Here is a 57671-nt window from a genome sequence, read left to right as displayed (position 1 = left end):
TGGATTTTTATTATGGGTAGCGGCTCTTTCGGTATTATCTAGCTATTATAGTGTTGTTTTTCCATATACTTATGTAATTCTACAATACTTGCATGTAGCGGGTAAAGGCGTCCAGGTAATCACATCAGGTACATTGATTGTGCTTTCACTTGGTTGGGCATTAATTTTGACAGTAGTAGGATTTATATGTTATAGATTTAAAAAAGAGAAGATATGAAATGAAGAAAAGAGTAAGCTTTTAGTACAAAACAAAAAAACCTCTAAATAAATTAGAGGTTTTAAAGTGGTTTCTCCAGGAATCGAACCAGGGACACATGGATTTTCAATCCATTGCTCTACCAACTGAGCTAAGAAACCATTATGTTGTTGTTTATTACTTCGTTGTTTTAAAGTGATGCAAAAGTATAACATTTTGTAATATCACGCAAGTTTTTGAAGAAGTTTTTTCAAAAAATCCAGTATTGATGGCTGTTGTAATGGTCAATATTTTGTAATTCAATTGTTTATAAATTTTGTTTTTAATAAGAAATGTATTGCAATTATGGAAAAACTTTTTGTTGTATTCTTTTTTCAAGATTCTCCGCAATCATTTCTCAGAATAAAAAAATCACAGATCAATTATACTGAGTATTAAAAGATAAGTCATTTATAAAAAAAACTGAATGGATTTTTAAAATAGAATTATAAAGATAAAAAATTGTTAAACCTGTAAGTGGTTGATTTATAGTGTTAGTTTTTACCTAACAAGTGTTAGTAGTAGAATTACGACACTTTTTTAAATTTAATATAAAATTTCATTTTCAATTTATAAATACATCTATATTTGGTGATATAGAAAAACATTTAATCATAACTTATTAATCATTAAAATTTACAAATTATGGCAGAGAGAAATTCAAGAGGAATTTTAAAATTCAACAACGGAGAAGGACAGAAGCTATTAAAGTTAAACTACAGCGTATCCAGATCTACAGATGTATCTGGGCGAGTGGCATCCGACCCTTCCAACGCTCTTATCAAAATTACAGTAGAAGCTACAGAAAAATCAGACATTCTGGAAAGCCTTCTGAATGGAAAGTACAAACCTACAGTAGGTGAGGTAACGTTCAACAAATCTCATGAAGAAGGAACCTTAACGACTCTTAAGTGGAGTAACGGATATGTGATTCAGCATGAGGTAGATTTCGATGCAGTAGACGAAAACAGTATGTATATTACTTTTATCGTAAGTGCTGAGCAGATTGACCTGGGTAATTCTTCTTATGACGGAGCATGGCCTTCATAATACTATTCAGAAATTAAATATCAGGCAGATTTGTACTCCGTTCAGGATACTTTTCTGCCTTTTCCCCCTTACTTATTTTGTACAATTCCTCCGAAAGATAGGTTTTGTACAACAAGAGTTTTTGCTCAAAAGCAGTTATTTATTTTTTTAAGAAATTAGAAAGCACCTTATATTATTATGAATAAAAATGCTTCGAATTCCGATAAGATTTCTGAGAATCATATTCCGGGAATCAACCGTGTAGTGAAATTGGATATTGTGATTGAAGGTAAAATTATCAAACACTTCAAGCATTTCCGTCTTCAGCAAAGTGCAAGACGCCACCACAACTTTGAACTGATCCTTGCTCATGACTCTCTGGGAGAAGCTCAGAACCACACTTTGGAACAGGCACGCCAGTTTCTGGGTAAGCGCATCACTATTGTTTTTAAATATAAAGATTACGAAAGTGAAAGTCCCGAAAGAACTTTTGTAGGAGTAATCACCAAAGCAGCCTTTAGCCAGGAAAAAATGAGCCTGGGAAATATTGTACTCAAAGGGCAGAGTCCTACCATTTTGATGGATGCCGCTCCCCATACGCAGAGTTTTGGGGGAGATCAGGCTGTGAATACCAGTATTATTGCTGACAAAATAATTAAAGAAGCCCTCGGATCAGAGAAATTTGATTTCAGAGTAGAAACACAGAATAAAAGCTATATCAATTATAGTTCACAATATAACGAGACGCATTACAACTATCTCGCAAGAACCGCTGAAGCGTATGGAGAACAGTTTTATTATGATGGAGAAGTTCTTCACTTTGGAAAACTTCCTCCTTCCGAAAAACCAATCCGTCTTGTATACGGAAGCAATGCAACCGATGTTCAGGTAGAATTGAATGCCGTTCATACCAATCCTGAATTTTTTGGATACAACAGCAGCAGTCATACGAAAATGGAAGGCTCCGGAAATAACATCAGACATATTGGAGAAATCTCTTCGAAAGCGTACGAACTGAATAATAATATTTTTAAAACCCGCTCCCTTTCTCCCGTTCCCATCAATGCCAATATGTTCATGGATGTGAATGATTCTCAGAAAAGTGCAGCAGGGAGCGCAGCAGTAGAAGTTTTCACCGTTTCAGGGAAAACAACAGTTCCGTTTTTATATCCTGGATGCCTTGCTGATATTGAAATGCGAAAACCGGATAGCAATCAAACCTCTTACTTTACCAAAATTACCATTACAGAAGTTTCTCATGAAGTGAACGCGAGAGGCTATTACACAGGGAATTTTGAAGCTATTGCAGATGGAACCGGATTTATGCCGAAACCCGATTTTATATATCCTAAAGCTGAGCCACAGGTTGCTACAGTTATTTCAAATACAGATCCACTTAATCAGGGACGTATTCAGGTACAGTTTGACTGGCAGAAAAAACCGGATACGACTCATTTTATCAGAATGATGAGCCCGGATGCGGGAGGAACCGACATGATTACTCAGAACAGGGGATTTGTAGCCGTTCCTGAAGTTGGAGACCAGGTTATGGTAGGTTTTGAATACCATCATCCTGATTTTCCTTTTGCCATGGGAGGGATGTTTCATGGTCAGGTTGCTTTAGGAGGAAGCATCAACAACCATATTAAGTCTATCCAGACCAGAAGTGGAAACAAAGTGATCTTTAATGATCAGGAAGGAAGCATATTTATTGAAGACCCGAGTGGAAATACTTATCTCATGGACGGAGAAGGAAATATCACGGTGAATGCACCAAAGAATATAACCTTTACGGCCGGTGAAAATGTTCAGATCAATGCCGGTAAAAATATCATTGCCTCTGCTCAGAGAAATGTAAACATTATGGCCGGAGAAGATATTACAGAAACAGCCAATGACGATTACAACCTTACAGCCAGCAATATCATTGAAACCGCTGAAGTAGGAAGGAGTTCCATGGCCAAAAATATCACAGAGAATATGGAAGCCGGATCCTATATCAGTACCAAAGACGCGATCAACGTAGAAAGTGCGAAGGAAGTGCTTATCAATAGTGGCAAACAGGTAAAAATGCAGTAACATGGCAGGCGAAGGCGGAAATATTGTAAGAAATGTTTTTGGAAAATCCTATAAGGAAGCGGAACACATCATGAAAGATGCTTCCAAAGGTACTCTGGACTTTAAATCACCCCAGGAAAATACCTTTTACGGGAAAAAAGGAGGAAAGAAGTTTGATGAATACCAAGGAAAAAAAGAAACACAGCCATTACTGGTAAAAGCCGTAAAGTGCTATGAAGATTTTGCATGTACAAAAGAAATTAAAATAATAAAAAAAGGAGTTGGCTATTACTTTAAAGCCACCCAATATAGCAGAACTCCAACCAAAGCAGAGCTTAAAAGTCTGAAATGGGCCATTCAATATGATGATACCCCATTGGCCAATGCTTCACAGGTAACGGGCGAAGAAAAAATATCTTACACCGTTCCAAGAGATAGAAATATCAAAAAATTGAAGGTATATGCCTTTTTTAAAGCACCGGATCCCAATGTAAAAGCAGAAGTTTCCTTTAAAATCTTACCTCCGATTATCATTTTTGTAAATGGATACTGGAACGTAAGCTGGCTGCAAAAAGATGTCTTAAATTTTTCTGACGGAAAATCTTTAGAAGGATATTGGGGAACAACTCTCAGATCAAAAGCAATTCAGTATTTTGGAAACGATTCTGAAGTATACTTTTTAAATGGAGCTGATACAGCCTTCAGTAGCGGAAATAAAAGATATGCTAACGGTAGAGAATTTGCTGTCTCAAGATTCAGCAACAAACAGTCAAAATTTTATAAGGCTGTTTTTGAAGACTCCCGAAGAATAATGTTGGTTTCCCATAGCATGGGCGGTGCCTTTGCAGAAGGAGTGATCAGTGTATTGAAAGAGAAAAAATTAAACATAGAAAAGGTAGTACACCTGTCACCGGCTGATAACTCAGGATTTTCTGCCAATTATCCGGACAGAACCTATCAGCTTGACATTAGTTGGGACCCTGTTCTGATGTACAAAAACCTTAATGACAGAGATTATATTGGAGGAGTTCAGTTTGCAGGATTGATACAAAACCCTGGCCATGATCAGTACGGCCACGCCAATACAAAACTGGAAGGATATGTATGGGATTGGTTTGAAGATCTGGAAACGATCAACCTGTCATTCAGCCGTACGGAAACAGTTTCTCAGCGGATACCTTCAGATGGTTTGGGGCCGGCCACCACAATCTCTATGAAAGTAAATCTTTATAAAGGAAGCGGTTCCAAACATAATAAACAGTTTATAAAAATCTATAAGAATAAACAGACCTATCATGAGTATGCAAAAAATGAATATGAAAAACTATAAAGGATGATGAGTAAAACAGTAAAGTGGCTTCTCGGCGGAATCGCAGTATGCGTTGTATTATATTTTGTAATGAGTTTTTTTGCCGTTTCATGGTTAAGTTATTTTTCAACACCTCCTGCCATTAAAACATTAGGAGATAAAGAATTAATACAAAAAATAAAGAAAGAATATAACGTACAGGAAATTGAACGAACACCCGCATACGAAAGAGAAATCAAACAAGATACGGCAACATATACATTATATCTGTACAGCAAAGATTTTTGTGGGATTTCGGCAGATTCCGTTCAAAAGAAATCGATGAAGATCGTACAGGAAATTGATAAAATAAAATTAGATCCCAAGTTTTATAAATATCAACTTGTTTTCTGTTGCAAACTATACAATCCCAACGGAGTTTCCTTTCAGTACGTAAGAAAATAGTTTTAGATTTTAATTGGAGACGGTCAGATAATCGACAATAATAACAATCAGTATGGTAGAAACGAGAGTTAAACCTTTTCAGAAATACCCATCGGGAACTCATACCTATCAGGTAGAAAACTTCCTCGAAGTACAATTTGGAGAAATGAAGGGATTTCATTCTTCGTTCAGGATCACCATACAGGAAGCTGGAGTTGGAGAAAATACCAAAACCTGGACAATAGAAAAAGTGGATGAAAACGCTTTTCCTTCCGAGAATAAATTTATGGAAATTCTGCACATTCTGGAGCAGAGTTCTTATCCGCTGGAAATAAAAGTAGATGGAAAAGGTAACTTTCTGAAAGCAGCAGCTCATCATAAAAATATCGAAAGCTGGAAACAAAAAACATCTGGTCTTCAGGAAAAATATGAAAATAGTGAAGTATTCAGAAACCAATATCTGGCAACCTTAGAAGATGAAAATCTTTTCTATCAAAACAAATTAAAAGAACCCTTCTGGAATGTATTGCTGTTTGCCCCTTATTATGTGGACAATGGCGAGAAAACTCATGAATCTATGGTATGGAATATCAAAGGAATTGGAGATGTAGAATGCCCGGGAACCATCAGTGCAGAACAAAGAGAATACGGTTTTGAAGCCTTATTTGTCTCCGAAATGAAAGCTCCTGAATCCATAAAAGAAGAATTAGATAAAAAATACCTGTACCAACTGGGACAGTATCAGATACAACTACAGATTAAAATGGAATACAACTCCCGAAAAAAGCAGTATTCCAGTAAAAAAGCTGAATTTATAATATCCGACGGAGAAAAAACAGTATACCGGGAAACGATCACAATGACTTAATCTTATGAACAAATGACATGGCGGACAAAGGATACATCATCATAGAAGGAGCCACTGCCTACTGTAGCAGTTCCGTAACTAACAATTCTAGCGGAACAGCCGTTCCGATGGAAGTGAAAAGCCAGAAGAAGAAATTAGGCAAAAACAAATACTTTGCTCAAAGTAAGCCTGTAGCTACCTATCTGGATGATAAAGCAGAAAGCTTCGGAAGTGGAAACGGTTTTGGGAACTGTAAAGGATCAGATGGTAAAACATATCCATGCAAAGGAAAATGTAGTATTAAATACAAAGACTATTACGAAAATGTAGAATTCAACAAAAGCATGAAAATCCTGTTGGATGTTTCTACAGGAAATTGTCCAGGGTACGGAGTTCCAGGAACCATAGCCTTTGCTACCACCGGGCAGGCCAATAATGTTTCACAGATTGATGTAAAAGAAGCTGATGAATTTTCAGTCGCTAACACCTCTCCACAATGGTCTACATCTTCTGCTTCCACTTCTACAACGTCTGTTGCTTCTATTTCTATGACATTTCCTTTCTCTGTTGCTAAGCCAACAGAAACGTATTATTATGTTCAGATGGCAGGAGGCTTATTCAGTTCGTTGATGAGTCCGGTAGCAATGGATAATCTCTCTCTTACTGCGCAATTCAAAGGAGATGCCACGAAAATTATCTGGGCTCTCTTTAAAGGGGATGGAACCAAAGATAAAATCAAAACCTTCATTGGTCTAGGAAGTGTTTTTAACCAATCTATGAGTAAGATCTTTGATGGTCTTGAAGAAGGAAAATACCATATTGAAGCATATGGAAAGAAACCTGGCGATAAGAATTGCTCCATCATCATAGAAGTTGTTAAAGACTTTGTTAAAAAAATTGTAGCTCCAGGTACCTCAACTTTAGTAAATATTCCTTTTCCACTTTCCGTAGAACTAAAACTTACCTCAAGTGCTGACCAGTTAAAAATTCTGAACAGAAGCATTTTCAATCCTATTGCAAAAAAGGCTGAATGGAAGGTGAAACAGGGGACAACGGTATTATATAACAGTTCTACAGGTGCAACGGCTTCCCATCTTGTTGAGGTAAGTAATGTAGCCGGGAAAGTAGTCCTCATTTTTAAAAATGCAGGAACCTATACCATTGAAGCATTTACAGATCCCACTGATCCAAAACCGGAATCTGTCACCGTTACAATAGAAAATTCTCTAGGAGTAATGGGCGTTACAGGAACTGCTGGCCTGCTGAGGTTTAGCGATATACTGAATGTGAAAGCTTCCAAATTCAATGTTAATTATATGCCGTCAGGAACTTCTGTACATTGGTATCTTAAAAAAGAAGGAACCGGCAGACTCATTGCATTTGAAGGTTCACCATCATTCAGAACTGGAACTATCAATAAGAAAGTTTCAGAATTACTTTATAATGATGCTGGTCTTAATAGCAGCCAATATTTTGGCAAATATACCCTGGAAGCCTATGCTAACCCATTAGGAAGTGGAAAACAACCCGCTTTTTCAGGCTCCGATTGCTTTAATTTTGAAGTCATTAAGAATGTTATCGATAAATTTACCCTTCCGGCGGGCAATATCCCCAAAGGAACAAAAGTAAAATATACTACCACTGCAAGAATTGCCACTCTTGCCGGAAATGAAGCCATAAAAACAGAAGTCCCCCAAAATGTTACCGATAACGGAGATGGAACACTTACCTTTAATGAGTTGGGTGAATATACAATTTCAGCCTATTTAACAGGAGATTACACCGACAACAAAAAGATTGAAGCCAAAATAAAAGTATCCGAACCTTCTGTAAAAAGAGCACTCTGGGCCTATGGAACAGGCGTTAAACGTACCGAAACGGGATTTGGAGAAGAAACATACGGCTTTTTAGAAATCGACGGTCTTCAGAATCAGACTCTCAAAGTGAAAGTTTGGGTAAAAGGAGAGGGTGATGATTTCTATAAGGAGAAAGATAAATATATGCTGGAGGAAAAAAGTGTAACCCTTAATAATGAAGGAAAAGCTTCCTTTATGATCACCGCCAATGATGATTATAAGAAAAAAATGGAAGCGGCTATTCCAAAAACAACGGAAAATCCCAATCCTTCTTACCGCTTAATATTTACTGTGGAACTACAGGCAGGTTCATCTACAGATATTGTTTTGCCATCTGCTATTGCTATCCAGGGAACTCGTCCGGTAGTTGTAGACGGAACCACAACCTATCTGGAAGTGTTGGATACCAATGAAGAATTAGTCATCACTTCAGAAAAGAAGATCGTTTCCATCATGTTTTCCACTGAGGATGGAAAGGATATTCAGCGTATGCAGACCTTCTATGGAAAAACCCATAAACTTTGGGTACATACCGTTAATATGACGGAAGAAACACTTAAAATTGATGTACTGAAAGAGATTCCTAAAGAAGGGATGAATGAAAAAGATCACATCACGTATACCCACGAAAGCAAACAGAGTTATAACGAAGAAAAAGTAGGGAAAGACGGACTACTGGAAGTTTCTTTCACTCCAAAAGAAGAATGGAAAAACCCACCTAAAAACTTCGATTACTATATAGCACAGGTTTCCCGCCAGGTTGAGGATCCTGCCGATCCCAAAAAGAAAGTCTGGAAAATAGAAAAAAGCCAGTTTACAATTAATAGTACGCTACCTGCAGATGTGGTTCGGACAGAAGATATGGAAAAACTGGGAATTTATGCAAAGAAGAAAGATGGAACGGCATTTACTCAACAGGAAATGTTAGAATTGAGAAAGCAGTTTATTTTCTATGAAAGCGGTTGTCTGAAAGTATCCCAAAAAGAAACGCCGGAAGTTATTGATAATGATGTGACACCTGTTATCGTGGAAATGGCAGAGGTTCGAAAGCAGAAAACATGTTATTGCAACCGAGGATTTACCGAGAAAGAAATGGAAGACCTCATTAAAACAATGACTGGAGGTACTGAAATTTGGAAAGGGATAAAAGAAAGTTGCGATATTACTGATAAAACCATTAAAAGTTTAACAGCAGAAGTAAATGCTATGTTTGCAAGCAATGGAATTAATCGTTGTATGCAGAAAATGTCATTCTTAGCCAATGTCTCAGAAGAAACAGGCTTCTTTGTGCAGAGTAAAGAAGAAAAAAGTAAATATTTATCCAGCCAGAGTACATATAAAGGACGAGGTATACTCCAGATCACAGGAATTGATGATGGAACGGGATATTATAATAGTCCAGGACCCTACAAAAACTATGGGAGGGACAAGTATGCTGATGAGAATAAATTTCTTGGCGATAATGCAGATATTATTTCTAAAGATTTACACAATGCCGTGGATGTAGGCGGGTGGATATTTAATTTCAAAAAAGTCCCTTTATGGAATCTGGATCCTAAAAAAACTTATTCCAAAGAACTGACAGAGACCCTTGAATGGAAACGTACCTATTTCAGTAAAGGTTTAGGGAAAAGTCTTACAGAGCTTGGAATTTTAATGGAGGATGAAGAGGAGAAGTATTTTTTCTTACAAGGAAAAATTTTGAACGGTTATTCTCCTGGTGACCGATTAGAAAAACCTCCTATTGGATGGGAAGGCCGTAAAAAAGCTTTAGGAAAATTAAAAACATGGTTTAAATATGATAAAAAAGTATGTGATGGAGAGGCCGTAGCTATGCCAAATCTTGAAGGTAGAGCTCCGTGGATGGAGCTGGTTTGGAAAGAAGAAGCTAAGAACCTTGTAGAAACTGGAACCAATAAAGAAATTCAGAAGTTTTTTGATGGAACACCTTATGAAACTCAAATGAAAAATGGTACAAAAAATGAAGAGGATATAGCGTGGTGTGCAGCATTTGTCAATTGGATTATGAAGCATTACGGATATGAAGGGGTGACGACTGATAAGGGATATGATGCCGTAAGAGCATTAAAATGGGCAACCTGGGCCGAAGGTAAAGACTTGAAGAAACCTGTTTACGGAGCAATTGCTGTAAAAACTAGATCCGGAGGGGGGCATGTTGGTTTTGTTGCGGGTAAAAAAGGAAATAAAGTTGTTATATTGGGCGGAAATCAGTCACAGAAATTATATTGCGTAGCTTATGATATTTCTGACTATTTTGCGTACATGGTTCCAAACAATTATGAGATTACAGATGCAGATTATAACTTACCGGAATATAAAGGGAATCCTGGTGCAAAAGGATCAGAACTTTAAAATCAAAAAGAGAAAATGAAACATAGAATTTTAATGAGCCTGCTTTTTATTTCTTCAGTTTTGGTATCGTGCCAGAATAAAAAAGAAGATAACAGCAATAATACTGTTGCTGTTACCGAAAGCTCAGCGGGTCTACAATTTAATAAAGATGTTAATGCGATGCTAAAAAAACAATTAGAATACGGAAAACCTTCTTTTGACAATCCATATCAGTATTCTGAAAAAGATTTGGAAGTAACAGCTCCAATACTCAATCAATTGCTTTTGGATAATGGTTACAAAATCATTAATAATGAAGAATTCAGTAATAAAATACAACAGATTTTTAATCGTATCATTGATAAAAACTCAACAAGTAAATTTCTTTATATCAATTTTATTGATAAGTGTGATAAAGCTTTGAATTATATTCCAAATAATGCAGAGAATAATGGAACATTCGTCGTTAAAAATCAGAATTTTATTACGGATCTTTATCCTCTTCCAACGATTATTGATTATCAGAAAACATATGCTGAAACCGCTCAGGAAGAAAACTCTGGTTCCAAAAATTATAAAGATGCAACGGGAAATGAAGTTAAGAAATACTTATGGAAAGATATTACAAACCTGAAAGAACAGAGAAAAAAGAATATACAAACATTAATTGCCCGAAATCTGTATCTTTTTAATGACAACAAAGCACAATACAAATGGCTTACTCTTAATGATCAGTATTTCATGGAAAGCTTAGTGAAAACGTTTGGATATACTCAAGATCCTGAACTTCTCAAATGGGTTATTGAAAGAACAGTATTTGATAAAAATGATCCATCTGATTATGGCAAACTCTTTTGGATAAAAGACTGTGATGAAAGTGTAAGGCTTCACGCCAATACTTTTAAAATATTTCAAAAACTGTATGTACCTAATGATTCATCCGAAAACCGTTTTATCCTTGATCATATTAAATCCTATTTAGAATATTTGGATAACAATGATAATCCTGAATCAAAAGTTTTAACAGAAACTGAAAAAGTAAAAATAATGGCTAATCTGGCTTATTTTGCAGAACAGTATAAGTATAATGCTTCTTATAATGACGGGACCAGAATGATGGGCAGACTGCGCTTCTTTTTGGGAGGCAGTTCCAGAGAAATTTTACAGAAAAATAATTATTTTAATCTTCCTAAATTTAAAGAATGGTGGGATAATGCAGACTATGATGAATATTTCGTTGACGAATGTGAGTACAATGGAACATGCGGCCCTGATAATCAACCGATGAATATAACGGAATGGAGAAAAAAACATCCAAAGAAATAATATGTAAAGCACAGTTGAATCTAACTGTGCTTTTATTTTAAAACACAATAATGACAAAAAAGATTATAATTTCCTTAGCTATATTAATATTGAACCTATTGCATTCACAAAATATAGCATGGAGTAAGGAAGCATCTTTTCTTCCTGTACTTAAGTCACAATTATCAGCAGGTGTAAGCGGAGAGAAAAATGAAACAGATTATGCCACTTATACTTTTTCATTAAGAGATTTAGAGGCAACTGAATCAATTATATCAAAAGAATTAGAAGGTAATGGATATCAAAAACCAAGCAGAGAAGAGTTTATTAGTAAAGTTAATACAGTCTTCAAAAGAATAATTGATCCTAAGTCGGACTCTAAATATTTGCATCTCAATTTTGAAGACAAGTGCTCGAGAGATTTTCAATTTTTTAAAAATTCGAATACGACAGATGTAGATCCTTACAGCACTTATATTTTTAAAAATGGACTTTTCATATCGGATTTATACAGTATTCCGGAAGTATTTGATTATACCAAAAATGCTGAAATGTCACAATATGAAAAAGAAGCTAAGTATAATAGGGCCCCAGCCGATATCAACCTATATTATTGGAAAGATATTGCCAATTTAAAAAATATAAGAAAACAAAATATTAAAACCATTGTTGCTAGAAATAGTTATTTATTCAATAATAATAAATCTTATGTAGAATGGATGGTAGAGAACGATAAAAGATTTGTAAAGTCAATTGTAAAAATCTTTGGATATACAAAAGAGTCCAAATTCAATGACCTTACCATGAATGATTATCTTGCAGATTATCAAACCTCTTCCGACATTGGTGATATTATTTTTACTAAAAATTGTAAAGGAGAATTAGAGATAAGAACAGAATTGTTGAAGTATATAAAAGATCATACAAAATCAGATGAAAACAGACTTTTGACTGCCTTAGAAAATTTTGGATATGCTTTAAAAGATAATTCTAGTTTTACATCGGATGAAAAATATAAAATACTCGCTTATATAGGCAATACAGTCGATCCTTTTTACTTGGATTTTGCCGGTATTAATTCAGGAAATGCTGTATGGAATGCCGAGAGTGTGCTTTATAACAGTGTTGTAAAAGATAGAAATATTGTTTCAGTATTTCAAAAGAATAACTATTACGGGCTTCCCGATTTAAAAGATAGTTTGATGAGGGTACAGGCAATTATTGAACATGATTCTGAGTAAATATTACTTCATAAAAAAAGCAAGCACAATCAATTGGATTGTGCTTTTTATTTTAAGGATGAGAACAGCCTGATTTTAATTGATGAGAACTATAAAATTTCATGTTTTTCACTGTGCCCTTTATCTGTTATTTCAATTTTACCACCAATATTACATATACAGAAAGAATCCTCAGTGATAATTTTATAATTGTTGATTGTATCTTTTTCTGTTGTCTTTTGCCAAGCCGTTGGAACAGGTAAACAAGGTAAGTATCTTCCAATAGTAGGTTTTAATTTACATTGTCCGAAAGGTTTTATGTTTACATTCGCTTGCTTATCGTGTTCAGTGGCAATATATTTTCCTTCTGCGGTTGAGAAGTTCTGGCTTGTAACACTTAGATTACTTGGCATTGTTCCTTGGTTACATGATAATTGAGCGGTATCAGTGATTTTTTGTGGCATTAGAAGATTATTTTTTTTTATATAGAATTTCAACAGAATCGTTATGCTTGCCATTGATGCAAGTTACCTTTTGAAGCTCACCAGTATTACCATCGAGCTCAATTATTATACTTGCACCATATTTACCGTCATATTTTCCTCTATATTCTATTTCCCAAGTGCTTTTTTTAATTATATCATTAACTCCTCGACTTATTGAAGTATATTCATTATGTAAATCAATATTATTTTTGTTACAATAATTGATAATATCGTCAGGTGTTATTTTAAAATCTTTGTCTGTATCTATTTGTTTAATAAGTTTTTCAGAATCATCAAACTCATATTTGATACCTACAGCTCCAATGCCATTTTTGAAATTTACCCATTTTTGACGAATAACTCCCTTATAATTATATTCTTTATGAATTGTAAATAAAGAGTTTTTGGGAGTTGTGTCATTAAAGTATCCACTTTCTTTATCTCCAAATATTTTTATTTCTGCACCGAATTTGTCTATGTAAATTAAATTTTCTGCTTCATCTTTATGATTGTCAAAATATTTTATGTCAAAATATTCTACTTTATCATTAATAAGATTTTTATAATTGTTTTGTGTACGCATAGTTGAATGTTTTATAGGGTGCAGTATATTGGATTTATCTTGGGTACTTTCTTTTTTATTTTGTCCTTCGCAAGAAAAAAATAGGAATAGTAAGATTATATAAATTAGGTTTTTCATTTTATTTATAAATATTATTATTTTTTAAACAAATTATTCTTTTTCACATCTTTTTTGTGCTTTTTTCCATTGCCAATGATAAATGCTAATAACAGGTACAGGAGGAGTTGCCATATCAGAATAGTCCATTATATTATCAGTAATATTTTGTTCAAGAGTAAATTCTCCGTCATTATCAAAGCTATGATATAAACCTAAAGAATGTAAAGTTTCATGAGCCACAGTGCTGTCATTGAATCCCTTTGCGTAAACTATAATTGTTCTCAAATCTTTATCTACACTTCGTCCAATACCATATAAGCCACCTGCTGATTCATTTATAAAATAAATTTTATAATAATCTCTATAATTCTTTGTTTTATCATATTTTTTATAAAGCTCATTATTTAGAAAATTGTAAATTTCGTCAGACCATCCGTTTTCAATTCTCTTTTTTGCATTTGAACCAACAATAACAAGCGTGTTATTAAAATTAGTTTTGCGATTATGTTTTTGTTTCGTTATTGAATCAACATCTTCATGGAATTTTAATGCTAATTTATTTTCAAAATGTGGATTTATTAATGCTTGGTTCATGTATTGTGTAAGCTCAGTATCTCGACCAGTTGGTTGTGCTTTTTTGATACCATTGCCAATATTTGTCCATACTTCAATAAAAACAATTTTGGCTTTATATCTATTTTTATTTTTTGCAACTTTTAATTTACCTGCTAAAGATAATTCTTCTTTACCTTGAGAATCTTTATAAGTTGCAATAACCTTAATAGATTGGTCTGTGGCAAATTCTTTCAGACAGGTAATGTTCATTTCTAATTCATGCTTTCTTATCGTTAAAGGAAAAGGAGCATGGGTTATGTTGAAAAACTTATTTTCATATTCTAATGTTAATTTTTCGGGCTTCTTTTTTATATCAATGATTACTCGTAACCTAGCTGCAGTGTTTTTATATGTTGTGACAAACTCTTTTGGAACAATTTTCCCATTACTTTGTTTAATGTTTTTAATTGTTACTTGAGGATATAGACTTAGCCAAGGAACACAATAATTAATCTTTATTTTTTTACCTTTTTTATTTTTTATGGTGTAGACATGAGGGTTAAATAATGACATTAATTTAACAAACTCAGTTTTGTCATTGACGAAAAAACTTACAGGAGAAAGATTGGGATCATTATCATATAATTGTCGTAGAGCCCCATTACTATCTCGATATTTCCCTATTCTATTTCCATAATTTATATCTCCTGCAATTTTTGTATCTCCAACTCTAATCCAGTCAAAACCATATCCTTTTCCTTCCCAATCATTTTTGGGTCTAAAACTTACTAAGCATCTTTCATCTACATAAACAGGAATATATTTATAATTTTGAGGTTTATTTGTCTGATTATTCCCCCGCTTACCATGCATATCAATAACCCCCTTACTATTTACAATTGTATTCTGATCAGAATGTATAAATAGTTTTTGGGTTCCCGCTACATTAGCTTCCTTTGCCTGAATAAATAATTCATTTTCTGTATTGATAATCGTTTTTGTTGCCTGAGCGTGGAATAACTCAGATACAGTCTGAAGCATAACAGGAGTATTCATTAACGTCTTCTGAAGATAATTCATTAGCACCGTATTTCCCACTGTTGAGGTCATATTATTACCAACGTTAATATCAAAATTATTGTTGGCATTAATTTCAACATTTGTAGCATTCATCGTTATTTTATTAGGAGCGGTAACATTGATATTCCCTTGTCCATCCATAAAATAAACATTGCCACTTGGATCTTCAATGGTGACGCTTCTTTGCGCATCATTCATTAAAACTTTGATACCGCTGCGGGTCTGTATGGATTTAAGATGATTATCACCACCACCGCCTAAACCTACTTTACCATGAAACATGCCTCCCATGGCAAAAGGAAAATCTGGATGATGATATTCAAAACCTACCATTACCTGATCTCCTACTTCCGGTATGGCAACAAATCCTCTGTTTTGACTTACCGCATCTGTTCCTCCAGCATCCGGACTCATCATTCTTATAAAATGAGTGGTGTCATTTACCTGCCAATCAAATCGAACCTTTATTCTTCCCTGATTTAGAGGATCAACATTGGATATGACAGTTGCAATTTGAGGCTCCGCTTTTGGTGTTATGAAATCAGGCTTAGGCATAAAACCTGTTCCCTCTGCAATAGCTTCAAAGCTTCCAGTGTAATAGCCTCTAGCATCAATCTCATGATTAGCTTCTGTAATCATAAGCGTAGTAAAATGTGCAGTATGGCTACTATCAGGTTTTCTCATGGATAGGTCAACAACACAACCGGGATATAAAAACGGAACAGTAGTCTTCCCTGAAACGGTGAAAACTTCTACAGCAATACTTCCTCTGGCACTTTTCTGGGAGTCATCAACATCCAAAAACATATTGGCATTGATAGGAGCAGGGACCAGCGATCGGGTTTTAAAAATTTCATGATTCAGTTCATATGATTTTGCAGATAAATCTCCTAGGTGTTTGATGTTATGATCCACACCTAGCATTTTAGAATGGCTGCTGCTATTGTAAGCAAAATATTCAGGTTTAGTGTGCACTGCTTTTAGTTCTATTGTTGTATCAGTGACATTACTTCCTTCAATGAGTTGGATAGGCTTCTCACTAGGTGGAAGTTTCCCAAAATGAAGAATTTCTCCATCATAATAGAATTGTTCTCCATATGCTTCTGCAATTCTTGTGAGATAGTTGTAGTGGGTTTCACAGTATTGCGCACTGTAATTGATATAGCTTTTGTTCTGCGTTTCTACTCTGAAATCGAATTTTTCTGATCCGAGTGCTTCTTTAATTATTTTATCGGCAATGATACTGGTATTCACTGCCTGCTCTCCCCCAAAGCTTTGGGTATGAGGGGCCGCATCCATCAGAATAGTAGGACTCTGTCCTTTGAGGACAATGTTTCCCAAAGTCATTTTTTCCTGACTGAATGCTATTTTGGTAATTACTCCGGCAAAAGTTCTTTCGGGACTTTCGTTTTCATACTCTTTATATCTGAAAGTTATGGTCAGGCGTTTTCCTAAAAATTGTCTGGCTTCTTCAAGATTGTGATTCTGCACTTCTGCTAAAGAATCATGCGCTAAAATAAGTTCAAAATAATGATGTCTTCTGGTGCTTTGCTGTAAGCGAAAATGCTTGAAGTGGCTGACGGGTTTTCCATTGATTACCATATCCAGCTTCACCACGCGATGGATGCCTGAAATATGGTTCTCCGAAATCCTGTCAGAATTGGAGGCGTTTTTTTTCATAATGTCTTTGTGTTTTTTGATCTTATATCCTTGAATCTAGATAAAAAGATACTATCAAATATAGACATTTTTATTAAATCCTTATTATCAATTATTGCCTTAAAGGAATGGAGAGTGGAGTAGGAGTTATTGGGAGAGTTGAAAATATTAATTTTTTTCAGGGCGAGATATACAAACAAAAAAACCTCTAAATAAATTAGAGGTTTTCAAGTGGTTTCTCCAGGAATATCCCTTTATTCTGATTTTCAATGATTTAAAACTTTGTTTACTTGTGGAAGGGACAAAGAAGAGACAAAAATAATAAATAAAATCTTTTTTGCCGATATTTGTTTAACCCTGTTTAGTAAACTATGAAAGCAAAGATAAACAATTTTTACAATTTTCTTAATGAACTTCGATATAGGTTTCAAAATATTTTAATGTCAAGTCCTGAAAGTTTCGATGAAGATATTTCTCTTCTAGAATCCATCTATTCAATCAATAAAGAACAGTTTCCATTTGATATTAAGACAGCATTTGAAGAATTGTACACAGAAAATCCCGATAAGATGGAAATGATTTTTTGGGATAAACTCAAAGAATCTTACTACAACTACGAACAGTTTATAGAATTAGATTATCAATATTTTAAAAATCCAGATTTACCTGAAAAGTTTCAAAACCTATTCTATCACAGTAAACTGCTATCATATAACTATTTTGCCTATGTTTCCCGTATTTATTATTGGTACTATGGTAGAAAAAATGAACATCGAAGTGAAAAAGAAGAGATTACAGTAGGATTTTTAGATGATTACAGTAAGATAATTCCTGATTTATCTGAAAGTAATGCTATGCAAAAAATTCAAAATTACTTTTCTCTTCAATTTGAAATGTTAGAAAACTATATAAAATACATTTACGTAAAAAATGAATTTCACCTTAAAGTTGTTGAGCTCCGAATGTCTGATAATAGCTTTATAAATAAGAGACTGGAAAAATTAGCAAATGAATATTATTCAAAATTGGAAATACTTGCAAATTATAAAGATAACATTACAAAATTAGCGATGAATCTAAGGTTTGATTATCCTGATTTTTTAGATAATAAACAGCCAACTACTAAAAAAGTTACTAAAAGCCAAGAACCACTAAAATTTCTTTATCCAGAAAATGTATTTGATTCACTCTCTCCATATATTCCCGAAGAATTTAACGAATCTTTTAGAAAACTAATTTTTGGTGAATTGACTAATGTAGTTAAAGAAATTACTTTCAGAGGCGGTTCTAATATGCTTGTGTATTTTCTTAAACAACGTTATGATGAAGGTCATCTAATTGCTGATAGTAAAGAGCAGGTTTCGGAATGGATAATTAAAAACTTTATGTTTTATGATGAAGAAGATTACAAAAAGTTTAAAAAAGATACTATTCAAAAAACTTTAATGAGAGATTGTAAGCCTCCCAAAAAAGAGGTTAAATATCTAATTTAATTTTTTTGAGTCCCTTTTTTGTCCCTATTTAGGTACAGGCATTGATTAAGGATAATTCACTAAAGTATTTTTGTATCATAATTTTAAATAAAACATTATGAAACAAGAAAAATTCTTGGAAATTATCACTCAATTAGTGAGTGCCTTTCCGTCAGAAAACAAAACAGACGAGAAATTAGATTTATTAATTTCAAAATTAGAAGGTAAAGACAAAGATTCTGCGGAATCAGAAAAAGATGAACATCTTTTAATCTCTGAGGTCTGCGAACTTACTAAAAAGAAAAGAACAACTATTTGGCTTTGGGACAAAAAAGGTTTATTAAAGCCTGTTGGTAAGTCTGGTAAAAGTCCTATTTACAGGAAAAGTGATGTCTTGAATTATATTTATAATTCTAAAAAAACAGAGTAAGCGGTAATTTTATCAATTAAAAGAGAAAGAAAAAAAGTAATATATTAAAAGAAGATTTTCTTTTTCTGCACCTTCCTACAAATACCTAAAATTTTATTGAACGATTTTAAGCATTGGCAACACCTGTGTGGGTTGTTGCTATTGCTAGAAGTCAATTATTAACCTTTCCTTATTCCTGTAATGGTTTAAGGACACAAAATTATATAAAAAATGACACAAAGTATTAAAAACAATGAAATGATGACACTTTTGCCAAGCTCAGTCAATTACGAACATATCGAACTTTCAGGTAAAGAGAAGATTGAAAAATTTGACATGAATATTGTTAAATTTATTTTACATTCAATCGTCTTTAAATCTGTTGCTTTCAATGGAAATACTGAGGTTGTAAATTATTTTAATCAAAGTTTTTTATCGCGAAATTATTGGGTTGAAACAATCGGTACAGACTATTCAAAATACATTGAACTTTTGAGGGATGAAAAAATAATCTATCGAACCCCCTATCAAGAGAAAACTTGCTTTGGCTATGGCTTGGTTGTTCCATATCGTTATTCAAGAATCATTGTAGAAGTGATTCAAATGAAAGGGGTTCATAAACATCAAAATAAAAAGTTCAATTCAAGCTATACGAAGAAATATGAAAAGCCATTGAGTGATTTTTTTGTTAATACCGATTTTGCTATTGATAGCGATAAAACTGAAAACGATTTATTTGAGAGATATTTTGAGTTAGCTAATTATCCTTTAAAAAAGTCACATGGAGAACCAATTAAAAGTGATTTGAAGTCTTACAGTAGCTACCTTATGGCTTTGAAAAAGATGGCTCAATTCATGAATGGAGATTATATATTTTCTAGAAATAAAACAAGCTCGAACAATAAGAAAACAGGAAAAAAAGATTATAAAACAAAAGGAAGGCTATACACTTCATTTTCTTATCTCAATAAGGAAATCAGACAAAACCTTATCTACAAAGGGGGAAAACTAATTGAAATTGATTTGAAGAATTGTGTACCATATCTTCTTTCTAATCTTTTCAGTGTTATCAACATTAGAATGACCTCCAAGAGAGTAAGTCGTCTACAATCTAGTCTTTCTATTTATATGTGTTCAGAAGACTTGAAAACCCTCATGGATAGGGAGATTGAAGACTTCAAAAATTTATGTATTGAAGGAACGGTCTATGATATATTTATTGAGCCTTTGAAAGAAAAGTACGCTGAAAAATGGTCTGATATGTTTATGAGTTATCTTGATAAAAGATACGTTGAAAGTTATGAGCATGACAGAGCTTTAGCCAAACAACTATTTATCATGATGCTATTCGGAATGATTAGCCAATTTACAGAGGTTCAACAAGTGTTTGCTGAGAAATTTCCGATACTATGGGATATTCTAACCACCAAGAAAAGACAAAATTATAAAGCAGTAGCAAAATCACTTTTTGATTTAGAAGGTAGCCTTATGATTGACCAAGTGGCTAAGCCGCTTATCAAAAATCATAAGAGAAAGATTCCTGTTTTTAGCGTTCACGACTGCATTGCTACTACAGAAGAAAATATTCCTGTTGTGACTGAGCAAATTGAATCTGTATTTTACAATAATTTCGGGAATGTGCCGAGGATTTCAATTGATTAAATATTGTATTTCTACTAAAGTTTTTATAGGGTATTTTAAGGTGGTTTTTAGCGCACTTTGCAATGCTATGTTAATATTGGTTCAGTTTGTGTTTTTGGCATGATTTTTGATGTTTTTAAAATCAAAGCAATTAAGCACTATCTCAGTTAAACGAGGTAGTGTTTTTGCTTTTATAAGAAAAATTAAAATTTTAGAAACCAATTTAAAATATTATAAAATGAAAAATTTAATCTTTCCTAAAAATCCAAATAATTCAAGTTAGAATTATTTGAATTTATAATCAGATAACATAAAATGTAATCCAAAATACGTCCTAAATAAAAACTTAGGATGGTATTGTCATGTCCAAACTTTAATTAACAAAATGTATAACAATAAATTAAAAATCAATTTTATTATGAAAAATCTCAACAAAAAAACTCAGGTTAAAAACGAAAAAACGAACAAGAAAACTATGAAAACATTTGATTTTAAAAAATTTGAACAGGAATTATTACTCGCACAAGTCACCTATCAACGTGAATTGGAAGAAAGGTTAAGGAATGAAGCTAAAGGCTTGTATTTTGAAATGGACTGTGAAGAGCAGATATGGGTATATAAAGACTCTAAAGTAGTGGCTGATGTTTGTGTTGAAGAAGAATCAGAAAACAAAATTAATGTTACAATAAATATTAACCCTTACTCTAATGTCACATTTAAGAAAATTGAAAAAAAACTCCGATATTTTTTATTTGATGAATGGAGTAGAGAACAGTTTGAGAAACTTGAAATTAATAAGTCTTGCCTAAGCAAGGACGCTGAACATTGGGAAGATTGCCAATAATAAGACTTTGCAAAAGCTATAAACTAAGTAAATAACATGAAAACAGGCTTAAAACAAGCCTGTTTCTGTTTTGTACTAAGTTAAAGAATTGATGGGTTTAAACTTTTTCGGAGTAGAATTGCCGTTAAAAATTCTTTTTTTAAAATCCTTGTAATGTTTTAACCTACATTGGATAGAACATTTAAACCTGCCGAAGCCAAACGGCTCATAATATTCAATAAAACCACCGCATCTTTGCAGTCTGAAAATGTAGGAATATTTTTCCTTTGTAACGTAAGCTTCAAAAATCGCCCCGTTGTAGTTAATGTTCAATTTCATTTTGATAAAATTTAATTAATACAATTATACAACACGATTTACCTTGTTTTGAGCCTGTTTACTTTTCATTTTATTTCAAACTTCTTTCAAGTAGTGAAACAATTATTTTCTCTGTCATTTCAGTTTTTTTACTATCATCCTCAACCTTATTTGCTAAATTTATTGATAGCATTGTATCTTGTACTTTGATTAACTGAGCAAAGAAGAAATTAACCTGTTCCAAACTTTTCTTATACATAATGAAATAAGCCCCACCAATAAATTCTAATAAAATTCCTGCTATTCCTGTTAAAATTGTAATGTTGATATTTGGATTTGTATTAGTGTAGAACAAAATAATTCCAGCAATAATTAGAGTTAATCCCAAAACAATTGCTAAAATACTCCAATTAAAGCTGCTTTTAGCTTGAGCTTTATTAATTGTATAGTATTCATTTAGCTGATTAAGGCTTAGTTGGATTGTGTCAAATATTTCTAATTGATTTTTGCTCTCAATTTTTGTTTTTATTTCTTCCCTTTCAACATTAATTTTAATGATTTCTTGTTCTTCTTTGCTTGGTGTCGGTGTAGCAATAGAGAAATACAGAATGAAAAGTAGCAATCCAAATGGGACTGCAAAAAAGGGCAATAAGCCATTAATTAAGAAATTATACTCTTCTACATCAGATACATGTACAAATACATTTGAATAGATTAAAATTCCAAATGTAGTGAGTCCAAAAAATATTAGCATAACAATACAATATCTTTTTAATGCTGTATTCTGCTTAATAATAGCACCTATTTGTTTAAATGGCTCTTCAAGTATTCTTATGAGGTCTATCATTTTTAATAGTCTATGTTTGTTATTCGTTAAAATTGTATTTATTCTACGAGATTCAAAACTTTCCAATCTCCTTCTTTAGATTGCCATACCCATAAATTGTTGAATGTAAAATTTCCGTTTTGCAAGATAACTTTTTCTTCAATTAATCGCTGATCCTCTTTTTCTTCTAATAGAGTAAAACACCTTTTTATGTTTTCGAAATATGGAAACTCATTTGATTGATAAGTTTCAATCAAAGACGATTTTAATGCTTCCGCTATTTTATTTTTTATCTCTTCGGTAATGATTGCTCCTCTTTCTCCTAGTAAATTTTCGGCTTCCTTTTCAAAATCTTTACAGGAAATTACACCTTCCAAATTTTGTTCTGTATAATAATTCTCAATCTTGATAATTGCGCCTTCGGGTGTTGTCAAATCTGGTTTAAAAAAATCATTTCCATCATCAATTTTTACTCCAAAATCAATATCAAAGTTCATTTTTGCTTCATCATCAAGAGTATTTCTGTAATGCCTTATTGTATATCCGCCAATCAATCGTCCATTTTCAATAATCACCCAATCTATGGCATCATTTATTGGAACTTTTTGAGTGTTGCCATTTTCTGCCAATTCTCCAATATAATAATCTCCTTCAATTTTGACATTTTCCAACCATACATACACATTAGAATCCATGAATTTTACTGCTGTGTAATCCTTACAACTACTTTTAATCAGGTTATTGAAGTACCACAAGGTATTTTCAGCTTTGTATAGGTTGTATTCATAAAGCTTGTTTTCTTCAATTTTTGCACTGTTATTCATGACAAAATCTTTTTATCCATTGTGCAGATTTTAAAAATCTTTTTGCTACATCATCACTCCATTGCGCACCGTAATCAAACTCATGGATTTTACAATTTTCATTCTCTAAAACGGCATTTGCAGTTTGTAAAAGTTTATCGTTACCAACAGTTACGGATAGTTCTTGAATTTTCTTGTTCCAACTTGGTGTTGGATTAGCATTTCTGGCTGTATCTAAAAAATTAATGAGTTGAACTTTAATCAGAAAATCATCCCACTTGTCCTCTGCTAAGTCTAAATTCAAGATGCCATTAATAATCTTATAGCATCCTTGCTTATTCTCTACTTGAAATTTCTTCAAATAATCAATTAATTCTATATCAGCTTCAGACACTAATTTTAGAATCTTTTTGAAACAAACAATATCATGATGAAAACTTTTCTGATATATGATATGCAGTATGTTCCTCAAAGTTTCAAATTTAACTTTAGTTGTAGCCTGCTTAAAAATACTACGAACATGTTCTATCTTTAAAGTGTCTTCCAAAAAATTACTATTGGGAGAAACAAAGTAATTATCTTTTAGATACATTGTAACATGAAAGAAATCTTCTGGTGAATATACAATCATCTTGTCATTTACAAATTTAGGAATTAGATTGTTTTCAAGTAAAGCTCCTAATCTTGCTACATAAAGTGATCTTAAAAATGCACCATTAAATTCATTATTATAATTCAATAATTTAGGGAGGATGTATTTGTAGCTTTTCCTTTCAATTTCAGAAGAAATCAATTCGTTGAATTGGGTTTCCAACTCTTTTTCCGTTTTTAATTGTAGCTCCTTATCACTAGTTGCTTCTTCATGCTTCAAAAGTAATAAGTCAAACCAATTTTGAATGGTAATGAAGTCATTTCCAGAAATATTAAGCTCTCTGGCTAAAATTTTCGATTTTGCTAGTTCATTATCTTTAAAAGTCAAATATGGGTTAGTTTTCATGATTTCTTGAATAAATTCTCTCCAAATATTACTTTTTTATCTTCTACTATATAAGGATAGATTTGTTGATAAATTTGTTCAGGTGAAAGGATAAACTCAATAACTAAGACATCTTTTTCCTGATATTTCCCGTCCATAGCAATCGCATAAACCCGCACATCTTCATCTTTCAAATCGTCATAAGCGCCCGCTACCAAAATATCATACATTTCTTTTGAATCAGTTGATTCTGAGTAAGCGGAAATATAAGTAAGATTTCCGTTTGCTCTAACATATGTGGCATATGGAGCAAATTCACCATTTTCAAGTAAGAACTTTTCAGCCTGTTCTTTAATTGCTTCAAGCAATCTATCAACATTATTCATTTTTAAATATAATAAATTTTAAATTATGCACAACCTGGAATACCTGCACATGGGTTTTTAGGTTTTGGAACTGGAATCAGTTTTGGAGCAGGAGCAGGGGTAACTTTAATATTATCCATTTTCGGTCTTGGAGGTGGGGTATATCTCTGAATATTAATTCCTGAATTTTTAAGTGGCTTAGTAATTTCTGCTGATTCATTAAGTTTTAATAATGCTTCCTGCCCATTCGCTTTTGAAACTTCGAGTTGCCCTCTTAGCTGTTTTGTAAAGGATTGTTTTACTACATGCTTTACTTCAATTGTTCCTCCTTTATCTGTCATAGCATCAGGAATTGTTTTTCCTGTCTTTCCTGTTTTAGGGTCTGTAAATTCAAAAGTCTGAGTGTTTTTTTCCTTTCCCATTTCAGCAAGTTGCTTTTCTTCAACATATCTACCAAAATTAAAATGTTCTTGTTGAGCTTTGGTAACTGCTTCGCTCTGCTTAGTTCCAGCCTCACCTGTTTTAGTAAGTGTTTCAATAACAGTTGGCTTGATAGATGATTCCTCAAATAATGGCATTAGTCTAAGCCACCAACAACATCCGTTTACCTCTTCTGGTGCTCTACCATCTGGATCAACAAATTTCAGCGGATTATTAAATGCATAATTATACGGAGACCAGCTCGGAAATTCTTCACTAAGTGGATCAGGGCTTATCCAACGTCCTGCTGTATCTAAATACGGCTGTGCATCAGGGTCGCTCAAATCAATTTCTCTAAACTCTGTGATAGATTTCGTCTTTCTGTTGAATCGTACTGAACCAATACTCACAATACTATCCATATCATGAAATTCCAGATACTTTCCTTTGCTAAGGGTTGCAATTTTCGGATAAACTCCATACTTTGCAAAAGGATTTCCGACAGCAATATTTTTTCTACGTCTTTCTGCTTCCTGCGGTGTTAATGAATCTCGAGTTTTCAAAACTTCATCCATATACGGACGGCTACGCTCTTCTTTTGACAGTTTAACAGGATTTACCCATTTCTTTTCTGTTTTCTGCTTTGTGGTGGTCTGTTTCTTTGTCTGTGCCTGTAAAAATCCTACAAATATGGCAAAGACAATTAATAAAATTTTTCTCATTTGGTTATTTTGTAAAGTTATCTAATAATTTTTTGTTTTCAAATTTTTCTCTTTCAGTTTTCAGTGACACGAGCCAATCTAAATACATTTCTTCGGGCATCTGCCTGTAACCTATTTCATAAATATGTCCGTATTCTTTGTTCATCAATTCAAACAGTTCTTTGGCTTTTGGGTCTTGTTGTTGTACGAGTTTCAAGTTTTCAGCATTATCTGTTTTCAGGTTATGCCTATCCATAAGCTTTTCAAACTGTTCTTTGTGAGTTTCAGCTCTTAATATCAATGCTTTGGCGAAATTCGGATAAACCTCTAAGGCTCTGTTGACCGTTTTCAAAACAAATTCTCCGTCATTATTCGGGAAACTTCGGTTGTATGCCTGTGCTAAATCAAATAAGCATAGTGCCAAACTTTCCTTATTGTTCAAGGCTTTCATAAACACACCATTTTTAATGGCATCCAAATGAATGTAACCCGAAGCTGTCAGCCACGCATCAATGGGAAATATACCGCTTGTAAGCTCTGTATTAAACCAACCTCCTGCTTTGATGTTATGTTTGATGTAAACGTGATTCGGTGCTAACGCCAAATTTGCATCTACTCCGATTTCTTCAGCTAAAATTTTATACAGATACGGCATTGAATTACAATTACCTTTTTTCGTTGCTAATAGTTTTGAAACGAACAGGTTGCTAATATCATTATGTCCGAACACATCTGTAAAATCATAAGAAAACGGTTTGTACTGTATTACAGTGTCCTTGTATGCAATTGGAAGTGTTTGGCACATAATGGAATACACTGTTGCGTATTTACTTACCTTGTCTTTGTCAGATTCTTTATAAGTTAGATCTCGGCTCTTTAAAATTGAGTTTGCGAAGTTCTTTAAAAAGCCTATTTCTTCGTTTAATTTGTCAACGTCTAACTTACCCTGATAATATGCATTTTCCACGCTAAAAACGGCTTCTTTGAAGCTGTAGGGCTGTTTATTATTCAGCATATTGTCAATGGTCTGGTAGGAATCATTGTAGAACTGATTGTTTTGTGCCTTGACAGTTCCTGAACCCAGCCATGCAATAAGTAAGGCTGCAAGGAACAAGTTTCTGATTTGTAAAAATCTTTTCATCATAATTTATTGGGATCTATGGGAATATATTTTGGTTTTGTGTCCTGTTTTTTCTTTTCCTGTGCCTTTTTCACTGTTTCTTGCTCCTGTCTTTCCTTTTGCTTTTGCAGTTGGTACAGGTGTATTTTTTGTAAAAGTGCCTCGCTTTCCTGTTTGTTCTTTTCTGTCTTCAAACCTGCCAGCCATGATTCGTAAGCATATGCAGGCATTTCAGTATAGCCAAGTTCATCAATCTTCTTGTCTTGCTCTTGAAGCTGTTGAAACAGTTCATTGGCTCTGGGAAAATAACTCGCTCTCTCAATATCTCTTTTATCGTCAGGATTGATTCCCAATCTTTTTAATCCAGACAGCAACCTTACCTGCTCCACATTTGCCTTTTCCATATTTGGAGCAATTCCGTTGGGATAGAGTTCCAATGCCTTGTCTATGACCTTGTTTACAAATTCATCATAACCGAACTTGCGGACATATCCTCTTGCCAAATCAAAATATGCCATTCCCAGAAGTTCTTTTTTAGTGAGGTTATCCATGTAGATTTTACTCTGTAAAGCTTCGGATTTGATGTAGCCAGATTCAAGCAATGAGGTATCAGTAGAAAACATTCCATTGGTAAGTTCGATGTTTCTGTACTGCATTTCATCATCCATAAACCGAACATAGGAGTGGTTCGGAGCTAATGACAAATAGGCTTCTGCTCCCATAGCTTCTGCCAGCATCAGGTAATATTGTGGCAATGAGTGGCACTGCCCTGAACCAGTTTTTAGGAGTTTTGATACAAACATCTTGCTCCAATCCTTTTCACCCATATAATCCTTGAAATCATACTCAAAGGCTTTGTGGGTTGTTCCTCCCAGATTCATATCTTTGGAAAAGTATTCAAACAGCATCAGGTTCTTGGAAACATTACTTTCTGTGTCCTGTTTGCGTTCTTTCATTTTCTGCAATAATTGTTTGGCAGTTTTTTGGATTCCAGACTTGAAACTTTTCAAATCTTGCTTGTTATCATAAAAAGCATTTTCTACGGTGAAATTGACATCTCCTAATGAGTAATTTTCGGAATCCATCGCTGTGAGCTTGTTATAGGCATCATAGTACGATTGTGTTCCTGCTTTTCCTGAGAGTGAGGGCAAATCAAAAGGCATATTTCTGCCGTTTTCTACCCAACGCCTGAATTCTGCTTGTCGAACTTCTGCTATATCCCGTTCTATATCCTGCATAATTGCATTGTTCCTTGAATTTACCCGTGTATCATAATCATTGGACTGTACGGAACGTGAATGGCTGGGCATGGTTGGTGTGTAGCTTTTACGGGCTGTCGGACTTCCATAATTATTATTGTAATAATTACCTAAACCACTTGTTTGTGGTCTGGAAATATCTGGCAAGTTAGGGATTTGGGAAACTACTAACTGGCATATACATAATGAGACAGCGGTAAAATAAATTTTTCGCATGGCATTTGTTGTTTTATGGTGACAATTTATATCAAATCAGGTAATTATCAAATAGGTATTTTCCCCATATTTTGAATTATCCCTGCAAAGCTATGACTATAAAGCGTCAAAACCTGTCGTGTTATAACAGGTTTTGAAGTATTTAGCATTTTTCCCTTTTGAAATGTTTTTTTATTACATTGATGATGAATTTCAAAACTTTCATAAAGTAATAAGCACAACCCATGTACAGAATAAGAATTGAAACCATCATCAAAATAAGCGACACATCATCCCAAATGCTGTATGGTTTAAACTTGATTGCTGGAAAACAACTTGTTTGCGCTTGTAGTTGCAATATCATTTTGCGTTATTAAATGGGTTTTTCCCCTCACGCATAAATACCGTTCCCATTTTTTGATACTGAATAGGTTGTTGTTTAACACAAACCGTATAAATACCACTTCCAAAACCGTTTTGCGCTCGGATAATGATTACTTCCTTTTCACTAACTCCATTATCAATCGCTACAAACTTTTTGAGACGGTTGTTTTTAAGTGGCTCTTTGAAATCTTTCGGTAAATCGCACTCTTTTGTGGTTTGTAGCTCTTTCGGCTTGTCTTCCTGTGCGAAATAAAGAGTTGGTAATACGAACATTAAAGTAAAAATCAATTTTTTCATAATATTTAATTGTTTTAAAGGTTAATTTGTAATATTAGTAGGCTTACAATTCCCATTATTAGCAATAGAACTCCCATACAGCCACTTTGTGAGCTGTTGTTTGTGTAGTTTGCAGGGGATTTGAATGTGTTTTTTTCAGAATTGTATTTGTTAACAACTCCCTGTGGAGTTAAACCGCTCATAAATAAAGGCTTATTACCTATCTTTTCTTCAAATACTTCGCAACATTCTTTTGCGTAAATGTAAATTGTCGGGGTAAACATGAGACGTGCTATTGCTCCGTCAAGGGGATATTTGTCTTCTCTCCAAAATACAACATCACCTTTTCCGCCAATCATTTTGTAGGCATTTATCAAGTGTGGATTGGGTTTTAAATCTCCGAACATGAGATTTTTATGGAAGTCCTTGTTAAGAAGGTGCTTTGTTTTGCTTACAAACTCCCAGTATTTCATGTTTGGTTTTTTCTCGCTCCATTCAGTCTGGTTATAACTGATTTCGGCTTCCATGAAAAGAGTTGTAGCAATTTCTTGAAAATTCTTTTGTTTTTCTAATTCAATGATTTTGTGTAGATACCCCATTTTATAATGTATTATAAAATAACAAAGCGTGAGCTATTCAAACTTTGTTAGAAGGTATTTGGCGTAACCTACACACAGAAGCAGAACGCCCACGCCATAGGGGTGGGTGTCTAACTTTTGCTCCGTGTGTTTTCAAAATCGCCAAATTTTTCTAACAAAGCAATAAGCTTTACACTTATTATTTTTCGTTGATGTCTTTGCGCAAAACTACAAATTTTGTGCCTTTACTTAAAATAGATTTTCAAAATCTTTTTTAGGGTTTCGCTAATTCAGGGTACAATTCATTAAAAATCCATTTAAAACTATGATCCGTTTTTTCAGGTATTGCATAATATTGGTTCAGCTTATTCCGAAAAGATCCTTTTTTATCTAAGAGAATTAATTTCTCATATAATCCATAATGCTTAAATGCAATTTCTATATACTCCCAATATTTGGCATTTGAATTTAGAGCATTATTAGCAAATTTTATCCACTCATTATCTTTGTAAGCATATCCAATAATTTTTCCCTGTTTTGCTGATTCAATAATTCTTATTATGTTTTTAAACTGGAATAAATAACCCCTAAGAAATGGATCTTCAAATTTTTTCGCGAAATTGGAAAGCATGATAATGTTTTCAGCAACCTCGGGATAATCTTTCCAAAAATCAAATAAGTGTTTTTCGTCTCTATCATTGATTTTATATCCACGTTTGACAATGAGTTCAAATATTAAGTCTTTGTTTTTCAAATCCTTTCTTTTGAAAAGAATATCTAAAACAGTATTTCCTTCGAGGTCTACGATGTTAATATCATAAACAAAATCGTAATTTTCAAAGATGAACTTGAGAAAGTTAAAGCTCTCGTTATCTGCCGACTTTAGCCATCGTTGAAGTGCAAATTTTGAATCAATTGATAATTTTTTATTCAACTGGCTAAGTTCTTCATAATCAAAGTCAAAGAGTTTATTTTTGATAATACTGAAATTTTTCACTAAACTATTTCTGGTTTCTCTAATTTCATTGCAGATTGCATTAACTTTCCATTGAATTTGTTTTAAACGCTTCTTTTTTTCCTCCTCTTTTTTACGGTTTTGTTCTTCAATGAGGTTTTTTCTCTGAATTTCTTCAATTAGTGATTTTTGCTTACCGAAATCATAGAAAAATACCTCATTGTTAATATTGTCAAAATTTAGACAATTTAGATCTATTCTAACAGTATTCCATTCATCATAAAATTCATTCCAAGATGATAATTGAGTCGATTTGTACTTGCACTCAAGATAGAAACTATCTGAACTTTCATCAAATTTAAAGTAATTCTGATGAGAAGATAAATATTTGATGTCTCTTTCCATTTGAGAAGTACCTTCTACAATGTTCAAATCATCTAACAACCATATTAAGTAAATTCCCTTTTTTTTGTAAAAATCATATCTGCTTAAAATATATTTTTGAGAAAGAAGTGAAAGTTGAATCTCAAAAACAATTTTTTTATCTAAAAACTCATAATAAATGTCAGGTCTTCTTTTTTCATAGCCATCATAGATAAAGTGGTCGTCTATTCTTACATTGGAAACATTTTTGGAGGTTAAAAGCATTGCTCCAATTGAATTTTTTAAATAGATATGTCTTTCCGATTCTTTAGCATAATTAATACGAGAAAAAATTTCTTTTTCTTCTTGTGAAAGATTTTCTTTTAAAATACAAGGCACATCCGATTCAGAATGCTTAAAATGAATATTTTGGTATTTGCTCGAGGAAATTATTAACTTTTCTCCACATTCAACACAATATGGCTGAATTTCATCTCGATTATATTTTAATCTATAATCAAAACCAACTTTTCTAATATCGAAGATTTTGTCGGCTTCTAAATATTCTCCTGTGATTTTATCTTTAGCAAACTTTATACTTCTTGAATTAGTCATAACTTCTTATTGATTTTTCAAGTTTCTGTTTCATAGGATGATAAGTAAAATTAAAATCAATTAAATCCTTTTTAATTTCTACTTCTTTTGCAAAAGATAGAAACTCCGTGATAAATTCTGAAGGATATTCAGAAAGTTTTTGTTTCAGTTTGTCAGATTCAAGATAATTTATAAGCCCTTGAATTGAGCCAAATAATCCAATTGGTGAGTTATTTGAGATCCCAACCTTAAAATTATTTTTCTCTTCTCCATACCAGTCTTGTGGTGTAACTATATGCACCAAATAATCATCTAAATATTGTGGAATAACTTCAAATAGAAATTTTTCTTTGTTAGGCTCAATGAATTTCGTGTACCCACTATAACTGTTTGAATTTGCTTTAATCCAATCCTTAATAAAACATAATTTATAACAATCCCAAAAAACGGAATCAATAGATTCTATTAGTTTATTGTTATGATTAAAACAAAAAATTAGATATTCTATTATTCCATCCTTAGTAAATGGGATTTTGAGAGAATCACTTGTGCCATGATAATCATATATAGATTTTAAATAGTTGGGTTCAAAATCATAGTACTGTTTTTCTTGATAAAATATTGATTGTAAAAACACTTTTAGTTCTTCCTCACTGCCATATCTAAACTTAGATACGATCCGATTATTATAATTATTTGTTGTATTATAGAGGAAATCGTGGTCTACACCAAAGTATCTCTGCCTTCCATCTGAATCTAAATTGGCAATATAAAATAAAATTTTCACAAAGTTTTCATATTGGCTTTTTATAGATAAATCTTCGGTAATGTTCAATTTGTAAATAAATAGCATTAAAGCACGTAGCTTATCTTCGGATTTTGCTTTATCAACAATTCTTACCATTTTTGAGAAGTCCGAAGTGATGAAAATAGAAAAATCACCCTTTAAAAAGTTTGTATCATCAATTTCATCATTAAAGTATTTGTAATAGTTTTGACCATAGGCTAAAGATAGTGATGTAGTATCCTTGCTTCTGTAATTATCTTTAAAGATTTTACTACAGATAATGCCAATTGTTTGAATTTCCGTAGTATTATAAATTCCAATTTTTTCGATTTCTTCCTTTAATATTGAACTATTAAATGATTTTCCTATTGAGAAAGGTAAACTGTTTTTATCTTTCTCTTTTTGTCTCAACTTATAGCTGTTAAACCTTTCATTTCCATTGTAACCTTCATTACCTCGATTGTCAATAAATTGTTGTTTGTCAAATAGCAATCGGTAAACTTCATAATATGAGAATTTTAAGAGTTTAACTAACATAAAATCTTTTAAATCAACTTCATTTTCTATTCCTTCTATACTTACACGAAGTTCGCTTAAATATCTTTTAGCATTTCTAATATTCTTAATAGAATCAAAAATATTTCCTTGATAGTAGTTTAAGTGCAAGCTGATGTCTGAAAATACCTCTTTTATTTCATCTTGCTTTGCTGGTAAAAATTCTGCAATTCTTGTTTGTATGTACTTATTAATGTCTTTCTGTGTTATTGGAGCTAATGGAAACTCTTTTAAAAATATTTTTTCACAGTATTTTTCGGGGTTTGGGATTTGATTATTTTTAAGTGCTTCATTAATATATTCTTTATCGTACCCTACAATGTAGTTGAAAACATCAAATGATGCGGTGTTTCTGATTAATTTTAGAACTTCAAATACCTCATTAGGCTGTAGTCTGTCTAAATCATCAAAAAAAACAATAACCTTTTTATTCAATTTATTTAAAAGCCTATTAAGCCTATCAAAATCATCTGAAAGACTGTTTTCGGGTATTAAATTAACAGCATTTAGAATTGTCTCAGTTGTAGTGTTTTTATTTACTGATAAAACCTTACTGCCATATTTTTTAATCTCTTTAGAAATATCAAAACTATAAGGAGCAACTTCTTTTTCAACGGTGTTAAAAAAATCTTGTATAATAGATTTAACTGAAATATTAAGCCAACTATTAAATTGTACAGTTATAAATTTGTTGTCATTCTTGAGATTTTCTTCAATTAAATTCATAAACGAGGACTTACCATCACCCCATTTCCCCACAATTCCAATAGCAGTTGAACTTTTTGTTTTGTTATTTTTTAGCAATCGAGCAATCTGAATTGCTTTGGGTTTCCTTCCTAAAATATCATTATCACTCTTATCAATAGGATTGTCATCATATAGTTTATCATCTTGATTATTGGAAATAGGTTTTGGTAAAGCAAGGATTAACGCAAAAGGAACTAAGCAAATAATACATACAAAATCAAAATATTTTACCACATCAAAATTTTTGAAAGAAGTCAAAGAACCACTATAATTTATTCTAGTTATTGTATAGGCAATAAGGCCGATAGTAGGATAAATTAGGTTTTCTTGTTTTACAAAAAATCCCTTTTGTATTTTAGAAACTGTCCAGATTATGCAGAAGATAAAAAGCAAAGCAAAGATGCAATCCATCAATAGTGAACTGTCTGCATATACCAAAAAATTATCAACAAAAAATTTTTGATAGAGTGGAATTAACAAACTTCTAAATGCTACAAGAAAAACTAATAGAATTATTAAGGTTTTGTGCTTTTCGATATACTTCATCTGATGATGCTTTTTACAAATATATTTATAAATCTTGTATAATATCTCTCGATAGAATAGGTATCTAAACAAAAGCGCCCCACCATAGGGCAAGTTTTTGATAGTACCCCCCACCTTTGGAAAGTCGGTCAAAAGTTTTCAGGCGGTCTAAAAACCTTAGCATTTTTTTTTGAACATTTTTAGACTACAATTCAAAGTTAGAACAGGTTTGAGAGAATTTTGTACAGGTTTAAAATATTTCTTCTGTTTCATTCAAAAGTACCCTAAAATTTGCACATTTGGCACAGTTTTCGACTACAATAAACCAACAAAAAACCCCATCAATACTACTAATATTGAATGGGGAGGTGTAAAAAATTCTAACGCTAATTAAAACTTATCTACAATGGCAAAGTTAACAAATTGTCTTGATACTTTCAGTATCTATGTCGGCACGTACAAAAAGTACAATGAAGGGTCAATCTATGGTGAATGGTTAAACCTTTCAGATTATTCAAATTATGACGAGCTTTTACAGGCTATGCAGGAACTTCACCGAGACGAAGACGACCCCGAATTTATGATTCAGGATTATGAATGTTCGGAGTTCTTTATCAAACAAAAGCTAATCAGCGAATGTCATCTTTCAGCAGACATTTATGAGATAGCCGATCAAATCGACACTTCAGATTATGATTTCGAGGTTATAGAAGCCTATGCAGAGTGCATGAGTTACTATCATAAGGAGGTAAGCGACCTATTAGAGAGTCTTTCAGATTCTTATTATGGCGAGTACAGTTCGGACGAGGATTTTGCGCAGACTACTTTAGAACAGGAGGGTTCAATTCCTGAAAACTTGCCCTCTTACATATACATTGATTGGGAAGCAACCGCTAGACATTTGATGTACGACTATATGAGTTCTAATGGGTATTATTTCCGAAACTAATTACAATATTAATCTTTGCACCTTGCTTAAATGCAGGGTGCTTTATAACAATTTACAATTATGAAAGCAAGATATATAAGAGTTTCAACAGGGGCACAGAATACGGCAAGACAGGAGGAGCGACAAGCAAAAGACGAAAAGGTTTTTATTGATGTTGTTAGCGGTTCTACTTCTTTTAAGGATAGAGAACAGGGAAAGGAACTCATAAAAGCTATTGAGGACGGCGGAATTAATTACGTTTCTGTGAGTTCTATTGACAGGTTAGGACGTAATCTCTATGACATATTAACAACTCTGGAATTTTTCAAAGAAAAAGGCGTTATTCTCAAAGTAGATAATCTTGGAATAGAAAGCTTAATCAAAGGAAGGGAGAATCAAGCATTCAAACTTATTATTTCTGTTATGGCAAATATTGCAGAAATGGAACGAGAAACTATTTTAGAGCGTCAACGTGAGGGAATTGCACTCGCAAAGGCTAAAGGAATCTATAAAGGACGTGAGAAAGGCTCTACGGAGAGCATTGAAGACTTCCTTTTCAAGTATAAAGAAGTAATTAAGAGCCTAAAGAAGGGAAATTCTATCAGAGATACGGCTAAAATCTGTTCGGTCAGTATTGGGACTGTTCAGAAAGTCAAAAATAATATCTGATGTGACGAGGGTTGACCACTCAAAGAAAATGAAATTATCACTATCGATAAATCAAAAAGTAGGCAAAAAAGGAGCTATTTATACTATTGGGGCTGGTGTCTCTCTTTATTATTTATATATCTAAAATGGTACTTAATTTAGTTGCCTGTTGATTTTTTCAAAATAATAAAATTCCACAATTTTTAGCTACATGGATAATTTATGAAAAAAGAGCCTGATTTACAGAATTGTAATAGTCAGGCTCTTAAAATATTTATATGAATATTTTTGTTATTCCATTTATTGATAAAATAAGAATTTATCAATAAAATAGGATTTTATTTTTTCCATGCAGAATGTAAACTGTCAGCTACCATTTCACGGGAAAACTGAACATATTTTTTGAAAGATTTGTAATCTTTATGACCTGTAATTTCTCTGATGAACTCTTCATTCATACCATTAATCAACGAGTTTGTAATGAAAAATACCCTTCCATAATGCATTGTTAAATAATCGTGAGCATTTTTTTCTACTGTAATCTCATTTTTACCTGAATATTTTACAAACCGTATCTTATCATCAAAACCAATCGTTTCAAAAAGTTTTTTAATTTCTCTATTACAGAATTGATTAGTAGGTATTTTTAGCCTACCATAGCGTTCTGTATGAGCTTTGATTATTTCTTTTGGTACATCTAATAAAGGTATATCAAGCATTTCTTTAGCTTTTTTGATATGTAATCGTAAAAAATCTTCTGTAACGTCTTCTGGTCTCATGTTTTGAATATCAACAAATCTCAAACCTGTATAGGAGCTAAAAATGAAAATATCCCTTACGATGTTACTATAATCATCTTCGAAATCAGTTGTTCTCAATTTTTCTACTATTTCAGGAGTAAGCTTTATTTTTTCAGAATCATCTTTAAAAACTAAGAACTTTTTAAATTCCATATTATTATGAAATCGTCTTTCTCCTGCCCAATTCATAAATGTTTTAAGTATTGTTACATATTTTCCAATAGTAGAGTTGTAGAAGTTTTTTTCAATGAAATATGCCAATAACTCATCATAGAAGTTAAGCGTAATGTTTTGAAATGACATATCAAATTTCATTTCAGCTGAAAACGTTTGAAGATGGTTTTTACACGTTTTATAGGTCTTAATAGTATTTTCTGATACAGATTGTTTTCTAGCATCAATAAATTCATTAAAAACGCTTAATACGTCTTTTTTTCTAGCAGTTGTTGTGTTGACGGGGGTAATCTTGTGTTCAAACTCTTTTTCTAAAATTTCTTTAGATAGGGGCTGTTCCTTCAATAAATACTCCCGCTCAATCTCTTTTAAGATTTTAACAGTGTTTTCAATTTTCAGATTTTTAGTTGCTGATTCGGGAGCTAGTTGTCTCACTTTTGTCCCCGTCCATTGTGAGGGTTTTACTTTTACCCCTGTGGAGCGTTTCAGTCTCTGACCTTTTAAGGTTGCTGAGACGTACACCATTGTTTCGGTTGCCTTTGTAGGCTCTTTTAAAAAAAATGCAATGTTCATAGTTCTATTTTTGTTTCAAAATTAGTCTGTGATACAGTTGAAAATCTTTTTAAATTGTCCTCAGGGACAACAAAGGGACAAAAAAGGACTAAATTTGATGAAACAATAGTAAACATCACTAAAACAAAAATCCCTTCTAAACATTGTTTAAAAGGGATTTTTTGATTGATTAAGTTAAATTGTGTTTAACTTCTGTGGTTTCTCCAGAACCCACGGATTTTGTAAACTTTCCTTTAAATAGTGGGTTTATCGTGGGTCGATTTCCAGAAGGGGGAATTATAGGGGAAATTTATGTATTTTTTAACCAAAGTAAACTAAAATTATTTATAATTAATTCAAGTATTCAATAACGTAAATTATAATCGAAAACACTGATTGAAAAATAAGAAATATGTAAAATTGGATTTAATTTCAAACATCTAAAGATATAACCCTATCGAGAAGTTCATGATATAAATAATTTTCCAATCTACTTAGTCTTTCAGAAGCTTTAATACGTTCTGAGGTGATCTCTTCTTCGTCCATATCTTTTTCTATCTTCTTTAAAGAATCTAAGGACGTTTTTACAAAATCATGAGCAGCTTTTAAGTCTGCTATCGACAATTCACTAATTTTTTTCATAAAATATTATTTTAAATATAAAATGTAAGTTCGATTAATAAGGCGAAAATCAATTAATAATCCTTAAAGGTAAGTTTATACTAAAAATCAAATTGAGCCCGTTTCTAAAGCTTTACCAAAAGAGCTTACGGGGTTTATCATTATGCTGAAAGAGTAGGAGCTTCGTAAAACTTCAGAGATAGTAAGTTTAGGGAAACTCCCCTTTTCAGATTCGATTTTTTACTAATCAAATTTCAATTCAAATTCTGAAATAGTAAATTTATACTTCAGGCGAAAAACGGCAGGAATTTGCCTTATTAATCAAGCTCATTTCAGATGATAGTTTTTGCAGGGTGATCGGTTTATTATTTAAAGATTTCTAAATTTAAACAATCAATAGTCCTGCAATTCCCAAAACAAAAATTTCGCCCTAAGTATATAACCTTCCTTAGTATTTAGTAGTTTATAGTCTTAGGTATATATTCTTATTATGAGGTATAGATAGAGGTCTTATATAATAAAGGTTTTATTTTTAATGAGTCCAGTCTTTTGTTAAGAGTATCCAAGAACATTTTTTCATAAGAAGTATTATAGTGATTTTTATTCCTGAATTTGTCATAACTTTTATCGACTTCAGCTTGAAACTCTTTTCTGGTTTTACTATTTACAAGAGGAATAATGTCCCTGATAAATTCTGTATAGCCAATTTTTTTTACTCCCTGATAAATTAAATAATCATAAAAAAGACCTTTAGCTTTACTGTCTAATTGAGATAAAATAAGATCATTTTCTATTTCTGGGGATAAAAAATCCACAAAATCAATATCATCAGTAGTACCAAAGAGCGAATCTAAAATAATGTCCCAATTATCTTTAATATTCTTCAGGGTATCTAACTTACCCGCAAAGCTCTCCCTTCTGAAGGAACTTACTTCTTTTACCCTTAATTCATATCGGATAAAATGATTGATTTTGTTGATTTTTTTTCGTCTTTGAACCTTTACGCTCTCCTTTTTATTTTTAAAAATTTCTTTTGTAAAAATTATTCTTTTCAATTTATCGTAAATGCTTATTTCAAAAGCGTCTGCTTTGAAACGTACTCCGCTTCGACCGTAAGTATCTTTCTCAGGAACATTCTTTAAAGTTCCAAAAGAGGAAAGCATACCTTGTAAGCTCATTCTTTCAAAACCATTTTTAGTTTTGATTCTGGTAGAAAATTTCAAGTTTACTCCAAGCTCAACCTGTGTAACATTAGCACCCCATAGTCTATTTATAGGTATATCTAACTCCTCAGCATATAATTCTATGATTTTAATAAAGTTGTAGTATGATAAGTCAGCCATAACTCTAGGCATTAAAGGCTTACGAGGAATAATGTCGGTATATTCAATCCCTTTTTTACCTGCTACTATTTTATAATCAATCCAATTTCTTCGGATATTCTGTTTAAAGTATAATTTCCCTTCTTTTTGTCCATTTTTTATTACAAAATAAATGTAATGATGACTTTGTTTATATGACTTTGATTTATTAGGATCAGCTTCTTCTTCAGTATTTTTTTTTCCATCACTAAATAACTCGGAATCATAAAATTTGTATTTATATTTTGTAAACTTTGGATATTCTCTTTTTTTAAATTTTGTTTTAAGAATATTTTCATCCATTCTTAAATTATCTATATCGAATTTTAAAACATCAAGCATTATTATTTCTTTTTTAGGAATTTTTCAAATTCTTTTAAACTTACAAATATTTTCCCATTTCTTACGGGTTGGTAAGCTTTCAGTCCAGTTTTTCTATATTTATCAAAAGTTTTACTATTAAGGCTGTACTTTTTTAAAAATTCATCACGGCTGATAATATCATTAAATGTGATGTCTCGAATGGTTATTTCCAATTCTTCAATTCGTTCTTGTAGTCGTAAACAACGCTTGATAAGTGGTTTTATGTTTTCTGTCATAATACATTTTTTATGTTCAGTAACATAAACTCTCTGGAAAATAGAAAATAGTCATTTTATGTTTGTAAAATTATTCAAAAAATGTAACGTATTAATTATCAGTAATAAAAATTTCACATGAAAAAAGGCGATCATAAAATCGCCTTTCGATATATACCCCAAAATCGGAATAATTGCTTTTCAAAAGTATAAAAAGTTACAAATGGAAAGTTTAGTTTAAAGATTGAATTACTTTATTTGTTTCAGGTAATAAGATTAAATTATACTTCTCTGTTGGAATTTTAGAAACAACATATTCTACATCCATTGGCTCATTATCATTTAATTTCCTTTCTGTTGATGTAAATATTATAATTTGACCAAAATCTATATTAGAGCAAATTTCAAACATGGCTTTTAAACTTAATAGGTTTGTTCTATGTTGCCCAGGTTCATCAAATAACAATATTCCTGGATGATTTTCACCTCCTAATAATGCTATACTGTAAGCCCATATATTTCTTACAAAATCTGAAGCGGAAGAATTAATTCTTATTGATTGAGGTAGCTTGTCATCTTTGTAGCTTTTATATACAGGGAAATATTTAAAAGGTTCTTTCCTATTTATTGAAATCTTATATTTTTCGTTACTGTCATATTTAAAAGCATATAACAAATCTTTATAATAATTCTCAAAATCATCTAAAATATTTTTGTCTCTTTCTTCTTCACCAGATAAATCATTTATGTCTTTTAAAACATCATTGTATTGATTTGAGATTTCAATTAATTCTTCTTTGATTTCGTTAAAAGAATCTCGAATAGAAGAAACTATTTTATATTCATTTTCTAATTGAACTCTTTTTAATGCATCAGATTCAGAAAAGGCTCTATCGTCTGCAATTAAATCATTAGATATTTTTTTTATAATTTCCTCCTTATTACGCAAAGTATTTATATAATAATTGAGAAGAATACCTTTCTCTTCGATACTTTCCTCTAGGTTCTTTAATGAAATTGTTACAATACTTTTTTGACCCTTTAAAAAATTAGTATTTTCTTCAATACTTAATTGTGGTATCTTGATCTGTTTTGATGAAATTAAATCAGTAGGTATTTCTTGTGTACAGGTAGGACAAGAATTGAAATTCTTTTTGTTTATAATATCTTCATCGAATACTTTGATCAGATTTAGACTATCCTTTATTTCTTTATCTATTTGAATTAGATACTTTTCTAAATTATTTCTTTGTTGAACCTCTATATTTAATTTATCTCTAAAATTATTTATATGATTCTTTAAAGAATTATAATTTTCTTTCTCCTCTCTGTAGGCGTTTATTAATTCTTCTTTATTTTCTCCTACCTTTGCTAAAGATATTCCTTCAAAACTTCTTATTTGTAACGACTTTTCCTCTAAAAATTGATTAATTTCTATTTTTTCAGTTTCAGATTTAGTGAATAAAATATTTATTTTATTTATATCACTTCGTAATGTTGTTATTTCATCAGGAATATTAATTAAAATAGAATTATTTTGGGCAGAGAGATATTTTATATTTCGTATTTTTCTATCCCATTTTTCAATAATTTGACTTTTGTTTTTTAGTAAAATATCTTTATTAGTAGAATTATTCAGCGAATTTAAATTTAGTATATATTCTACAACTTTTTCTTTTGGTTTTGTAATTCCAAAATATGGCATTGTAGCAAGAAATTCAGACCAACCCTTTGTTTGTTCAATAAATAATGAACTAAAGATTGTTTGAAGATATAGTGGACTATAATTATCTGTTCTTGATGAATTACTAACCATTGGAAGTTCAATCCCTATAAATTCAGCTAGCCATTTATAAAAACCATTAGCATCTTCATTATTCCCTCTTTGATTAACATAAAACAAATCGACTTCAATTGGTTGTTCACTGCTTAAATATCCTTCTAAATCCGTATTGTACACATAGATATTTGAATTTTTCTTTTTATCTGTATCAGAAACAATTATTCTTTCAAGAGTCACTCTTTGCTGGTTACTATTTTCTATTTCAAGTAAAACTCGAGAAAAAATAACATGATGTGTCTGCTTTTCATCCTCACTAATATTAATTTCAAACTCTTCTTTTAATGCTTTGTCAAGTGCTTTATCATTATGAGCACCTAATAGCTCTTCCATTCCTAAAGCATAATAAATACAAGAATTTATTGTTGATTTACCTCGAGAGTTTGGGCCAGCAATAATATTTAGTCCTTCAGTAAAATTAAATGAAAATCCATATAGATCATCTATATCATTACTTAGATTAGTTTGTAGTTCGGTTCTTAGTTTATTAATTTTTATCATCTTAAAATAAATTCCAATTTTGATTAGCTCTTTCAATTTTTGCCTTTGGCAGAACCTTTAAGGATTTAATTTTTTCCAAATCTTCTGAAAAGTATTTATTATCGTAAATAGTTTTTAAAAGTTTTACCCCATTTTCAGTAATAGAAAATGTTAAATCATCAGTTATTTTTGTTTTTGCTATTAATCCATTCGCTAATCCAATAGACAAAATATTATCCATTCCATGCTCAAATGCCCAAGGAACTAAAGTGCTTCTCTCTTGTTTTTTTAATTGCAGTAGGATATCAAAATTTTCATCATTTCTTAATCCCCAAAAAACAATATGAATTACTATTAAGGATGTTTTTTTTGAAAACCCACAATAGTATATAATAGCCAATAATAAAACAAGCTTATAATATGCATTATATCTAATAGAAACAGATATGGGTTTTTCGTCAATATGAATGTTAATCATTTTCAATAAAATTTAAAGTACAGATACCTAACCATTGAAGAACTTGATATTCGGATAAGTCAAAAGAATAAAATTTAGGAATTTGTTTTTCGATTTTATCTTCTAGAAATTTTTGTAATTCTAATTTTTGGTTTTTTGCTTCATTAGAATTACTTACAGTTCTTGAATAGTCATTTGTAACAGTTGAAATCTGCTTTTTAACTAATCTTTTAAAATCAATAAATATTTCGGGAAAGCTATTCTCTAAAGTCTTTATATTTTCTTCAATAGATATAAACTGTTTAATGTTTTCACTAGTTATTCTATCTACATCTTTGTCTGGGTATAAAATTGTATTCTTGCGATAAAGATTATCAAAAAACTCTGACCGCAACTCTTTAAAAGATTCTATTTCTTGTTTTGTCCGTTCTTTCTCTATATTTTCTTCCCACTTTTTTAATTGCTCTATATCAGATAAATTAACATATTCTGTAAAGTATTTTTCTAAGTGAGCTATTGAGCAACACTCAATATCATCATTCCAAGCTTGATCTTCCAATACAGAATTTAATATTCCTATTAAGAATGGAGTATTATGCTGAAAAATGAATACCCCACTACCAGAAAGTCCTTTGGCTATATTATATCCGATTTCACCTGCTTGATCAAAAGTATTCTCAATTAATTTAATTTTAAATTTATGATGTATATCACTTACAGTTACAATTTTAGCGTCAAAAGGACGATATTGGTTTAAATTAATGTTTTGGTAACCGCAAAATTTAACCCCTAAATCTTTTATAAAGCCTTTTCCAAATTTGTAAGAGTTAAGCAGTTTTTCTTCATCATCAAAGTCAATTTCAATAAGACAATAATCTTTATCAAAATCAATATCTACTATATCTTTGACAGAAATATTATTAAACTCAGAAGCGTAATCAAACTGCTTTTTTATAACAATATTTTCTTTTTCAATTTCTACGTCCTCATCTCCTAAACAATGTGCAGCCGTTAAAACATAGAAGGTTTCATTATCAGCAATTAAGACTCCTGAACCTATATTATCTTCTCCATACTGTATTCTAACACAAGTTTTTTCAATTATATTATACATTATCAAAATTCATTTTTATTTTGAAAAATCCAGTTTCCGTTATTTAAATCCTCTTCTGATATAAAATTTCCGATTTTTCTAGTAATAACTTCTACAGGATAATTGAAATATAAATATAGTTTTTTTTCTTTATTACGAGATTTATTATGGACTATTCTAGCAATAGTTTCTCTATCAGGCAAATGATGGTCTGAAGTTCCTCCATTTGTAGATATAATGTATTCAGAACAATTAATAAGGCTTAATAAAGATTGAGAAGTATTATTTTTACTACCATGATGAGATATTTTAACATAATCAACATCTAATTTATCATTTACAGTATATCCTAATTCTCCAAGACATTCCTCTATTACTTCAGGTCTAGAATCTGCTAATAATAGAAATTTTAAGTCTAATGTTTGTAAGATAAAGGCAATAGAAGATGAATTAAATATGTCATCTTTAACAGATTTTAATGGTATGTAATCATTTTTAGATAAGGAAACCAGAGATTCATCATAATTATTTTTTTTAGCAGATATTTTTTTTTCCTTAGTCTTTTCCTTAGCCTTTTTTAATTCATCTTCATAGACATTTTCAAAATGGGATAAAATTTCATTTGTTGGAGATAGGATTGTGAATACTATACCATTTTTATCAATTTCTTTCATCGATTTATCTATCGAAAGGATATTAGTATAGGGTTTTACACGTTTTAGAAGGTCTAAAAAGCTTTCACTTTGTCCAACACTTATATTAGAGCCTTTTCCTCTCCTTAAAATTTCAGGGTGGTTAAACCAAATTTCTACTATTTCAATTTTTTCAATCAATTTACTAGTAAATAAATGTATAAGACCACCAATGTGATCACTATCAATATGAGTAAGTATTAATAAGTCTATTTTAGAAATATTATTTAGTTCTTTCTTTAAACTATAACGAAATGTTGTCGCAGTTCCACCATCTATTAAAATTATGAACTCATTAAAATCTTTATCATAAGTTTTAATCAAGATAGAATCTCCATGGTAAGCCTCAAGTATTTTAAATTCTGTTTTTTCTCTTTTCATGGTTTAAGTTTTTAGATTATAAGATAGATAAGCGCATCTACAGAAAAGAAATCTCACCACTCCAATAATAAATAACTTTTTAATTTTTTGTAAAGTGTAAAAATTAAAAAAATACTGAAAATGTAATACGGGTTTCCGTAAAAGTTTATTTTCTTCCAAAGTCAGCAGGGTTTTCACCCCAAGCTTTTGTTTCCCATTTTAGAATTTTATTAGAATACTCATTATTTTCTAACCACTTGACAGCTCTATCAATTAAATCAAAAAGTTCTGTATTTTTATCATTCTTTTCCTGACTGGTTCTGACTTTTTTATTTTTTACCCAAGACATAGCATTTTTACTATCAGAATAAATAGGAATATTTATATTTTTTTTCTTACAATAAGCCAACCCATGAACAATAGCAAGAAATTCCCCAATATTATTAGTTCCTCCTTCAAATGGTCCCTGCTTAAATAAAACCTTTTTAGTCTTGGTATCGACACCCTGATATTCAACTATTCCTGTTACTACATTACAAGCTCCGTCAACAGAAATACTTTCTTCAATAGGATCACCAATGAGGGCTAATTCTTCTTTGCTTAATGTTGGTTCAAAAATTTTAATGCCTACAAATTCCTTACTATCACTATTGAAAGCTTTTTCTGCTAGTTCTCTGGTTTGAAAAGATTTGAATTCGGCATTAGGAAATCCATTTGTTTGTTCTTTACATTCTTCCCAACTATCAAATACTCCTGTTTTGTGCCCTTTCCAGACAACATAGAATTTTTGTTTTCCCATAATCCTTAATTTGTGATGGTGTTATAATATAATTTTATGGTTATTCTTTAGCTTTTGAATTGGTTTTCCAAAATGATTTGTTTCAAAAATTGCCATTTGAAATAATTCAAGTTATAAACTTTTATATATCAATGCATTTCTCAACTTCAGCAATCAAATCGTAATTAAACTTAAATTTTCTTTTTTTCTCTGAGTTTATAATTTGTGTTTGATATTTATCTATTAAATACGTTTCTATTTCCAGCCTTCCAAAATTGATTTCAATAAAAGTAATATACAATTCTTCATCAAAATATTTGTCAAGCATTTCTTCTATTTCAGGATCATATTTTTTACTGGATTTAATACCTCCAAATTTTGATTTACCTATGTGCTTTCTGAATGTATGATTAACAGTTTTGGTTATATCAGACATTCTTTTATATAAATTTCCTGTTTCTCCAATATATATTATTTTATTCTTTTCAAAGATTGCATATATGCCAGCAACATTTTTAAAATACTGTTTTCTCCAAATTAAAGTTCTTTCAAACTTAATCTTTGGAGATTTAAATAGAAATTTTTCGGCAAGAACTAAATTTTGATATAATTCTTTCTCTTCAAGATTAAATGTCATTGTTTTTAATATCTACGATGAAAACCAAGACTATTTCTATAAGTATTTGCAGTACTTTTTGAAACCCCCAATACCTTTGCAATTCCATCATCTGACAACTGAGCTTCTACAATTAAAAGCTTTGTTGCCTTTTTCCTTGCTTCCAAATAAATTTCTTTTCTTGAGTTAGAAATAAAATCTGATCTATTAACGCCAGTTTCTAATTCAACAGTCTTTAATATCTGTTCAATTATTCTTTCTTGTTCAGGAAAACCCATTGATTCTTTATTCATATTATCGTTTGTTGAGATTAATTTTTAACTTTTCCTAAAGGATAAATTTCTATTATGGATTTATCAATCGATGGATTTAGAGAATGAAACCCATTGATTTTTAGAATCTCTTTAGTTGAAATTATGTTATATCAATTCATTCTTAAATTCTTTAATCAAGATTTGAGTGATTCTTTCAAAAGTCAGGCTCTAATTTGGATATTCATCCATGATTTCTTTAGTTTCATAGAATTTTAATAAATCTAAATATGCCCTGAAAGTTTTTTTGGTTATCTCGAAAAATTAAAATTCACTCTCCCAATAGTTATTATTTTTGTAGTCTCGTATCCTCATACTTTACTCTCTCAGTTTTCAAAGAAACCAACCAATCCAAATACATTTCTTCAGGCATACTACGATAGCCTATTTTGTGAATGTGAGTATATTCCTTATTCATCAGATCAAACAGTTCTTTAGCTTTTGGATTGCTTAATGTAGCCTGAATATCCTTTGTATTCTGCTCTTTCATTAATTTTTGAAATTGTTTTGTATGGGTTTCAGCTTGTAATAATAAAGCATTAGCTAAATATGGATGAATCTGGATTGCTGTTTCTGCGCATTTCAAAGCAAAACTTCCGTCATTATCGGGAAAACTTCGGTTATAAGCATTTGCTAAATCTACCAATAGTAACGCAAGGCTTTCCTTATTGTTCAGGGCTTTCATAAACACACCGTTTTTAATAGCATCTAAATGAATGAACCCCGAAGCTGATAGCCAAGCATCAATCGGAAATATACCACTTGTAAGCTCAGTATTATACCAACCGATAGATTTGATATTATGCTTGATATAAACATGGTTTGGTGCAAGTGCTAAATTGGCATCAACTCCTAATTCTTCTGCTAAGATTTTGTATAGATAGGGCATTGAATTACAATTACCTTTCTGGGTATCTAATAATTTTGATACAAACAGGTTAGATAGTTCTTTATGACCGAATACATCTTCAAAGTCATAAGTAAATGGCTTGTACTTTACAGTATCATTTTTTATAATCACTGGCGTAGTCTGACACATTACCGTATAGACGGCAGCATACCTGCTAACTTTTTCCTGATCTCTTTCAGTATAGTTAAGCTTTCTGTTAGTAACAAGCTGATTGCAGAAATTAGCTAAAAATTTGATTTTACGGTTTAATTCTTCTGTATCTAATTTCCCCTGATAATAAGCATTTTCTACACTGAAAACAGCAGTTTTGAAACTGTATTGCTCTTTATCATTCAACATATTATCAATGGTTTGGTAAGCATCAGTATAAAAGTGATTTTCTTGAGCTGGTAAAAATGCAGAAGCTAAAATAAATAGGAAAATGTAAATGTCTTTCAATTTTTTATCCATACCAAATTATTGATTACAATTCATTTCCATGTGTGATAGTTGTTGTTTATCTAAATTATAAGAATCAATTATGAGCGGAGTATAATTCAAATTAATGATCTCGCCATTTGCAGGTCTTGGAATATTATCCATAACTTCAATATAATTAAGAATGTTATTTGAAGGAAATAAAGAAAAAGGGCTATTAATCAAAGAACCAAATTTTATTTCTTTTTTGTCTGGAATTGAATAACATAAATAGTTCCAATAATCAGCACCTAAAGCAGATGCGCCAGAAGCCTTACCAATAGCAATTATAACATTTTGTTTTTCATTTAGTAATAAATAAAAATTTGTATCTGTTGTATAAGATACAAAATCTTGAAATTTACTTACTGCCTGCTCATTTCTATTATTTTCCAAAAATTCATATACTTTTATTGTATCGACTTTATAGTATTTCGTACTTTTTAAAGGACTTTTGTTAACCAATCTATATATCTTTCCAAAACAAAATTGCTTTTCATATTCTTCAATCTTTAATGCATTATTTGGATTAATATGTAGTTCCTCTGAAATACTTTTTGTATTGCAACAAATGACAATAACTGATAATAATAGGAATTGAATAATTATTTTGAAATGTACCATCTCTTACCTGGATTTATATATTTTGAAAAAGTTGTATTTCCTATAGCATTTGTAGATTGAAACTTATAGGCACCGTTTGCTTTATAATTTCCTTGCCCAAATAAATCATGTGAAGGGTTTGTAAATAAATACCCTTGCAAATATCTGGCTCTATGTCCACCTCCTGATTTAAAATCTACTCCATCCCAGTGGGTTCCTCCATTGGTAATATCCGCTTTGCTAATAATTCCATAAGCAATAGCTTTATGAACATTATTACGTTTAAGATCTGCGTCGGGTCCAGTTTCATTAGAGTAAGAATATTTATATCCACTTTGTGAACCAGAATCAGTTTTTCTTACTCCGTAAACTCCATAAGGAGATTCATCTGATAATTGATCCATTAAATTATTTCCCTCATTTGATGCTCTATTTTTAAGAACGTCTAAAATTCCCCATGTTTCTTGAAAACCTCCTGTACTTTCTGCATACAGTGTTTGCGCTAAAAAATCAAATTCTTTTGACGTAAGATTTAGATTAGCTTCGGAATTTTCTTTTTTGGCAAGATCCTTAAAATAAGCTGTTTTATTGTTATCAAAATTACTTTTAGCCTTATTAATTTCATGGGTAGTTGCAGCTATTGTTTGATCTTTGCCATCTTCAATATGAGTTTTTTTACCTGAAAAAATATCAATAAAGTCAGTTTCAGGAGCCATTCCTGTTGGATCGGTAAATTTTAATGGATTATTAAATGCATAATTATAAGGCGACCAATCAGGAAACTCTTCGCTCAAAGGGTCTGGACTCATCCAGCGTCCATGAGTATCACCAATAGGCTGAGCATCAGGATCAGATAAATCAACTTCCCTTACTTCAATGATATTGTTTCTTTTAGTATTAAACCTTACCGAGCCAATCACTACAATACTATCAGTATCGTGAAATTCCAGATACTTTCCTTTACTGAGGGTAGCAATCTTGGGATAAACCCCATATTTAGCAAACGGATTTCCAATAGCAATATTTTTTCTTCGTCTCTCTGCTTCCTTTGGAGTTAATGAATCTTTAGTTTTCAAAACTTCATCCATATAAGGACGGCTACGTTCTTCCTTTGTTAGCTTTACAGGATTTACCCATTTCTTTTCGGTTTTGAGTTTCTGAGTTGTTTGATTTTTTTTCTTCACTTGCGCCTGTGTGAATCCAGCTATCACTGCAAAAACAATCAGTAATATTCTTTTCATAGTCATTTGTTTTTATGATTTTTAAAATTATTCATTTTTTCTTTATAGTTTATTAGGATCAATTGGAAAATATCTTGGTTTTTGTTCCTGCTTTTTCTTTTCCTGCGCTTTTTTCAAATTTTCTTGTTCTTGTCTTTCCTTTTGCTTTTGAAGTTGATACAAACGCATTCTTTCTGCCAATGCTTCGCTTTCCTGTTTGTTCTTTTCGGTTTTAAGACCTGCTAACCATGATTCATAAGCAGAAGCAGGCATTTCTGCATATCCTAAATTATCAATAGTATTGAACTGCTCGTTGAGCTCTTTAAACTGTTCAACAGCTTTTGGAAAATACCCAGCTTTCTCCAAATCTCTTTTATCATCAGGGTCAATACCTAATCGTTGTAATACAGAAATTAATCTTGCCCGATCTACATTTGCTTTTTCCATATTAGGAGCAATTCCATTAGGATAAAGCTCCAATGCTTTATCTATTACCTTATTTACAAATTCATCATACCCGAACTTATGTACATATCCCCTCGCTAAATCAAAATAAGCCATTCCCAATAATTCTTTTTTAGAAAGGTTTTCCATATAAATTTTATTCTGCAAGGCTTCTGATTTAATATATCCCGATTCTAAAAATGCATTATCAGTAGGGAACATACCATTGGTAAGCTCTATATTTCTCAATTTTCCTTCATCATCTACAAAACGGATATAAGAATGATTGGGAGCTAACGATAAATAAGTTTCTGTATTCATTTCTTCAGCTAACATCAAATAGTATAAAGGCATTGAATGGCATTGCCCTGAGCCTGTTTTGAGGAGTTTAGAAACAAACATTTTGGAATAATCTTTTTCACCCATATAATCTTTAAAATCATATTCAAAGGCTTCGTGAACTTTTCCTCCTAAAGTCATATCCTTAGAAAAATACTCGAATAACATCAGGTTTTTAGAAACATTGCTTTCCGTATCTTGTTTCATTTCCTTCATTTTCTGCAAAAGTTGCTTTGCCGTTTTCTGGATTCCTGCTTTGAATTTGGTTATATCCTGCTTATTATCATAAAAAGCATTTTCTACGGTAAAATTGACATCAGCTAGTGAGTAGTTTTCAGAATCCATTCCAGAAATCTTGTTAAAAGCATCGTAATAGGCTTTTGTTCCTGCTTTTCCCGATAATGGCGGTAAGTCATACGACATATTTCTGCCGTCCTCTACCCATTTACGAAATTGCATTTCCCGAACTTCTGCCATATCCTGTTCTATCTCACGCATTACAGCATCATTTTGTGGTCTTGTATTTAATCCATAAACATTATTTTGCTGAACTGTATTTGGGGATTTTTGATAGGAGCTTGGTAAAGACGGCTCATAGTTCCTTTGGGCACTCCTACCGTTTGTAATGCTTCCATAATTATTATTGGAATAATTACCTAAACTACTTGCTTGTGGAGTAGGGAAGCTCGGAATTTGACCGACACTCGCCATACTTAAATATAATAGGAGAAAAACGTAAAGTTTTTTCATCATGAATATTAGTTTTTAAGTTATTTTGCGTTTTCCGCAATTTACAAATTTTTCTACGAGTAGTGAAACATATAACCTGTATAAGTTTTTCACAAAGCTAATAGGGTAATGCGCCAAAACTTGTCGTGTTATATCTTATTTTTAATAGTTCTGATAAGCAAGAAACCAATTAAAAATCGGAAACGTTACTTTCTACTCAAAGTGATCTTTAGAGCTAATTTTCGGCATTTCTAAAGCTTTTTACTTGTATTGCTCAATCTCCGACAGGCTTAAAAGGTGCAATTTTTCCTAGTATCAGGGCTTTTCCTCTTTCGGGCTTCATAGAGCCTTTTCAGATAACCCTTACTTGCTTCTTCTTGTATTCTGACTTATATTTTCACTTCTGTATTACTTGTTATTTCAGTAAAACATATCATGCTTTTACTTGCTTTCGACTTGTTTTATTTTCCTTTCAAACCTTATTTGTAATATTTGATTCTTTCAGCCCTCACAACCCACTAAATTTCCGAATGCAATTATGAATACGCCCTTGAAGAGAGCATTAAAATGTAATTTTATAAGTGCCCGTAGAACTTACATCGGCTTTTTCAGCCTTTACATATTTCTTGATCCAACCGATTGATGTTGATACAATGCAAGAATCTGAAACCCCTCCCGATCTTCTGGCAGAAACTACATTCCCTGCTTTATCTACGGTATAGGTAATAGTAATAGAACCGCTTGCCGTACAAATATGAGAAGGTTGTACCCCTCCTCTTCCCATTGTTCCAGGAATATAACCTATCAATTTTCGGTCAATTCCCACTTTGCTATTACCGTTACCATCACCACCCAAAGGATCACCTGCATTTTCGGTTGCCTTATCGTTTTTATCAACATTTTTCTTCGTTTTAGCCTCATTTTTATCAGTCCGATAGTATTTAATTTTTTCCGCTTTCATGAAACCTTCCAAATCTCTGAATGCAATTTTATCCATTTCTTCAATAATTTCTAATACCTTCTTTTTGCTACTTTTACAGTTAGATGAATCAAGATTTATTTCTTTATCATTTTCATTATAAAATTTATCTTTTCTATCCAGTTTGGGGTTTCCATAATTAAGGTATATACCTCTAAATTTAATTTGTTGAGCACATTTATTTTCTAAAAACCATTCCTCTTTTTTTACTGCTCCTAATAGAATTCCATTGTTATCAAAATAGAAATCTTGAGCATTGTACCAATCTCCTATGCCTCCCCAAAAGTTATCAGATTTACTAATGTAAATTATTTTATTATTTTTTTTTATGATTTTGTATGACATCAGTATCTCATTAACAGCGTCTTCATTGTTATCGTTATCGGGATAGTATCTTTTAAGAATGCCATTATCCAATTTATAATAATGTGAAATTTTATCGGGATTATTTTCTATTATTTGATTGGTATACTTTTCAGCTTCTGCAAGTTCCTCATTGATATTTTTCTGACTAAAAACCAGAAAATAACTAATGAATGCAATGGATGTTATTAATTTTTTCATGATTAATTGATTTGTATTGAATCTCCCTGCTGATTGGGAACGTTAGTTTCAGCTTCAGAATTCTGGGATACTTTATTTTTTTCTCTCATTTTAGATTGTTCTTCATAATAATTATATCCCTTGCTAGGTTTATAACTTTCAACCCTTGTTATATCAACTCTTTGAGTATTGTGATCTTTGCCACTTTTATTTTGTTTGTTGCTGAAGTTATCTTCTGCAAGATTTTCATCACTGAAAAGGACTTTTGTAAATCCTAAAAAACCGTAAGCTGTGATTAGGTTTTCTTTGGAATCCTCGTTACGATAGTCTAGTTTTCTTACTAAAACAAAATCTTCCTCATATATCCCAAGATTGGAATATCCTTTTTTAGAAAGAGTATTGGAAATAAAGTTTTGGGAATATTTCTCCGTCATTTCTTCTCCTAAAAAGAAGTTTTTCATCGTTTTAAAAATCTGAGGTTTTTGTAGTAAGATTTTATCAACAATAGCATTCTGCATTTTAGCCCGATCAGGCTTTAAGAAAAAAGCAGAAACGCTAAACAATATGATTATACCAACGATTATATAAAAAGAATAACTTTCTCCTGATTGAGCTTTTTGAGTGATGTAAAGGTCGTTTACACTCTTTTTAGCAACATCTTTATCTCTTGAATCACGACTCTCATCAGGAAACATCATCGAAATATCCCGTAATATTTCTAAAGCAAGGTCGCTGTTATAATCGTCTTCAAAGGTTTTTTTCCTGCGCTTATATTCTTCATCAAACATTCTTTTTTGTTCTGAATCTAAGGCATCGTATTTTATCCGAACCAGTAAAGAGAAATCACTCATAATTATATTTTTTAATTGAGGATTTCTGAAGAAGTGAGTTCACAAATGATTTTATTTTGCTAATTCCATTTATTTCAGAATTAGTTTTATGAGAGGTAAACCAGAAGAATAATAGGTCTACAAATAAGAATGTTTTTTTCATAGTATAATTTTTTTAAGTTCAATTATACGCTTCAACTCTCAATATTTTTTACGGAAACCCATAAACATAAAAAAAGCTCGAAGCGTTAATCTTTACTCGTAATCGAGGGAGTCGAAGCCCTGTGGTACAAAGTAAAGCAACGCCCGAGCCTAAACCCGAGCATTTGCCAAACCTTTCCCGTACCACTTAAAATTTCGACTTTTCGATTACAGGAGTTAGTTCGCTAAATGCGGTATTTCTATTTTATTTTAATAATATTTTATTCTTATAATTTCATATTTTTATCTTTTACAAAGATAGCTAAAATTTTAGGGTAACTACGTCTAAAAATAAAAATTCAATTATCTAAAGATGCAGTTACCCTATTAAAATCTGAGACAATTAAAACTTAAATTTGTTCTTCATGGCTTCTTTCATCATATCCGTATTAACATTAGCATAATTAGCCGTAATACTTATATCGGTATGTCCCATCATTTCTTTAACAATTGTTATCGGAACATTATAATAATTAACCATCATCGTTCCGAAGGTATGCCTCGAAACATGGAAGGTCAGGTTTTTATTTAATTTGATAGCTTCCGCAAGAGTTTTTAATCTGGAATTATCATTCTGATTGGTTACGGTAGGGAATAGAAGTTCATCCTTGTCCTTTCCTTTACCATATTGTTTAGCCATTACAAAAGCTCTCGTATTCAAAGGTATTTTAACATCGTTATCCGTTTTAACTTGTTTTTTAGTAATGATTTTTGCTTTAAAATCAATATCTTTCATCTTTAATGTATTAACATCAGAATGTCTTAATCCTGTTAAGGAGGCAAATATGAATCTATCTTTAGTTAATCTCATCCCAGAGTTAGGGTTTACTTTTATTTTAACGAAACTTTCAAGTTCGTCTGGAGTAAGAAAAACTAAACATTCGGATTTTTCTTTATATTCCTTGTTGATGTAAGGGTTTTCTATCATTAGCTTATGTTTGATGGCTAAATTAATGATAGCATCCAGATTCTTGTGATGATTAGCGATTCCATATATACCGTCGTTTTTCTTTCTTAAAAAAGCTTCAAAATCTTCGATAAACATTAAATTTATTTCAGCAACATCAATACGTTTTTTAAACTCTTTAAGATATTTTCTAAGCAAATTATACTTATATAGGGTAGGCTCTTTAATTTTTTTGGATTTTATTGCGAGCATTTTATCAAATACCGTATAGAAACAGTTAAGATTAACGCCATTGTAGAAGTCTTTAATATTTTCGAGCGTTAAAGTCTGCTTATTGTTAAGCTTATTCAAGCAAAATTTTTCTAGCTCCAAAGTAATATCTTTTAAACGGACATTTAGCTCTCCAAAACCTTTACCAATACACGTTTTAGTTTTATTGTTCCATTCTTCAGCAAATAGCCTTTGTTTGGTTGGAAGCTTCATTACTTTAGAATGTAATCTAACCTGAACATTAAGCGGGTATTTTCCGTCAACTCCTTTTTTATCCTTTCTTAGGATGATTAAAATAGAAAATTCTTTTTTCATTTTTTTAAATTTTAATATTTACACAAGAATTTTTCTTGCTTTCATTTACATTAACTCTCCTAAAAATTAAAAAAGGAGCGAAGATAGAGAATTGTTTACAATAATCAAAATTAAATTGATGAAAATCAACTAGTTGGTTGTTTTATGAGAAAATGGAAAAATTACAATTTGGGAGAATTCTTAAAAATCCCTTGTCGATATATACCTCAAAATTGGAAATTCTGATTTTACAGGGTAATTATACGCCAACATCATATTATGTTTAAAATAGAGGTATTATGAAAATTCCCCCTTGGATTTTACAGGGGGAAATTTTTTATATTGAATATTAATCAGAAAAAGAAGTGCCGAAAATCGAAATTATTGAAATTCTGGAATAGGGTAGTTCGCTTCATTAAAATTATCAAATTTTAGAAGTTCAAGCCCTTGTCATATTTAGCCTAAAACAAGAATTTGGTTACAAAATTTCCCCTTTGGTTTTGGCAGGGGGAATTATAGGGGGAATAAATCTTGGGAAAGAATACTTCAGAATACTACAAACAATCAGCTATGAATAACAAAAAAGCCCCTATTGAAGGGGCTTTGAGCATTTTCACTCGTGAATGTTGTGGTTTCTCCAGGAATCGAACCAGGGACACATGGATTTTCAATCCATTGCTCTACCAACTGAGCTAAGAAACCATTATATTGTTGTTTGACTTACTTCGTTGTTTTTAAAGTGATGCAAAAGTAATATAATTTTTTGAATTATTACCGATGTTTTTGTTTTTTTAATGTCTGTTAGTCTCTTTTTATCGCTAAGAGTAAGATTAACAGGGAGAAAAATTACCATGAGAAGATTAAAAATCAGCACAGAGCAGGAAATGATGCTAAGAAGGCTTTCAATCATTTCTGAGTAACAAATCTAAAAACAAAAAAACCTCTAAAAAATTAGAGGTTTTCAAGTGGTTTCTCCAGGAATCGAACCAGGGACACATGGATTTTCAATCCATTGCTCTACCAACTGAGCTAAGAAACCATTATGTTGTTGTTTATTACTTCGTTGTTTTAAAGTGATGCAAAAGTAGTACGTTTTACTATACAAAGCAAGTATTCATCGTACTTTTTTATGAAAACACCAAAAAGTTATTGATTATCAGTCTGATTATTTTCCTGCTCCTTTCGGATTTGTTCACTCATCTCTTCCAATACCGGTTTGATCGTGTTTTCCGGAAGATCACTGATTCGGATATACATTAATCCGTCAATTGCATCATTGAAGTTCGGATCTACGTTGAAGGCAATTACTTTCGCATTCTGTTTAATGTATTTCTTGATCAAAACAGGAAGCCTTAATTCAGGTTCAAGATCATCAATGATCTTATCCAGCTTGTTCAGATCAGATTCCATTTCTTCAAAGAAGATATTTTTATCCCTGTCCCGAAGTTTTACCTTATACTCATTTCTCGGAGTGATATACTGAGCCACTGCAGAATCAAAATAATTGGAACGCATAAACTCGATCATCAGAGACTTTGAGAACTCAGAAAACTTATTGGAAATACTTACACCTCCCATAAGGAATTTATGATCAGGGTTTCTCAGACATACATGTACAATTCCTCTCCATAAAAGGAAGAGTGGAAGAGGTTTCTGCTGATATTCCTGGCAGATGTAGGCACGACCCATTTCGATCACCTTTTTAAAGAAAGGATGAATGTCCTGCTCGAACTCAAATAAAGAGCTTGTATAGAATCCTTTGATGCCATACTTCTTCATCACCTCTCTACCTAATGCCATTCTGTAGGCTCCGGCCAGTTTTTTCTCGGCGTTATCCCAAAGGAATAGATGATGGTAATGCTTATCGTACTCATCAAGGTCAAACGGAAGGTTGCTTCCTTCACCTACTGCACGGAAAGTAAGCTCTCTCTGACGTCCGATTTCCCTCATGATGGATGGAATTTCTTCGTAAGTCGTAAAGTAAATCTCATAATTTCCGTTACTGAATAACATTTTATCTGTTCCCCTAAGCTTGTCAACATCTTTTATAATGTCTTCAACCGGAGTCTCATCAATGATATTCTGAACGATATTTTCTTCCTTCAGTAGAGGAAATTTTACAGACAGATTCTGAAGATTAATGCTTTGAGCAAGAGATTTTCTTTTTTCATAGTAAGATTTCATCATATACACCTTACGTTTCAAAAACTCTCCCAATTCTTCAATGGTTTCCATCTCATCCATAGCCTTTACTGTAATGGGACGCCCAATTCTGATCCTGATAGGCTTTTCTCTATCATTCATCATTTCAGCAGGCAACATTAGGGTTTGTAAATTCGGGTGAAGTTTAGCTACCTGATAAAAAAGTCGGCTGTTCTTAGCATGGAAATACATAGGAACTACCGGCACTTTAGCCATTCTGATAAGCTTAAGTGCCGTTTTTTCCCATTCTTTATCTAGAATTTCTCCG

49 protein-coding genes and 3 tRNA genes (2 of these 52 cut by a window edge) are annotated in these 57671 nt (G+C 31.9%); 15 read left to right on the top strand and 37 right to left on the bottom strand.

From position 1 onward, the window contains the following. Positions 1–217, top strand: the 3' portion of a protein-coding gene (locus tag ACL9RH_RS11785) for an ABC transporter permease (protein WP_422693558.1). It extends 569 nt beyond the left edge of the window; the window shows 217 of its 786 coding nt (coding positions 570–786); its start codon lies beyond the left edge, outside the window; it ends in the stop codon at positions 215–217. Positions 218–284: 67 nt separating this feature from the next. Here ACL9RH_RS11785 and ACL9RH_RS11780 read toward each other — a convergent pair. Next, positions 285–357, bottom strand: a tRNA-Phe gene (locus ACL9RH_RS11780). Between the two features lie 523 nt (positions 358–880). Here ACL9RH_RS11780 and tssD point away from each other — a divergent pair. The 8 genes from tssD to ACL9RH_RS11740 all read left to right on the top strand — a co-directional run bounded on the left by tssD (position 881) and on the right by ACL9RH_RS11740 (position 12655). Beyond that, positions 881–1285 (top strand): type VI secretion system tube protein TssD, encoded by a 405-nt coding sequence (tssD, locus tag ACL9RH_RS11775; RefSeq protein WP_422693557.1) that lies wholly within the window; start codon positions 881–883, stop codon positions 1283–1285. 177 nt (positions 1286–1462) lie between these two features. Next, positions 1463–3343: a type VI secretion system Vgr family protein gene (locus ACL9RH_RS11770; RefSeq protein WP_422693556.1), complete on the top strand. Its 1881-nt coding sequence runs from the start codon at positions 1463–1465 to the stop codon at positions 3341–3343. Position 3344: 1 nt separating this feature from the next. After that, positions 3345–4652, top strand: coding sequence for a hypothetical protein (locus ACL9RH_RS11765; RefSeq protein WP_422693555.1), 1308 nt, complete (start codon positions 3345–3347; stop codon positions 4650–4652). Between the two features lie 3 nt (positions 4653–4655). After that, entirely contained in the window at positions 4656–5075 is a 420-nt protein-coding gene (locus ACL9RH_RS11760; RefSeq protein ID WP_422693554.1) for a hypothetical protein, read from the top strand. A gap of 52 nt (positions 5076–5127) precedes the next feature. Next, entirely contained in the window at positions 5128–5922 is a 795-nt protein-coding gene (locus ACL9RH_RS11755; RefSeq protein WP_422693553.1) for a hypothetical protein, read from the top strand. A gap of 17 nt (positions 5923–5939) precedes the next feature. Continuing rightward, entirely contained in the window at positions 5940–10130 is a 4191-nt protein-coding gene (locus tag ACL9RH_RS11750) for a TIGR02594 family protein (RefSeq protein ID WP_422693552.1), read from the top strand. Positions 10131–10145: 15 nt separating this feature from the next. After that, positions 10146–11435: a hypothetical protein gene (locus ACL9RH_RS11745; protein WP_422693551.1), complete on the top strand. Its 1290-nt coding sequence runs from the start codon at positions 10146–10148 to the stop codon at positions 11433–11435. A 50-nt stretch (positions 11436–11485) separates the two neighbouring features. After that, positions 11486–12655, top strand: coding sequence for a hypothetical protein (locus ACL9RH_RS11740; protein WP_422693550.1), 1170 nt, complete (start codon positions 11486–11488; stop codon positions 12653–12655). An 89-nt stretch (positions 12656–12744) separates the two neighbouring features. Here ACL9RH_RS11740 and ACL9RH_RS11735 read toward each other — a convergent pair whose 3' ends face one another. Genes ACL9RH_RS11735 through ACL9RH_RS11725 form a run of 3 tightly spaced genes read right to left on the bottom strand, consistent with a single transcriptional unit; the run spans position 12745 to position 17116 of the window. Then, positions 12745–13098, bottom strand: coding sequence for a DUF4280 domain-containing protein (locus ACL9RH_RS11735; protein ID WP_422693549.1), 354 nt, complete (start codon positions 13096–13098; stop codon positions 12745–12747). A 7-nt stretch (positions 13099–13105) separates the two neighbouring features. Further along, positions 13106–13819: a hypothetical protein gene (locus ACL9RH_RS11730; protein ID WP_422693548.1), complete on the bottom strand. Its 714-nt coding sequence runs from the start codon at positions 13817–13819 to the stop codon at positions 13106–13108. Positions 13820–13852: 33 nt separating this feature from the next. Further along, on the bottom strand, positions 13853–17116 hold the full coding sequence (locus tag ACL9RH_RS11725; protein WP_422693547.1) for a phage baseplate assembly protein V: 3264 nt from the start codon (positions 17114–17116) through the stop codon (positions 13853–13855). A 419-nt stretch (positions 17117–17535) separates the two neighbouring features. Here ACL9RH_RS11725 and ACL9RH_RS11720 point away from each other — a divergent pair, with 419 nt between their 5' ends. The 4 genes from ACL9RH_RS11720 (at position 17536) to ACL9RH_RS11705 (ending at position 21461) form a co-directional block, all read left to right on the top strand. Next, a complete protein-coding gene (locus ACL9RH_RS11720; protein WP_422693546.1) occupies positions 17536–18588 on the top strand; it encodes a hypothetical protein in 1053 nt (350 codons plus the stop codon). Positions 18589–18685: 97 nt separating this feature from the next. After that, positions 18686–18997, top strand: coding sequence for a helix-turn-helix transcriptional regulator (locus ACL9RH_RS11715; RefSeq protein ID WP_422693545.1), 312 nt, complete (start codon positions 18686–18688; stop codon positions 18995–18997). A gap of 210 nt (positions 18998–19207) precedes the next feature. After that, positions 19208–20638: a hypothetical protein gene (locus ACL9RH_RS11710; protein WP_422693544.1), complete on the top strand. Its 1431-nt coding sequence runs from the start codon at positions 19208–19210 to the stop codon at positions 20636–20638. Between the two features lie 397 nt (positions 20639–21035). Beyond that, complete coding sequence (locus tag ACL9RH_RS11705; RefSeq protein WP_422693543.1) at positions 21036–21461, top strand: hypothetical protein; 426 nt, start codon at positions 21036–21038, stop codon at positions 21459–21461. A gap of 158 nt (positions 21462–21619) precedes the next feature. Here the strand turns inward: ACL9RH_RS11705 and ACL9RH_RS11700 are convergent, their stop codons facing one another. From ACL9RH_RS11700 to ACL9RH_RS11645, 12 genes are all read right to left on the bottom strand, one after another. Next, positions 21620–21745, bottom strand: coding sequence for a hypothetical protein (locus ACL9RH_RS11700; protein ID WP_422693542.1), 126 nt, complete (start codon positions 21743–21745; stop codon positions 21620–21622). A 104-nt stretch (positions 21746–21849) separates the two neighbouring features. After that, positions 21850–22605: a TRADD-N-associated membrane domain-containing protein gene (locus ACL9RH_RS11695; protein ID WP_422693541.1), complete on the bottom strand. Its 756-nt coding sequence runs from the start codon at positions 22603–22605 to the stop codon at positions 21850–21852. A gap of 38 nt (positions 22606–22643) precedes the next feature. Further along, on the bottom strand, positions 22644–23408 hold the full coding sequence (locus ACL9RH_RS11690; RefSeq protein ID WP_422693540.1) for a DUF2314 domain-containing protein: 765 nt from the start codon (positions 23406–23408) through the stop codon (positions 22644–22646). Further along, complete coding sequence (locus ACL9RH_RS11685) at positions 23401–24384, bottom strand: hypothetical protein (RefSeq protein WP_422693539.1); 984 nt, start codon at positions 24382–24384, stop codon at positions 23401–23403. The genes ACL9RH_RS11690 and ACL9RH_RS11685 overlap by 8 nt, the downstream gene beginning before the upstream one ends. Beyond that, positions 24381–24749, bottom strand: coding sequence for a hypothetical protein (locus ACL9RH_RS11680; RefSeq protein ID WP_422693538.1), 369 nt, complete (start codon positions 24747–24749; stop codon positions 24381–24383). The genes ACL9RH_RS11685 and ACL9RH_RS11680 overlap by 4 nt, the downstream gene beginning before the upstream one ends. Positions 24750–24772: 23 nt before the next feature. Next, positions 24773–25870, bottom strand: coding sequence for an RHS repeat-associated core domain-containing protein (locus ACL9RH_RS11675; protein WP_422693537.1), 1098 nt, complete (start codon positions 25868–25870; stop codon positions 24773–24775). A gap of 4 nt (positions 25871–25874) precedes the next feature. Next, on the bottom strand, positions 25875–26993 hold the full coding sequence (locus tag ACL9RH_RS11670; RefSeq protein WP_422693536.1) for a hypothetical protein: 1119 nt from the start codon (positions 26991–26993) through the stop codon (positions 25875–25877). Beyond that, positions 26990–28444 (bottom strand): hypothetical protein, encoded by a 1455-nt coding sequence (locus tag ACL9RH_RS11665; RefSeq protein WP_422693535.1) that lies wholly within the window; start codon positions 28442–28444, stop codon positions 26990–26992. The genes ACL9RH_RS11670 and ACL9RH_RS11665 overlap by 4 nt, the downstream gene beginning before the upstream one ends. A gap of 339 nt (positions 28445–28783) precedes the next feature. Next, positions 28784–29104 (bottom strand): hypothetical protein, encoded by a 321-nt coding sequence (locus tag ACL9RH_RS11660; RefSeq protein ID WP_422693534.1) that lies wholly within the window; start codon positions 29102–29104, stop codon positions 28784–28786. Between the two features lie 14 nt (positions 29105–29118). After that, positions 29119–29682 carry a hypothetical protein gene (locus ACL9RH_RS11655; RefSeq protein WP_422693533.1) on the bottom strand — a complete coding sequence of 188 codons (564 nt, stop codon included), beginning with the start codon at positions 29680–29682 and terminating at the stop codon, positions 29119–29121. Positions 29683–29935: 253 nt separating this feature from the next. Beyond that, complete coding sequence (locus ACL9RH_RS11650; RefSeq protein WP_422693532.1) at positions 29936–31594, bottom strand: DUF6035 family protein; 1659 nt, start codon at positions 31592–31594, stop codon at positions 29936–29938. Beyond that, positions 31587–34208 (bottom strand): KAP family P-loop NTPase fold protein, encoded by a 2622-nt coding sequence (locus ACL9RH_RS11645; protein WP_422693531.1) that lies wholly within the window; start codon positions 34206–34208, stop codon positions 31587–31589. The genes ACL9RH_RS11650 and ACL9RH_RS11645 overlap by 8 nt, the downstream gene beginning before the upstream one ends. A 385-nt stretch (positions 34209–34593) precedes the next feature. Here ACL9RH_RS11645 and ACL9RH_RS11640 point away from each other — a divergent pair, with 385 nt between their 5' ends. Together ACL9RH_RS11640 and ACL9RH_RS11635 are read left to right on the top strand one after the other, a co-directional pair. Beyond that, positions 34594–35136: an antirestriction protein ArdA gene (locus ACL9RH_RS11640; protein ID WP_422693530.1), complete on the top strand. Its 543-nt coding sequence runs from the start codon at positions 34594–34596 to the stop codon at positions 35134–35136. Between the two features lie 60 nt (positions 35137–35196). After that, positions 35197–35784 carry a recombinase family protein gene (locus tag ACL9RH_RS11635; protein WP_422693529.1) on the top strand — a complete coding sequence of 196 codons (588 nt, stop codon included), beginning with the start codon at positions 35197–35199 and terminating at the stop codon, positions 35782–35784. Positions 35785–36101: 317 nt separating this feature from the next. Here the strand turns inward: ACL9RH_RS11635 and ACL9RH_RS11630 are convergent, their stop codons facing one another. The 21 genes from ACL9RH_RS11630 to ACL9RH_RS11530 all read right to left on the bottom strand — a co-directional run. Further along, a complete protein-coding gene (locus ACL9RH_RS11630) occupies positions 36102–37310 on the bottom strand; it encodes a tyrosine-type recombinase/integrase (protein WP_422693528.1) in 1209 nt (402 codons plus the stop codon). Positions 37311–37721: 411 nt separating this feature from the next. After that, positions 37722–37931 (bottom strand): hypothetical protein, encoded by a 210-nt coding sequence (locus ACL9RH_RS11625; RefSeq protein ID WP_422693527.1) that lies wholly within the window; start codon positions 37929–37931, stop codon positions 37722–37724. 467 nt (positions 37932–38398) lie between these two features. Then, positions 38399–39613 (bottom strand): hypothetical protein, encoded by a 1215-nt coding sequence (locus ACL9RH_RS11620; RefSeq protein ID WP_422693526.1) that lies wholly within the window; start codon positions 39611–39613, stop codon positions 38399–38401. Positions 39614–39615: 2 nt separating this feature from the next. Beyond that, positions 39616–39870: a hypothetical protein gene (locus ACL9RH_RS11615; protein ID WP_422693525.1), complete on the bottom strand. Its 255-nt coding sequence runs from the start codon at positions 39868–39870 to the stop codon at positions 39616–39618. 211 nt (positions 39871–40081) lie between these two features. Next, positions 40082–42226: a hypothetical protein gene (locus ACL9RH_RS11610; RefSeq protein ID WP_422693524.1), complete on the bottom strand. Its 2145-nt coding sequence runs from the start codon at positions 42224–42226 to the stop codon at positions 40082–40084. Next, positions 42192–42647: a hypothetical protein gene (locus tag ACL9RH_RS11605; protein ID WP_422693523.1), complete on the bottom strand. Its 456-nt coding sequence runs from the start codon at positions 42645–42647 to the stop codon at positions 42192–42194. The genes ACL9RH_RS11610 and ACL9RH_RS11605 overlap by 35 nt, the downstream gene beginning before the upstream one ends. After that, positions 42640–43740, bottom strand: coding sequence for a trypsin-like serine protease (locus tag ACL9RH_RS11600; protein ID WP_422693522.1), 1101 nt, complete (start codon positions 43738–43740; stop codon positions 42640–42642). Before ACL9RH_RS11600 ends, ACL9RH_RS11605 begins: the two co-directional genes overlap by 8 nt. 2 nt (positions 43741–43742) lie before the next feature. Continuing rightward, complete coding sequence (locus ACL9RH_RS11595) at positions 43743–44792, bottom strand: ComEC/Rec2 family competence protein (protein WP_422693521.1); 1050 nt, start codon at positions 44790–44792, stop codon at positions 43743–43745. A 145-nt stretch (positions 44793–44937) separates the two neighbouring features. After that, a complete protein-coding gene (locus ACL9RH_RS11590) occupies positions 44938–45570 on the bottom strand; it encodes a viroplasmin family protein (protein ID WP_422693520.1) in 633 nt (210 codons plus the stop codon). Between the two features lie 121 nt (positions 45571–45691). Beyond that, entirely contained in the window at positions 45692–46186 is a 495-nt protein-coding gene (locus ACL9RH_RS11585) for a GIY-YIG nuclease family protein (protein ID WP_422693519.1), read from the bottom strand. A 5-nt stretch (positions 46187–46191) separates the two neighbouring features. Continuing rightward, the gene (locus tag ACL9RH_RS11580; protein ID WP_422693518.1) at positions 46192–46458 is read right to left on the bottom strand and encodes a hypothetical protein; all 267 of its coding nucleotides are present in this window, start codon (positions 46456–46458) and stop codon (positions 46192–46194) included. Between the two features lie 307 nt (positions 46459–46765). Continuing rightward, on the bottom strand, positions 46766–47836 hold the full coding sequence (locus ACL9RH_RS11575; protein ID WP_422693517.1) for a hypothetical protein: 1071 nt from the start codon (positions 47834–47836) through the stop codon (positions 46766–46768). A gap of 6 nt (positions 47837–47842) precedes the next feature. Further along, entirely contained in the window at positions 47843–48466 is a 624-nt protein-coding gene (locus ACL9RH_RS11570) for a hypothetical protein (protein WP_422693516.1), read from the bottom strand. Further along, on the bottom strand, positions 48448–49686 hold the full coding sequence (locus ACL9RH_RS11565) for an RHS repeat domain-containing protein (protein ID WP_422693515.1): 1239 nt from the start codon (positions 49684–49686) through the stop codon (positions 48448–48450). Before ACL9RH_RS11565 ends, ACL9RH_RS11570 begins: the two co-directional genes overlap by 19 nt. Before the next feature lie 42 nt (positions 49687–49728). Further along, complete coding sequence (locus tag ACL9RH_RS11560) at positions 49729–51201, bottom strand: hypothetical protein (protein WP_422693514.1); 1473 nt, start codon at positions 51199–51201, stop codon at positions 49729–49731. A 538-nt stretch (positions 51202–51739) separates the two neighbouring features. Then, positions 51740–52720 carry a hypothetical protein gene (locus ACL9RH_RS11555; RefSeq protein WP_422693513.1) on the bottom strand — a complete coding sequence of 327 codons (981 nt, stop codon included), beginning with the start codon at positions 52718–52720 and terminating at the stop codon, positions 51740–51742. A gap of 2 nt (positions 52721–52722) precedes the next feature. Beyond that, complete coding sequence (locus ACL9RH_RS11550) at positions 52723–53550, bottom strand: hypothetical protein (RefSeq protein WP_422693512.1); 828 nt, start codon at positions 53548–53550, stop codon at positions 52723–52725. Positions 53551–54073: 523 nt separating this feature from the next. Beyond that, positions 54074–55222: a tyrosine-type recombinase/integrase gene (locus ACL9RH_RS11545; protein ID WP_422693511.1), complete on the bottom strand. Its 1149-nt coding sequence runs from the start codon at positions 55220–55222 to the stop codon at positions 54074–54076. A 608-nt stretch (positions 55223–55830) separates the two neighbouring features. Next, positions 55831–55903, bottom strand: a tRNA-Phe gene (locus tag ACL9RH_RS11540). A gap of 264 nt (positions 55904–56167) precedes the next feature. After that, positions 56168–56240, bottom strand: a tRNA-Phe gene (locus ACL9RH_RS11535). 107 nt (positions 56241–56347) lie between these two features. After that, positions 56348–57671, bottom strand: the 3' portion of a protein-coding gene (locus tag ACL9RH_RS11530) for a lysophospholipid acyltransferase family protein (protein WP_422693510.1). The gene runs 518 nt beyond the window's last position; only the last 1324 of its 1842 coding nucleotides appear in the window; its start codon lies beyond the right edge, outside the window; it ends in the stop codon at positions 56348–56350.

Origin of the sequence: Chryseobacterium sp. Mn2064, from assembly GCF_049319685.1 — a bacterium.
Lineage (GTDB): Bacteria > Bacteroidota > Bacteroidia > Flavobacteriales > Weeksellaceae > Chryseobacterium.
This window is presented reverse-complemented; position numbering and strand designations above follow the sequence as displayed.

Coding starts and splice junctions, on each gene's coding strand:
- ACL9RH_RS11660 (WP_422693534.1), bottom strand. CDS start 29,104: ATGAAAAAATTGATTTTTACTTTAATGTTCGTATTACCAACTCTTTAT.
- ACL9RH_RS11560 (WP_422693514.1), bottom strand. CDS start 51,201: ATGATGAAAAAACTTTACGTTTTTCTCCTATTATATTTAAGTATGGCG.
- ACL9RH_RS11685 (WP_422693539.1), bottom strand. CDS start 24,384: ATGAAAACTAACCCATATTTGACTTTTAAAGATAATGAACTAGCAAAA.
- ACL9RH_RS11680 (WP_422693538.1), bottom strand. CDS start 24,749: ATGAATAATGTTGATAGATTGCTTGAAGCAATTAAAGAACAGGCTGAA.
- ACL9RH_RS11705 (WP_422693543.1), top strand. CDS start 21,036: ATGAAAAATCTCAACAAAAAAACTCAGGTTAAAAACGAAAAAACGAAC.
- ACL9RH_RS11695 (WP_422693541.1), bottom strand. CDS start 22,605: ATGATAGACCTCATAAGAATACTTGAAGAGCCATTTAAACAAATAGGT.
- tssD (WP_422693557.1), top strand. CDS start 881: ATGGCAGAGAGAAATTCAAGAGGAATTTTAAAATTCAACAACGGAGAA.
- ACL9RH_RS11575 (WP_422693517.1), bottom strand. CDS start 47,836: ATGGATAAAAAATTGAAAGACATTTACATTTTCCTATTTATTTTAGCT.
- ACL9RH_RS11570 (WP_422693516.1), bottom strand. CDS start 48,466: ATGGTACATTTCAAAATAATTATTCAATTCCTATTATTATCAGTTATT.
- ACL9RH_RS11650 (WP_422693532.1), bottom strand. CDS start 31,594: ATGACTAATTCAAGAAGTATAAAGTTTGCTAAAGATAAAATCACAGGA.
- ACL9RH_RS11755 (WP_422693553.1), top strand. CDS start 5,128: ATGGTAGAAACGAGAGTTAAACCTTTTCAGAAATACCCATCGGGAACT.
- ACL9RH_RS11580 (WP_422693518.1), bottom strand. CDS start 46,458: ATGAATAAAGAATCAATGGGTTTTCCTGAACAAGAAAGAATAATTGAA.
- ACL9RH_RS11730 (WP_422693548.1), bottom strand. CDS start 13,819: ATGAAAAACCTAATTTATATAATCTTACTATTCCTATTTTTTTCTTGC.
- ACL9RH_RS11565 (WP_422693515.1), bottom strand. CDS start 49,686: ATGAAAAGAATATTACTGATTGTTTTTGCAGTGATAGCTGGATTCACA.
- ACL9RH_RS11645 (WP_422693531.1), bottom strand. CDS start 34,208: ATGAAGTATATCGAAAAGCACAAAACCTTAATAATTCTATTAGTTTTT.
- ACL9RH_RS11745 (WP_422693551.1), top strand. CDS start 10,146: ATGAAACATAGAATTTTAATGAGCCTGCTTTTTATTTCTTCAGTTTTG.
- ACL9RH_RS11735 (WP_422693549.1), bottom strand. CDS start 13,098: ATGCCACAAAAAATCACTGATACCGCTCAATTATCATGTAACCAAGGA.
- ACL9RH_RS11590 (WP_422693520.1), bottom strand. CDS start 45,570: ATGGGAAAACAAAAATTCTATGTTGTCTGGAAAGGGCACAAAACAGGA.
- ACL9RH_RS11640 (WP_422693530.1), top strand. CDS start 34,594: ATGGCAAAGTTAACAAATTGTCTTGATACTTTCAGTATCTATGTCGGC.
- ACL9RH_RS11595 (WP_422693521.1), bottom strand. CDS start 44,792: ATGAAAAGAGAAAAAACAGAATTTAAAATACTTGAGGCTTACCATGGA.
- ACL9RH_RS11770 (WP_422693556.1), top strand. CDS start 1,463: ATGAATAAAAATGCTTCGAATTCCGATAAGATTTCTGAGAATCATATT.
- ACL9RH_RS11665 (WP_422693535.1), bottom strand. CDS start 28,444: ATGCGAAAAATTTATTTTACCGCTGTCTCATTATGTATATGCCAGTTA.
- ACL9RH_RS11545 (WP_422693511.1), bottom strand. CDS start 55,222: ATGAAAAAAGAATTTTCTATTTTAATCATCCTAAGAAAGGATAAAAAA.
- ACL9RH_RS11720 (WP_422693546.1), top strand. CDS start 17,536: ATGTCAAGTCCTGAAAGTTTCGATGAAGATATTTCTCTTCTAGAATCC.
- ACL9RH_RS11760 (WP_422693554.1), top strand. CDS start 4,656: ATGATGAGTAAAACAGTAAAGTGGCTTCTCGGCGGAATCGCAGTATGC.
- ACL9RH_RS11630 (WP_422693528.1), bottom strand. CDS start 37,310: ATGAACATTGCATTTTTTTTAAAAGAGCCTACAAAGGCAACCGAAACA.
- ACL9RH_RS11725 (WP_422693547.1), bottom strand. CDS start 17,116: ATGAAAAAAAACGCCTCCAATTCTGACAGGATTTCGGAGAACCATATT.
- ACL9RH_RS11635 (WP_422693529.1), top strand. CDS start 35,197: ATGAAAGCAAGATATATAAGAGTTTCAACAGGGGCACAGAATACGGCA.
- ACL9RH_RS11620 (WP_422693526.1), bottom strand. CDS start 39,613: ATGCTTGATGTTTTAAAATTCGATATAGATAATTTAAGAATGGATGAA.
- ACL9RH_RS11740 (WP_422693550.1), top strand. CDS start 11,486: ATGACAAAAAAGATTATAATTTCCTTAGCTATATTAATATTGAACCTA.
- ACL9RH_RS11550 (WP_422693512.1), bottom strand. CDS start 53,550: ATGAGTGATTTCTCTTTACTGGTTCGGATAAAATACGATGCCTTAGAT.
- ACL9RH_RS11605 (WP_422693523.1), bottom strand. CDS start 42,647: ATGATTAACATTCATATTGACGAAAAACCCATATCTGTTTCTATTAGA.
- ACL9RH_RS11765 (WP_422693555.1), top strand. CDS start 3,345: ATGGCAGGCGAAGGCGGAAATATTGTAAGAAATGTTTTTGGAAAATCC.
- ACL9RH_RS11655 (WP_422693533.1), bottom strand. CDS start 29,682: ATGGGGTATCTACACAAAATCATTGAATTAGAAAAACAAAAGAATTTT.
- ACL9RH_RS11675 (WP_422693537.1), bottom strand. CDS start 25,870: ATGAGAAAAATTTTATTAATTGTCTTTGCCATATTTGTAGGATTTTTA.
- ACL9RH_RS11690 (WP_422693540.1), bottom strand. CDS start 23,408: ATGAATAACAGTGCAAAAATTGAAGAAAACAAGCTTTATGAATACAAC.
- ACL9RH_RS11600 (WP_422693522.1), bottom strand. CDS start 43,740: ATGTATAATATAATTGAAAAAACTTGTGTTAGAATACAGTATGGAGAA.
- ACL9RH_RS11750 (WP_422693552.1), top strand. CDS start 5,940: ATGGCGGACAAAGGATACATCATCATAGAAGGAGCCACTGCCTACTGT.
- ACL9RH_RS11585 (WP_422693519.1), bottom strand. CDS start 46,186: ATGACATTTAATCTTGAAGAGAAAGAATTATATCAAAATTTAGTTCTT.
- ACL9RH_RS11625 (WP_422693527.1), bottom strand. CDS start 37,931: ATGAAAAAAATTAGTGAATTGTCGATAGCAGACTTAAAAGCTGCTCAT.
- ACL9RH_RS11555 (WP_422693513.1), bottom strand. CDS start 52,720: ATGAAAAAATTAATAACATCCATTGCATTCATTAGTTATTTTCTGGTT.
- ACL9RH_RS11715 (WP_422693545.1), top strand. CDS start 18,686: ATGAAACAAGAAAAATTCTTGGAAATTATCACTCAATTAGTGAGTGCC.
- ACL9RH_RS11670 (WP_422693536.1), bottom strand. CDS start 26,993: ATGATGAAAAGATTTTTACAAATCAGAAACTTGTTCCTTGCAGCCTTA.
- ACL9RH_RS11615 (WP_422693525.1), bottom strand. CDS start 39,870: ATGACAGAAAACATAAAACCACTTATCAAGCGTTGTTTACGACTACAA.
- ACL9RH_RS11710 (WP_422693544.1), top strand. CDS start 19,208: ATGACACAAAGTATTAAAAACAATGAAATGATGACACTTTTGCCAAGC.